Origin of the sequence: Streptomyces sp. NPDC090106, assembly GCF_044747265.1 — a bacterium.
Lineage (GTDB): Bacteria > Actinomycetota > Actinomycetes > Streptomycetales > Streptomycetaceae > Streptomyces.
The window spans coordinates 621673-679343 of record NZ_JBIVDS010000003.1 but is presented as its reverse complement, the minus strand read 5'-3'; the positions used below and the strand labels follow the sequence as shown (position 1 = coordinate 679343).

Below are 57671 nucleotides of genomic sequence, written 5' to 3'. Positions count from 1 at the left end.
GCTCTCCCCCGCACGGCGGCGAGACCGTCGTATGCGCGACGCGGTACTGACGGCCTACGAGTACCGGTGCGCGTTCTGCGGATACGACGGCAGGATCGGCGCCGTCCCGGTCGGGCTCGAAGCGGCGCACGTCCGCTGGTGGGCCTTCGACGGCCCGGACGACGTCGCCAACGGACTGTGTCTGTGCTCGCTGCACCACAAGCTCTTCGACAAAGGCGTCCTCGGCATCGATGAGGGGCATCGCGTCCTGGTGTCCCAGCGCTTCGTCGGTCACAGCGCCTCGGCCCGCGCGCAGGTCACCGCGCTCGCCGGTCGACCCCTCGTCGGCCCCCAGCCGGGCACACCTCCCGTCGCCGCCGACCACCGGGCCTGGCACACCGCCCAGGTCTTCCATGGCGACCCACGCCCCTCCGCGTCGGCCTGACGGTGCGCGCCGGGGATCTCAGGGGTGATTGCCCGCAGCCGGCGGACGCGGCTTCACCAGGCCGCTCTGGTAGGCGACGACCACGAGCTGCGCGCGGTCGCGGACGTCCAGTTTGGTCATGGCCCGCTGGATGTGGCTGCGTACGGTGAGCGGGCTCAGGACGAGGTGCTCGGCGATCTGGGCGTTGGATCTGCCGTGCGCGGCCAGGGTCATGACCTCGCGTTCACGGTCGGTCAGAGCTTTGACGGCGGACGGCAGGGCGAGCGGGTCGTCGGTGTCCGGGGCGGCGAGGAAGCGGGTGATGAGGGCGCGGGTCGCGGTGGGTGAGAGGAGGGCCTCACCGGCGGCGACGGTGCGGATGCCCGACAGGAGGACGTCGGGGCTGACGCCCTTGCCGAGGAACCCGCTCGCGCCGGCGCGCAGGGCCCTGGCCACGTTCTCGTCGTTCTCGAACGTGGTGAGCACGAGGATGTGGGTGTCCAGCAGTTCGGGACGGGCGCAGATCGCGGCGGTGGCGGCCACTCCGTCGGTGTCCGGCATCCGGATGTCCATGAGGACGACGTCGGGCCGGTGCGTCTCGGTGAGTTCGACGGCTTCGCTTCCGTCTGCGGCCTCGGCGACGACCGTCAGATCGTCGGTCGAGTCGATGAGGATGCGGAAGGTGGCCCGGAGGAGGGCCTGGTCGTCGGCGAGCAGGACACGGATCGTCATGGGGCGGGGCTTTCGTGACGGCTGTCGGGGGCACTGCTGGGCAGGGTGTCGAGGGGCAGGGCGCAGACGACTTCGAAGCCGCCCTCGGGGCGGTGGCCCGCGTGGAAGGTGCCGCCCACCGAGGTGGCGCGTTCGCGCATGCTGACCAGCCCGAACCCGCCGCCCGGGGCGGGTGGCGAGGGGGCGCGTTCGGGGGCGGTGTCGTTGGTGACGGTCAGGGTCAGGAGCCGGGGCGTGTAGGCGAGCCGTACCTCGGCTCCCCGGCCGGCGCCGTGCTTGGTGACGTTGGTGAGGGCCTCCTGGAGGATCCGGTAGGCCGACAGGTCGAGCACGGGGCCGAGCGGGGCTCGCTGTCCCTCGACGGTCACGGTGATGCGGAGTCCGGCCGCCGCGCAGGATTCGACCAGGTCGGAGAGCCGGTCCAGGCCCGGTGCGGGGGCGAGGTCGTCGGCGGGGTCGGTGTCCTGGCGCAGGAGCCCCACGGTGGCCTTGAGTTCGCGCAGCGCCGCGGCCGTCGTCTCCGGGAGCCTGTCGATGATCTCCTGGGCCTGGTCGGGCCGGGTCCGCAGGAGGTGTTTGACGGCGCCGGCCTGGGCGTCCGCCAGGGTCAGATGGTGGGCGACCACGTCGTGGAGTTCGCGCGCGATCCGCATCCGTTCCTGGACGACCCGGTGGCGTGCCTCCTCCTCCCGCTGCCGGTCGGCGTGCTCGGCGCGCGCCAGCGCGTACTCGCGGCGCACTTTCTGGTAGCCGCCGAGGGCCGCGCACAGCAGGATCCACGCCGTGGGGTTGACGACGGAGAAGACCACGGAGTCCAGGAAGGAGGGGAAGACCAGCCCTCCGGCCACCACGCAGCCGGTGACGATCAGGGCGCTGTTCCAGCCGGTGCGCCGGGGTGTGCTCAGGCTCGTGGCGTACTGCGCGACCAGGAGCGGGCCCATCAGCAGCGGGGTCAGGAGGTAGTCCAGCGCGCCCAGGGCGACCGTGCACAGCGTGATGACGGCGAGGACCGGCAGGGGGTGGCTCCGTCGCCAGATCAGGGTGACGCAGGCCAGCGCGGCCAGGACGACACCGGGCCACAGCGGCGGGTCGACGGCCCAGACCCGGGTGACCGTCACTCCGACGACGGTGACGGCGAAGAGAAGGAGCAGTGCCGCACGGTCCAGGGCCTTCGGATGGGCCGCCGCGCGGTGCCGCCAGTTGGTACTCATCACGCTCCGAAACACTCCTGGGAACAGCCATGCTCACACACGCGGGGTCGCGGCGCCGGTGCTGCCCGGCGCCACGCCCCGCCTTCCGCGGCTGTAGGTTGTGCGATCCGCGATCCGTCAGACCTGTCAGACCCGTACGGGTTGCTGCGGCATCCGCTCGTCGTCCGTCGTCGACGGCGGCGGAGCGGTGAGCCCCGCCCCCTCCACGTCGACGCGGGGCAGTACGCGGTCCAGCCACCTCGGCAGCCACCAGGCCTTGTCGCCCAGCAGCGCCAGCACGGCGGGCACGAGCGCCATCCGCACCACGAACGCGTCGAACAGGACGGCCACGGCGAGCCCGAACCCGATCGTCTTGATCATCGACTCCCCGGAACCGATGAACCCGGAGAACACCGCGATCATGATGACCGCCGCCGCGACGACCACCCGGGCGCTGTGCCGGAACCCGGAGACGACCGCGTCGGGCGCACGGTCGCCGTGGATGTACGCCTCCCGCATGCGCGAGACCAGGAACACCTCGTAGTCCATCGCCAGCCCGAACACGATGCCCACCAGGAAGATCGGCATCAGGCTCATGATCGGACCGGCCTGCTCCACACCCAGCAGTTCCGCTCCCCAGCCCCACTGGAAGACCGCCACGACCGAGCCGAGCGCGGCCAGCACCGACAGCAGGAACCCGAAGGCGGCCTTGACCGGCACGAGCACCGACCGGAAGACGACGAGCAGCAGGAGCAGGGCGAGTACGACGATGACGCCCAGGTAGGGCACGAGCGCGGACTGGAGGGCGTCGGCGACGTCGATGTTCATGGCGGTGCTGCCGGTGACCTCGAAGGTCGCGCCGGTCGCGCGCTCCAGGGCGGAGCGTTCCGAGCGGATGGCGCGGACGAGGTCCTTGGTGTGCTCGTCGTTGGGTCCGGTGGACGGGACCGCCGAGAAGAGCGCGGTGTCCGCGGCCGGGTTGTACTGGGCAGCCGAGACGGACACGACCCCGTCGGTGGCGCCGATCTCCTTGGCGATCTCCTTCACGGCGGCCTTGGCGTCTCCGGCGCCCTTGGCGTCGACGACGACGGTCAGCGGGCCGTTGAAGCCGGCGCCGAAGCCGTCCGCGAGGGCGTCGTAGGCGCGCCGTTCCGTCGAGGTGACGGGCTTGGACTCGGCCCCCGGCATGCCCATCTCCAGGCTCGCGGCGGGCAGCGCCAGGACGCCCAGGCCCGCGACGCACGCGACCAGCACGGCCACCGGGCGGCGCAGCACGAAGCGCGCCCACCGGGTTCCCCCGTTGTCGGCGGCGCCGCCGGCCTTCCTGGCCTTGCGCGCGCGGCGGGGCAGCACCGCGTTCGGCCACATGCCGAGCAGCGCCGGGACGAGGGTGAGGGCCACCAGCACGGCGACGACCACGGCGCCCGCCGCGCACAGGCCCATCTTGGTGAGCATCGGAACGCCGACGACGGTCAGTCCGGCCAGCGCGATGACGACCGTCAGCCCCGCGAAGACGACCGCGGAGCCCGCCGTGCCCGCGGCGAGGCCGGCCGCCTCGTGCGGAGCGTGACCGTTCGCCCGCTCCTCCCGGTAGCGGGAGACGACGAAGAGGGCGTAGTCGATGCCGACCGCGAGCCCGAGCATGGAGGCGAGCGTGCCCGTGGTGAGGGAGAGTCCGAAGACGCTGCCCAGGGCCATGATCGCGGCCATGCTGGTGCCGACGCCGATGACGGCGGTGAGGAGCGGGAGCCCCGCGGCGGCGAGGGAACCGAAGGTGATCAGCAGGATCACCGCGGCGAGGCCGATACCGATCGCCTCGGCGCTGCCGCCCGCGGCGGGCTGCTCGGCGAGGGCGGTGCCGCCGACCTCGACCGTGAGCCCCGAGGCGCGGGCCTCCTCGATGACCTTCTCCAGCGCGGCCTTGTCGGCGTCGGTGAGGTCGTCGGCCTTCACCTTGTAGTTCACGGTGGCGTAGGCGGTGGAGCCGTCCTCGCTCACGGCGCCCGCGGTGAACGGGCTGACGGCGCTCACGACCGTCGGCTCGTCGGCGGCGTCCTTCACGAGGGTGTCGATGGCGGCCCGGTTGCCGGCGGCCGTCACCTTCTGTCCGTCGGGTGCGACGAACACGATGCGGGCGTCGGCACCGTTGGCGTCCGTGCCGGGGAAGCGCTCCCCGATGAGGTCGAAGGCCTTCTGCGCCTCGATGCCGGGCATGAACGACGTTCCGTCGTCGGACGAGGCCGGGGCCGTGGCGGCGCCGGCCCCGGCACCGCCGAGGATCACCGCCCACAGCAGCACGACGAGCCAACGCCGTCGGAAGGCGGTCCGGCCCAGCCGGTAGAGCAAGGTAGCCACGGGAAACGGGTCTCCAGGTCAGGTTTCGGGTGGACCGTCAGCCTGACGGGAGCGGGGGTGCCGGGGCATCGTGCGAGCGCCCGCATTCCGGCTTGGTGCGCCTGCATGAGGCGCGGTGCCGCCGTACTCCTCCGGGAGGAGTACGGCGGGAGGCCGTGGGGCCTGTCTCCGTGCGACCGAGGTGTTCCTCAGGCGGCCATGAGCGCCGCCAGCGCGCGGTCCATCGCGGCGTTGAACTCCTCGGGCGCCAGGGGCAGTCGGGACTTGATGTCCCGGCTCCACTGGTCGGCGAGGACCTCGGCGGAGCCAGCCTCGACGCCGTCGAGCGCCGCGTCGGCGAGGTCCGCGGGTACGAGCTTGTCGACGGGCCAGCCCGCGGCCATGTCGGTGTCGGCCAGGCCCAGGTGCACCGCCGTCACGAGTGTGCCCTGGTCGGCGAGCTCCAGACGGACGCCGTTGGTCATGGCCCAGGCGGCGGCCTTGGTCAGGTGGTAGGCGTTGGCTCCCGCGCCACCGAACCACGACATGGCGGAGAGGACGTTGACGATCGCGCCGCCACCGTTCCTGGCCAGGGCCGGTGCGAACTCCCGGATCATGCCGAGGTGGCCGAAGACGTTGGTCTCCAGTTCCCGCCGCACCGCGTCCAGCGAGCCGGTCACCAGGTCGGTGCCCGTCTGGATCCCGGCGTTGTTGATGAGCAGCGAGACGTCCTGGGCGGCCTTGGCGGCTGCCTTCACGGACGCGGGGTCGGCGATGTCGAGAGGCAGTACCTCGACACCGGGCAGGTCCACGGATTCCGGCCGGCGGGCCGTCGCGTAGACCTTGCGGGCGCCCCGATCGAGCAGGCGCTGGGCGAAGGCGCGGCCCAGGCCGCGGTTGGCTCCGGTGACAAGGGCGACTGAGTTGTTGATGTCCATGCCCGGTACGCTAAAACCTGACGTTGACGTCAGAGGCAAGTGCGAGAGCCGAGCACTTTCGGCAGGGCCGCGGCGAGAGGAGTCACGATGAGTGCCACGGAGGCCACGACCGAGCGGCTGATCCGGATCGGCGAGGTCGCACGAGGTGCCGGCGTCTCGGTGCGAGCCGTCCGCTACTACGAGGAGCAGGGACTGCTCGCCCCCGAACGCAGCCCCTCCGGCCAGCGCCTCTACCGGCAGGACGCCGTCTCCCTGGTCCGCTTCTTCCAGCAGATGTACGCCGCCGGTCTCACCAGCCAGCGGATCACGGAGCTCCTTCCGTGCTGGGACGCCGGGCACACCGACACCGACCAACGCGCCATGCTGCGCGCCGAACGCGCCCGTATCCAGGCCAAGATCGACGACCTCCAGGCCGCCCTGGACCGCCTCGACGAGGTCATCGCGATCACGGACACGCATCCGTAAGAGCGCTTGGACGTCCGCGCGGCCGAAGGCCGGGGCGGTGGCGCGTCCGCGGGCCGGTGGGCGCCGCGGACGCCCACCGGCCCGTGGGGACCCTGGCGGCTCGGTGGGACCTCAGGCGCGATGGAGCCGCAGGGTCACCAGCTCGAACGGCCGGAGTTTCAGGGTGAGCCGATTGCCGTCCCGATCCGGGGCCTTGGCGTCCGGGAGCGGGCGCTCCAGCAGATCCGTCACCGTGACCGACCCGACGTCGAAGCCCGCCGTGAGCGTGGCCTGGCTGCGCCCGCCCCTCGACTCGTGGAAGCGGACGACGACGTCCCCGCTTCCGTCGTCCGCCAGCTTCAGCGCCGTGACCACGACCGCGTCCTGCGCGACGGTCACCAGGGGCGCGACCTCCGCGGCCCCTCCGGTGACCTTCCGCTCGGGCAGATTGATCCGCCAGCCCTCCCGCACCGCGTCACCGATCGCCGCTCCGGGCACCAGCGCGTGCCGGAAGCGATGCACTCCCTGGTCGGTCTCGGGGTCCGGGAAGCGCGGGGCGCGCAGCAGCGACACCCGGACCGTGGTGGTCGTACCGCCGTCCTCGCGGACCGTACGCGTCACGTCGTGGCCGTACGTCGAGTCGTTGACGACCGCGACGCCCCAGCCGGGCTCCTCCAGGTGGACGAACCGATGGTTGCAGGCCTCGAACTTGGCGGCCTCCCAGGACGTGTTGGTGTGCGTCGGCCGGAAGAAGTGCCCGAACTGCGTCTCGGACGCGTACCGTTCGGCGTGCACGTCGAGCGGGAAGGCCAGCTTCAGGAACTTCTCCGTCTCGTGCCAGTCGACCTCGGTGTCGAGGTCGAGCCGCCACTCCCCCGGTGCGAGCGACAGCACCTGCGTGACCTTCGACGCGCCGAAGCTCCGTACGATCCGGACCGAGACCCCGTCGTCCCCGGGGACGACCTCGTCGGCCTCGACCAGGTCGGTGACCGTGTTCCGGTAGAACTCGTCGACGTCCCAGGCGTCCCACATGTTGGGGAAGTCGGGGTGGATCTGGAGCAGGTTGGCCGCCTGGCCGGGTGCGAGGGTCTCGCGGTCCGCGGCCAGGTCGAACGCGGAGACGACGAGCCCGCGCTCGTCGACCTCGATGCGCAGGCGTCCGTTGTCGAGCACGAAGCCGCCGTCCGTGCGCGGCACGAGGGTGCACTCACCGGCGATGGCCGGGGTGCGCGCTCCGCCCGCCGGTACCCCGTCGCGGATGTGCGGCGCCGAGTTGAAGGCGAGGGCGGTCGTCCCCTCACCGGCCAGCGCGCGCTGGGCGGCGTCGATGATGCCGTTCAGCTCCTCGGCGACGGCGTCGTAGGTCTTGCGGGCCTCGCGGTGCACCCAGGCGATGGAGGAGCCGGGCAGGATGTCGTGGAACTGGTGGAGCAGGACCGTCTTCCAGAGCCGGTCCAGTTCCTCGTACGGGTAGGTGAACTCCGTGCGGACCGCCGCGGTCGCCGCCCACAGTTCCGCCTCGCGCAGCAGGTGCTCGCTGCGGCGGTTGCCCTGCTTGGTCTTGGCCTGGCTGGTGAGGGTGGCGCGGTGCAGCTCCAGATACAGCTCGCCGACCCACACCGGGGCGTTGGGGTACTCGGCCTCGGCCTTCTCGAAGAACTTCTCCGGGGCCTCCCAGACCACGGTCGCCGAGCCTTCGAGATCCCGCAGGCGGGCCGCCTTGGCGACCATCTCGCGGGTCGTGCCGCCGCCCCCGTCGCCCCAGCCGGTCGGGGCGAGGGAGTGCCGGGCGACGCCCTTGTCCTTGAAGTTGTTCGCCGCGTGGGCGATCTCGCCGCCCTTCATCGAGCAGTTGTAGGTGTCCACGGGCGGGAAGTGGGTGAAGATCCGTGTCCCGTCGATGCCCTCCCACTGGAAGGTGTGGTGCGGGAACTTGTTCGTCTGCGACCAGGAGATCTTCTGTGTGAGCAGCCACTTGGAGCCGGCCGCCTTGATGATCTGGGGCAGTCCGGCGGCGAAGCCGAAGGTGTCGGGCAGCCAGGCCTCGTCGTTGTCGACACCGAACTCGTCGATGAAGAACCGCTTGCCGTGCACGAACTGGCGGGCCATGGCTTCCGAGCCGGGCATGTTGGTGTCGGACTCGACCCACATGCCGCCTGCGGGCACGAACCGGCCGTCGGCGACCGCCTTCTTCACCCGGGTCCACACCTCGGGCCGGTGCTCCTTCACCCAGGCCCACTGCTGGGCCTGGGACATGGCGAAGACGAAGTCGGGCTCGTCCTCCAGGAGGGCGGTCATGTTCGACGTGGTCCTGGCGACCTTGCGGACGGTCTCGCGCAGCGGCCACAGCCAGGCCGAGTCGATGTGTGCGTGGCCGACCGCGCTGATGCGGTGGGCGGAGGGGACGGCCGGGGCCGCCAGCACCTCTTCCAGCCGGCCGCGGGCCGCCGCGGCGGTGGCGCCCACGTTCTGCAGGTCGACGGCGTCGAGGGCCTTCTCCACCGCGCGCAGGATGTCCCAGCGGCGCGCGGACTCCACGGGCAGCTCGGCCATCAGCTCACCGAGGACCTCCAGGTCGATGACGAGCTGCCACACCGTCTCGTCGAGGACGGCGAGGTCCATCCGCTCCAGTCTGTACTGCGGTTCGCTGCCGGCCGTCTCCTTGTCGCCGAGCTGTGTGGGCAGGAAGGGGTGGTAGTCGAGGATGACGGGGTTGGAGGCGGCCTCGATGTGCAGGCGCACCTCCTCGCCGCCGGCGACGGGCGCCCCGATCCGTACCCACTGGTTGCGCGGGTTGAGGCCCTTCACGGGGGTCCCGTCGGGCCGGTAGACGAGGCCCTCGCACTGGAAGCCGGGCATGTTCTCGTCGAAGCCGAGGTCGAGAAGCGCCTCGACGGTCCTGCCCGCCCACTCCTCGGGCACGGTCCCCGTGACGCGGAACCAGCTGGTGCCCCAGGGAGCACCCCACCTGTCGCCGACCGCCACCGGGGACGGCGTGGCCGCCAGGCCCTCCTCGACGGGCACCGGCTCGCCCGGCGCGTTCCACACCGCCACTTCCAGCGGTACGGACTCGGGGTACACGGCGGGTCGTATGCGCTCGTCGAGCACGCGCTTGAGGCGGGCTTCGACCAGGCCGCGGTCGTCATGCATGTGGGGTGCTCCGTAACTCCGTTGTGCGGGTTGTCGCTGTTACCGGTGGTCGGCGGTCACCAGGTGTGGGTCAGGGTCGCGGGGGCCGACGCGGTGTAAAGCTCCCCAACGGCCCGTATTTCGAACATCGCCGCCGTCTCGTCTCCTTCCGCTGTCAGTCCTCCAACGAAGAAGGCCCGCTGGGCGGTTCCGCCGAGGAAGCGCCGGGTGCCGTCGGGCAGCACCCGGTGCAGCGTGTAATGCCGTACGCCGGCGCCGGTCGCCGCACGCCAGGCCAGGCGCAGATCGCCTCCCGAGGCGGCCGTGACGCTCGCGTCGACGGGTGCGCCGGGCGCCTGGGCGTCCTGATCGCGTACGGCGAGTCCCCCGAGCCGCCACTTCACGGCAGCGCCGTCCGCGGCCCCGGTGAGCCGGACCCCGAGGGCGTGCACCGTGCCGTCCGCCGGCAGCCCGGTCAGCCGTACGGTCGAGGTCTCCCAGCCGTCGGCGACGGTGACGGGGAAATAGGTGTACGCGTACGGCTGCCCGGGGCCGGACGGTTCGGCGGTGGCGACCGCCAACTCGACGCTCACGCCCCCCGAGTCGGCCCGGTGGGTCAGCTCGACGACCGTGTCCGCGCCGAGCGGCAGCCGGGTCCCGTAGAGGTCGAGTGTGGTGGGCGCGGTCAGGGTGCCGTCGACCAGGACGCTGCTGCCGCCGCGCCACGCGTCCGCGAAGTCGAACGTGACGGCCGGATGCTGCCCGGTCGTACGCGTGACCCAGCGCCGGGACGGCAATCGGTCCTGGAGACCGAGATGGTTCCACTGCGCCGTCGACGTCACCTCGCCGTCCTCGTACCAGCGCAGTCCGTGCCCGGTGTTGAACGTGGTCGCGAACGGCATTCCGGTGACGGTCGAGCGGTCGGCGGCCCAGACGGCGGGTGCCCGCCAGGTGTCGGTGGTGTCGGGGCGGGCCGGATCGAGTGACCGGCCGCTCCAGAAGCGGTCGTCGGAGGCGTGGAAGTCGCCGGGTGTACGGGTGGCGGGGAGGTGGTTGCGGGTCCATTCGGGCCGGTAGAAGCCCACCGAGACGACATGCGCCGAACCGCTGGGGACCATGGCGTCCCAGTTCACGGACCGGTTCGAGCCGTTGGCCTCGACATCGACGCCTGCCCACAACTCGTAGCGGCTGCGGTCGAGTTGCTCCGCTGCCGTCGCCGAGGAGACGAGACTGCTCGCCGACCAGCGGAAGTCGATGAACATCGTGTCGGCGGCCTGGTAGAAGACCTTGTTCTGGTTGTTGAGGGCGCCCTGCCAGCTCACCGAGCCGCTGACGGTCATCGAGTCGTACCAGGTGACGCGCTGCCCCTTGGGCGCGCTGAGCGCCTTCAGCTCGGTGAGGAAGCCGAGCATGTCGGTGGCGAGCGCCGCGTTCCCGCCGCCCGTCTCGGCGTTGACGAACCAGCCGTCGAACCCGTACGCCTCGGCGACCGCGACGAGTTGGGCCGCCAGCGGGTAGTGTCCCGCCGCGTCCTTCTGCACCAGGTCGCGGGTCCACTGCAGTTGGCCGCCGTACGCGGCGGGCGGCAGGAACACATTGCCGAGGACGGGTACACCGTGCCGGTGGGCGGCGTCCACGATCGGCGCGTTCGGCGCGAGGATCAGCCCCTCGCCGGAGGAGCCGCCCCAGAAGACCAGTTCGTCGACGTAGGCCCAGTGGGTGAGCGCGTAGTAGTCGGCGGTGGCGGCGCCCTGCGAGGGGTTGCTCGCGGTGGGGCCGAAGGAGACCAGCGACTGGATGCGGGCCTGTCCGGCGCGGGCCGTCGTGTTCGCCGGCGTCGGGGTGAACCGCTCGGCGAGCGGCACGGACGCCGTGTTGAAGGCCAGGTCGGCGTCGGTGGCGGCGCTCCACGCCTTGAGACTGCGCCAGGTGATGCCCGCGCCCGGTGTGCCGGAGGGGAACGAGTCCGGGTACCAGTAGGAGGCGTACGGCGGAAGGGCCGGGGCGGCGGCCTCGGCGGCGGGGCCTGCCGCGGACTCCTGACCGGCGGTGGCCGGTCCCGCGGGGAGCAGGGCGGCGGCCGTCCCGGCGCCGGCGACGAGCAGGACGGTGCGTCTGGTGGGGTTCACGAGCAGGTGCCTCCTTGTGGGAGTTCTTGTTTCCTGTGGGGGTTACGGAACCTGGTCGGGTGTGACGACCTCGGTGATGCCTCGTGCGGTGAGGTGCTCCACGTCGTTCGCGCGGGACGCGAGGACGGTGGCTGGTCGGGCGCCGTCGGCGGTGAGCCGGAAGAACGCCTCGAAGACCGGGCCGCCCGGTGCGCAGACGGAGCGGCCGGCGGGGTCGTCGGGGACGACGAGTGCGGTGGTGCGGGCCTTGGGGGTGTGGGGGTGCTCGCGGGCCGAGCGGGCGGCGCGGGCCAGCGCCCGCGCACTGTCCTTGGGCCGCCGGTCGTTGCTCAACAACCCGAGCCCGTACTCCAGTTCCGGAAAGTCGGCGAGATCGCGGGACACGTCGTGGGAGCACCACCAGGTGACGCCCCACAGGTCCGGGCAGTCCAGGGCGTTCGCGACGGTCGCCTCGGTGAAGGCGGCGGCGTGCTCGGCGGGGACCAGCGGCGCCGGTGCGCCGACCTCCTGGAGCCAGACCGGGCGCGACGGATCGTCCGCCCATGCCTTGCTCAGTTCGATCAGATAGGCGGCGTGGTGTTCGGTCGCGACGCCGGTACGTCCGTGCCGCTGGGCCGTGCCGTTGAAGACCCACGAGTGCACGGCGGTGACGGCTCCGCGCCGCGCGGCCTGGGCCGGGGTGAAGGGCATGTCGTCCTGGTACCAGGTGGCGTCGTACTCCGCGTGCAGATGCAGCTTGCCGGGGGCGCCCTTCTCGCAGGCCGCGAGCATCCGCTCCAGCCAGGCGTCGACCGGATCGGCCGTCGTCCGGTCCGGGTCCGGGTGGGGGCCCGCCGAGAACTGGTTGACCTCGTTGCCCACGGTCATGCCGATGAAGTTGGGCCGGTCGGCGAGGGCGGCGGCGAGGGTCCGCAGATACTCGGCCTGCCCTTCGACGACCTCCGGGTCGGTGAAGAGGTTCCGCCGGTGCCAGGTCTGCGTCCACGCGGGCAGGAAGTCGAAACTCGACAAGTGGCCTTGCAGACCGTCCACGTTGACGTCCATGCCGCGCTCGGCCGCCGCGTCCGCGAGAGCGACGAGCTGCTCCACGGCACGCGGGCGGATCAGCGAACGGTTCGGCTGGAAGTAGGGCCAGATCGGAAAGACCCGTATGTGGTCGAGACCGAGTGCGGCGATCGAGTCGAGATCGGCACGCACGGAGTCGAGATCGAAGTCGAGCCAGTGATGGAACCACCCTTCGCTCGGTGTGTAGTTGACGCCGAAGCGCACGGCAGGAGACATCCGGGGTCCTCGTCCTGTTTCTGTGGTGCGGATGTGGGGGGGCAGGCATGGGGGGCAGGCATGGGGTGCACAGGCTGCTACCGGCGCGGTGCGGTCCGGTGGGGGGCGAGTCGCGCAGTTCCCCGCGCCCCTTCGAGGCGGGGCCGCGCCCCGACAGGGGCGCGGGGAACTGCGCGACCAGCCCTCCTCGGCCCGCACCCGACAACCGGCCGCCGCTCCTTCAGGGGCGCGGGGAACTGCGCAACCAACCTCCGCCCCCACCCACCCGCACCCGACAACGATGGGCAGTCGCCCTGAAGAAGGGCGAGGCAGCCGCAGACCTCACCCCTTCACCGCCCCCTCCCCCACCCCACGGAAGAAGTACCGCTGAAGACAGGCGAAGAGGGCGATCAGCGGCGCCACGGCGATGATCGTGCCCGCCGCGACGAGCCGCTCGTCATTGGCGAAGGTGCCGTGCAGATAGTTGAGCCCGATGGTCAGGGTGAACTTGTCCGGGTCGCTGAGGACGATCAACGGCCACAGGAAGTCGTCCCAGGCCCCCATGAAGGCGAAGATCGCCACGACGGCGAGCGTCCCCTTCACCGAGGGCAACGCGATCCGCAGGAACCGCTGCCAGGTGTTCGCGCCGTCGACGAAGGCCGCATCCTCGATCTCGTACGGCAGGTTGAGAAACGCGTTGCGCATCAGCAGGACGTTCATCGCGCCGATGCACCCGGGCAGCACGACCCCGATGAGCGTGTTGTTCAGGCCCAGTTCACGCATGGTCGTGAACTGGGCGATGATGATCCCCTCCACGGGCACGAGCATGGCGAGGATGAACACGAGCGTGGCCACCTTGCGGCCGCGGTAGCGCAGCCGGGCCAGCGCGTAGCCCGCGAGCGCCGCGCCGACACAGTTCGTGACGACGTTGGCGGTGGCGACCTTCAGGGAGTTGAAGGCGTAGTCCCACACCGGGATCGTCTCGGCGACCCGGCCGTAGTTGTGCAGGGTCGGTTCACCGGGCAGGAACTTGGGCGGCGAGCTGAAGATGTCCTCGGTGGGCCCCTTCAGCGAGGTGGACAGCTGCCACAGGAACGGCCCGACGGTCAGCGCCAGCACGGCAAGCAACAGCGTGTACCGCAGGGCGAGTTCCCACACCCTTACATGCTTCCCGTGCTCATCGACGACGCGCTGACGACGGCGGCGGCGCGCGCCCGCGTCGGCCGGCACCTCACGCACCTTCTCGGCGACGCTCACGCGTCCTCCTTCCGGTCGGCGCGCAGCACGAGCAGCATGAGCGCGACGGTGACGACGAAGACGACGACGGAGATGGCGGAGGCGTAGCCGACCCGGCCGGTCAGACCGGTGCCGGTGCGCTGGACGAGCATCACGAGCGTGGTGTCCTCGCCCGCGGGACCACCGTCGGGCCCCGCCATCAGGTACACCTCGGAGAACACCTTGAAGGCGGCGACCGAGGAGAGCGCGCCGACCAGCACCATCGTGGAGCGCACGGCGGGCACGGTGACCGTGAGGAAGCGGCGGACCGCGCCGGCGCCGTCCACGGCCGCGGCCTCGTGGAGCTCGCGCGGCACGTTGGCGAGCGCGGCCAGGTAAATGATCATGTAGTAGCCGAGGCCCTTCCAGACCGTGACGGTCATGGCGCTCAGCAGGAGCAGCCACTGGTCACTGAGGAAGCCGACCCTGCCGACCCCGATCGCCTCCAGCAACGAGTTCACCAGGCCGCGTTCGTCGAGCAGCCACACCCAGATGAGGCCCACCACGACGATGGAGGCGACGACCGGGGTGTAGAAGGCCGACCGGAAGAAGGCGATGCCGGGGATGTTCTTCTGGACCAGGAGCGCGAGCAGCAGGGGAAGCAGGACGAGCGCGGGGACGACCCCGAGGACGTACAGCGTGCTGTTGCGCAGGCCGATCCAGAACAGCTCGTCGTGCAGCAGCTCCCGGAAGTTGGCGAGGCCCACGAACTCGCCGGGGATCAGGGTCCGGCGGTCGGTGAAGGCGTTGACCACGGTCGAGACGAACGGATAGAGGATGAAGACGCCCACGACCAGCAGCCCGGGGGCGGCGAACAGCCAGGGGCTGGTGGGCAGTTGCCGCCGCACGCGGGCGACGGCCCCGGCAGGACGTCCGCCACCGCCACCGCCACCGCCGTCACCGCCTCCGCCTCCGCCTCCGGTGGCACCGGTCGCGATCGACGCCCTGCGGGAGGAGACCTTGCCGGGGGAAGCCGTACCCGAGGAACTGGCCATGGCGATCAGCCCTGCTGCTGGAGCAGGCGGTCACACGCCTTGACAGCGTTGTCAAGAGCTCCCTTCGGGCTCACCTTGCCCTGCAGCGCCTTGGCGACGGAGTTGCGCAGTTCGGTCTTCATCTGCTCGCTGAACAGCACCGGCGTGTAGTTCACGGCGTTCTTCAGCGAGCCTGCGGCGGCGATCCGGACGCGGGTCTCGTCCGTGCCGTCCTCCTCGGTGAAGTACGGGTCGTCGAGCGAACCGGCCGTGCTCGGGAAGATCGCGACCTGCTTGGCGAAGGACATCTGGTTCTGCGCGTCGGTGACGAAGTGCGCGAAGGCGACGGCGGCGGGCTTCTGCTTCGTCTGCGCGTTCACCATCACCCCCATCACATACATGTTGACCTTGCCGGTGCTCGTGATCTGGTCGGTGATGCCGATGTTCTTGTAGAGGCTCGGCGCCTGCTTCTTGAAGTTGCCAAGGTCCAGGGCGCTGCCCGGGTTCATGGCGACGGCCCCGGTGAGGAACTTCTTCCCGGACGACTCGGGGGTGGCGGTCAGCGCCTGCGGGTCGAGGGCCTTGGCGTCGTACAACTCCTTGTACCTGGTGAGGAGTTCCACGCCCTTGGCGTCGTTGAAGGCGAAGGCCGTGCCCTCCTTGTTCATCAGCTCGACGCCGTACCGGCCGAAGTCCTCGATGGTGGGCACGTTCGCCAGGGTCGCGACCTTGCCGTCGCTCTTGTCGGCCAACTCCAGCGCGTCGTCGAAGAGTTCGTCGTACGTCTTCGGGGGCTTCGAGGCGTCCAGGCCGGCCTCCTCGAACAGCGACTTGTTGTAGAACAGCGGGCCGGTGTTCAGGTACCAGGGGAATGCGTACGTGCCCTCCATGCCCGGTATCTCGTGGCTGGCCCACGCACCCGGCAGGTACTCGTCCTTGTACTTCGCGGCGGCCTTGTCGAGGTCGAGCGCGAGGCCCGCCTTGGCGAGCGGGGCGACGAGGTCGGGCGAGACGTTCACGACGTCGGGCAGGGTGCCGCCGGCCGCGTCGGCGCTGATCTTGTCGGCGTAGCCCTCGGCGGGCTGGTCGACCCACTTCACGTTCGTGCCGGGGTACTTCTTCTCGAAGTCGGCGACGAGGCCCTCGAAGTACGGCTTGAAGTTGGCGCGCAGGTTCCAGGTCTGGAAGGTGATGTCGCCCTCGACCTTCCCGGAGGCGTCCGTGGAACCGCTGTCGTCACCCCCGGAACCGCAGGCGCTGAGCGGCAGGACCAGGGCGGTGACAGCGGCGGCGAGTGCTCTGCGAGGCATGCGCACAGTGACCGGGCTCCTTTGCGACGGTGTGGGTCATGGGTGACGGGCAGACCTTGCATCCTGCGCGGCGGGGAAGTCAATGGATTCTGCCTCGCTAAATTCATTAGTTCGACATATGGCCAGCTCAGAGCAGTTCTTGCGCCGCTCTTGCAGCGGATCACTAATGCGCTTTAGGCTGTTCTGGCTCAAGCGCTTTAGTGGATTGGGGAGCAGGTGCCAGCCAAGCGGTCTCCCGCGCGCCGGCCGACGATGAAGGACATCGCGCGGCGCGCCGGGGTCTCCGAGAGCGCGGTCTCGTTCGCGCTCAACGACCGGCCCGGGGTCTCCGAGATCACCCGCGCCCGGGTGCGCCGGGTCGCCGAACAACTGGGCTGGCGGCCCAGCACGGCGGCGCGCCAGCTGTCCGGCGAGGGCACGGCGACGGTCGGGCTCGTGCTGGCGAGGCCCGCGGACACGCTCGGCGTGGACTCGTTCTTCCTACAGCTCATCTCGGGCATTCAGGAGGTGCTGGCCGAGCGTCATCTCGGCTTGCTCTTCCAGGTGGTCGAGGACGTCGACGACGAGTGCGCGGTGTACCGGCGCTGGTGGGCCGAGCACCGCGTGGACGGAGTGCTGGTCGTCGACCCGCGGACCGACGACGCGCGCCCCGATCTGCTCGACGAGCTGGGGCTGCCCGCGGTGGTCATCGGCGGGGCGCCGGACGCCCGGCATCCGGGCCTGTCCACGGTCTGGGCGGACGACGCGGGCGCGATGGCGTCCGTCGTGGGACGGCTGTACGAACTCGGCCACCGGCGGATCGTGCACATCGCGGGCCTGCCAGGGCTCGCGCACACGGAGCGGCGTATCCGCACGCTGCGCGCCGAGGCCGACCGGCGAGGGCTCGCGGAGGTGTGCTCGGTGACCACGGACTACTCCGACGCGGAGGGTGCGGCCGTGACGCGCCGCGTCCTGGAGGGGGGCGTGCTGGGGGGCGGTGCGCCGCCGACCGCGCTGGTCTACGACAACGACGTGATGGCCGTCGCCGGGGTCGCCGCCGCGACGGAGCTGGGCTTCTCGGTGCCGGGTGACGTGTCGGTGGTGGCCTGGGAGGACTCGGCGCTGTGCCGCATGGTGAGGCCGTGGTTGTCGGCGCTGTCCCGGGACACGGCGGCGTTCGGCCGAACCGCGGCGGCGGAGCTGACGTCCTTGCTGGACGGGGGGCCCGCCCGGGCTGTGGGGGTGCCGGTACCGGGGTTGATCGAGCGGGACAGCACCGGGCCCTGCGGGTCCTGCGGAGCTTGAGCGGGGAAGGCGGGTGGGGGTTGGCTGTTGGGTGCGGGTCCGTCGTGGTGGCTCGCACGGCTCCCGGCGCCCCTAGGCAATCCAGTGGTGCCTCACCATTCCCACTGGCCAGAGGCGGTCTTTCGAGCCCAGCGGGACGACGGTGCCTCAGAGGCCGGTTCTGCGATGCCGTTTCAGGAGAGGGCTCGTCGGGGGTAGTGGCAAGCACGGGCTGTGGCCGGGTGGCATCTGCGCCAGCGTGATCAGGTCAAACGCGCCGACACCGCGGTGTGCCGGTCTGGGGTCGACAACTGCCAGCAGGTGCCGGATCTCAGCCACTGTGAGCGGGGCCAGGCCGACTGTGTCGTCTCTGCTGCCCTCATCAATCGCCGCGGTGGCCAGGGTGGCGAGGAAAGCGTGCGCGAGCACGGCCAGAGGGATGTGCCGATACCAGCCCGGACAGCGGCGCACCCGTACCCGTCGAGGCCGCACTGCCCCGTGGCGGCCTGGAAGCATGCCTCGATCGCCCAGCGGGAGCCGGCGACGCTGACCAGCTTGTCGACGGTAGGCCAGGCATGGGGAGATCTCGGCAGGACACTTGAGCCTGCGGCGGGCCAGTACCCACCGCTCGTGCGTGGGCGGGTCGGGGTCGAGAACGACAGTGACGGGCAGCTTCGCCGCGGCCCGGGTGCCGCGCACGGTCTGAGTCACACGTCGGCCGCGCTGAAGGATCTGCCCGTGATGATCACGGACCCTGCTGCCCCTGCTCAGGAACCGTTCGACTTCGAGTTCCTGTGCGGCGTCTACCGCTTGGAGCACGCCCAGACCCCTCACTATTTCCGCGCCCTGCCGGACCTGATCACGCTGATCCCGGACTACGACCGTCTTCTGCAGTTGCGGGCCCTGTTCGAACTCCTCAGCGCGGACACCGCCGAAGCACATCTGGGCACGGCCGCGACGCTCCCGGCGCTGCTGGACCTCATCCTGGTGCACTCACTGCGCCAGTGGGCGAACGAGCAACACGACCCGACCGGATGGCCCCAGACCGACGACTCCCAGATCGCCGCTGCTCTCCGGGAGATGCACACACGCCCGCAGGCACCCTGGACGGTGCAGCGACTGAGCCAAGTGGCCGAGCTGCCCCGAGCGGTCTTCACACGGCGTTTCACGGCCGCGGTAGGCAAGCCGCCCATGTCGTACCTGATCGGCTGGAGGCTGAGCCTGGGCGCGCGGCTGCTGCGGGAAACCGACGCCACGCTCGCGTCGATCGCTCGTGAGGTCGGGTACTCCACCGAATTCGCCTTCTCGGGAGCGTTCACTCGCGCGTACGGCACGCCGCCCGGCCGGTTCCGCCGTATCCCCACGACAGTCCATCTCCCATCGCTGACGACCCCGGGCCCCTGACAGGTGAGGGGGCAGTCGGACGTTGGGCGTCAGCACGTCGGCCTTTGGGAAGACCGACCCAACCGTCTGTCTTGGTGCGCGTCGGCGCGGACCAAGCCGCACAGGGCGCGCCCGCGTCTTTCCATCGATAGCACCATGATCTCCCGTCATGGGAGGGACAAGTGGGGGAAGTTCGATTGGCACGCCGCTTGTGGCGGCATACGTCGCAGCCGCGAACCTCTGCAACAGCTCGGGAACGACCATTCGACGTCAGCGACGGCGACGGCGCAGACTGTGAGCTACGACCTGTCGAATCGACTCGACCAGCACCCTTGCTCCCCCCAACGCACCAGCGGAACCTGCCGTCGTGACGACATCGGACCTGGCATGTCCCCGTCCGGCGCGCACAAGGCCCTGTTGCCTTCAGCCGGTCAGACGCCCCACACCAGGACGAGACGGGCGTCCTGGAAGCCCTGGCCTCGTCACGACTCCGGACTCCCTGGTCCGCTGTGGGAGCGATGTACGGGGGTCCGGGTCAGAGAAAGATGTCCAGCATGGTCAGAGCCCCTTCATCCACGAATGTGGCCGCTCCGCGGCGTGCATCCGCCGCATCGGAGGCGTCCAAGGCGCGGCGCGCCATCTGTCGGCATTGTTCGGTGGTGTGTCTCCCGAGCGCGTACCGGACCGCGGGCAGGGCCGGTGGTGCCGTGGACAGGCTCGTCATTCCCAGGCCGGTCAGCACCAGGGCCATGACCGGGTCGGCCGCCGACTCGCCGCACACGCCGACCGGTTTGCCGAGTTCGCGGCCGGCGGCGGCAGTCGTCGTCACCAGGTCGAGGACCGCGGGCTGCGAGGGGTCGAGGAGGCGGTCGGCGGCCTCTTCGCGGTGAGCGGCGCCCAGCACCGGATGTTCCGCGACGCGCTGGACCAGCTCATCGGCCTCCTGGCCGACGGAGCCGCCGTGGAGGCCATCCTCAATCGCTCCGCCACACACCACGGACTGGCCCATCCCCTCACCGACCTGCTCGAAAGCTGATGTCCTCCGTCCGAGCCGGCTGGTCCGTTGCGGGCCTTCTGCTTCGCGTGGAGGGCGTCAGCTACTTCGTGTGGAGGGCGTCGGCGCAGGCACGGCACTCCCACGTCTGCATGTGGATCGGCAGCCACGGGTCGCTCGGCAAGTCGGACTGGTAGTTCACCCGCTCCATGTCCTCGGTCGGCTCACCGCAGAACGTCCGGTCGCCCACACCTCCTGACACGTCCGAGTCGACCGGCGCAGCGTGCACCACCCTGATGTGGCCGTCCGGGCCGACGTCCTCAGACAGTTCCTTGCGCAGCTCACGCACCACGATGATCGCCATGCGACCACCTTCGGCGCCGACCGTGCCGACCGCATCTCGACCGACGTGACCACCAAGGTCCGCGAACACCTCGGCCAGCCACCTCCGGTGCTCCCTGCCGGGCGCCGCGTACGGGCCGTCCACCGCACTCTGCTGGTTCGGATACTGCCGCTCGCTGAGCGCGGCGTTCGTTTCGCCGACGACGCTGACGGCGACCGCGCGCGGTCGCACGTGTGCGGCTCGGTCCGCTCACGCATCCAGCCCCGGACAACGGGACCGGCCGATCCGCCGCAAAACATGGACGGGTCGGCCGAGACCGGCCATGCGCCGCATGGGCGGCGCTCCGGGGCCGGTCTAGTCGGCGGCCCGGGGCGGAGCATCCGAGTCACCGTCACGGGTGCCGTGTGTCGCAACGACGACTGCGGTCAGGAGGGCGTCTCTCTCGGCTGCCAGGTCTCTGATGCCCTCTGGGTCCGTGGCCGCTGACAGTCCTTCGACCAGTCGCGCCGTGGTCGCCTGGTCCAGGTGGGGTCGGCCCAGGTCGTCCCACCAGCGGTTGAAGCTGTCGCCGTATCGCTCGCAGAAGACGGCCAGGCCGCCGTCATCGCCGCCGAGGTGGAACAGTGCCGTGGGGCCCATCACCGCCCACCGCAGGCCGGGGCCCGACGAGACGGCGGTGTCGATGTCGTCGACTGTCGCGACGCCCTCGTTGACGAGATGGATGGCCTCGCGCCAGAGGGCGGCCTGGAGACGGTTCGCGACGTGCCCGGGAACCTCGCGCCTGACCTCGATGGTCACCTTTCCGACCGACTCGTAGAACCCGCGGGCCCGTGCCACGACGCCGGGGGCGGTGAGCTCGTTGCCCATCACCTCGACCAGCGGGATGAGATGCGGAGGGTTGAACGGATGGCCGAGAACCAGGGCGGCGGGGTTCCGCCACCCCCCTTGGAGTTCGCCGAGTGTCAGGCCGGAGGCGGACGAGGCCACCACCGTGGCCCGTCCGAGGGCCGGTTCGATGGTCCGGTACAGCTCGTGCTTCAGGGCGATCCGTTCCGGAATGCTCTCCTGGACGAACTCCGCTCCCTCCACGGCGGCACGGGGGTCGTCGCAGAGGACCAGTTCGGCTTCGGGGGCTTCGGTCTTCGCGAGCCCCAGCGCGGTGAGCACGGGCCAGGTCTCTTCGACCGCCGCCTTGACCCGGGCCGCCGTGGCGGGGTCCGGATCGTAGACGGCGACGGACTTGCCGGCCGCCAGGAAGAGAGCTGTCCAGCTGCGGCCGATCAGCCCGGCCCCCAGCACCGCCGCACGCCCGCCGCAGGGCGCGTGCGAGTCGTTGCCCTGGTCAGAACGCGACATGGTCACCGCCTTTCAGTCCCAGCCGTTCCCGAGCCTGGCTCGGCGTGGCCAGTTCGTGCCCCAGCGACTCGACGATGCCCCGGATCTTGCGCACCTGGGCGGCGTTGGACATCGCGAGCTCACCTCGGCCGATGAAGAGGCTGTCCTCCAGCCCCACCCTCAGATTGCCGCCGAGCATGGCCGCCTGGGTCGCGAACGGCATCTGGTGCCGGCCGGCGGCCAGGACCGACCACTCGTAGTCGTCGCCGAAGAGCTTGTCGGCGATCGTGTGCATGTGGAGCAGGTTGTCGAGGTCCGCTCCGACGCCGCCCAGCACGCCGAAGACCATCTGCACGAAGAACGGCGGCTCGATCCACCCCTGTTCGATCAGCCAGGCCAGGTTGTACAGATGGCCGAGGTCGTAGCACTCGAACTCGAACTTCGTCCCGTGGCCCTGCCCCAGCTCCTTCACGATGTACTCAAGATCGGTGAAGGTGTTCTTGAAGACGAAGTCGCGTGTCATCTCCAGGAACTCCGGCTCCCAGTCGTGTTTCCACCGGGAATGCTTTCCGAGCATGGGGAAGATGCCGAAGTTCAGTGACCCCACATTGAGCGACGCCATCTCAGGGGAGGTCGCGACCGCTGCCCGGAGTCGCTCCTCGCGTGTCATGCCGAGTCCGCCTCCGGTGGAGACGTTGAGGACCGCGTCGCACGCTCCGGCGATCCGTGGCATGAACTCCAGGAAGAGTTCGGCCCGTGGATCCGGCCTGCCGGTCTCGGGATGGCGGGCATGCAGGTGGATGATGGCCGCCCCGGCCTCGGCTGCCTCGATGGCTGCGGTGGCGATCTCTTCCGGTGTCACCGGGAGGTGTGGTGACATCGTCGGGGTGTGGATGCCGCCCGTAGGGGCGCAGGTCACGATGACAGGCTTCGGCATGGCGGCCTCAGACGTGGCTCGACGTGACGCGACCGGAGTCGTCGGCGGTTTCGCCGCTGATGCCGACCAGCCGTTCGTAGGCGTCGATGAGGAGCCCGTGGAAGTGGTGCACACCATGTTCGGAGAGACCTGACCCGGAGGGGTCGTAGACGATGCGCCCTTGGTCGAAGGCCGGCGTGCGCATGCCGCGCTGGACACTCTCGACGAGAGTGATGTCCTGTTGCTGGAGGACGCCGTCGATGTACTTCACGGACTCGGCTTCGGCGTCGTCGAGTTCGGTGGTCTCGAAGTAGAAGTCCCATGTTTCGAGGGTCAGTTCGGGCCCGGCAGGCAGGATCTGCAACACCATGAAGTTGCCGCGGCCGGGGTAGCGCAGAAGGCAGGTGTTGGGCCACAGCCACCACACCGCATGCTGTTTGACCGTCGCGCCTGACACGTCGTAGGCCGCGTTGGCGCTGTTTCCCGCCTCGGCGAAGTGGCTGGACCAGATGCCGTGCGTCCGGACGTCATAGGTGTTCATGTCGACGAGGTCGACGAACTCCTTGTGCGCGATGTGGCAGTGGTAGCACTCGAGGAAGTTGTCGACGACGTTCTTCCAGTTGCTGCGCAGCTCGTACGTCAGCCGCTTGGCGTGCGTCAGTTCGGCCACGTCCGGTGCCCAGTGGGCGATCTCGGCCGCCAGGTCGGGGGCCTGCTGCCCCAGAGGAGCGGCGGCCGGGTCCAGGTTGACGTAGACGAACCCGCCGAACTCCTCCACCTGGACCTGGTCGAGGCAGATCTCCGACTTGTCGAAGGTCTCCATCGCGTCGGCGCGGCGCGCCGCCTTCAGTCGGCCGCCCAGGTCGTAGGTCCAGGCGTGGTAGGGGCAGACGATGTTCCGAGTCGTCCCGGATCCCGAGAGAAGTTCGTGTGCGCGGTGCTTGCACACGTTGTAGAAGGCCCGCAGGTCTCCCTCACGGTCACGGACGACCACGACCGGCATGCCCGCGACGGTCGCGGCCACATAGCTGCCCGGCCTCTCCACTTTCTCGACATGGCAGACCCACTGCCACGTACGCGCGAAGACGCTCCGGAGTTCGGCGTCGAGCCATTTCGGGTCCACGTACGCCTCCGACCGGAGGGACATGGAGCGCGCGGGATCCTGATGAAAGCCCGCGGAGATGTTGCGTACGTCATTGACCGTGACGGCAATCATGCCTAGCACGTTATCGACGACTGGACGATCGTTCAACCCCGGTTTGGACGGTCGTTCAATCTCGCCCACGGGTGCCGATTCGCCGCATACGCAAGTGACTTGAAGGCCGCGCGCAAGGCCGGACGCCCTCCGCCGCCGCTGCCGGGACCGGACTACGGCGCCAGCGCGATCTCCTCGCACCGCACCACCGCACGCCGCAGCGAAGCCTTGTCCAGCCCCAGCAGAGCGGTGAGCCACATGCCGTTCTGCACGACATCGACGTCAGCCGCCCGCTTGTTGCACTCCGCACGGCTGAGATCCGGCCGGGCGGCACGGATCAGCGCGGCCAGACCGGCCCGATAGCGTTTCTGCGCCGCCGTGTTGATCTGGGCGAACTCCTCGTGCGCCTGCGCGAGAGACCACAGCTGCAACCGCAGCGAGAGATACTCCGTGGTCAGGAACTCCGGGGCCGCCACCCGCCGGAGGGCCGCACGCAACTGCCGCTCGGGCGAGGCCCTCGAGGTGCGTTCGACCAGGGCGATGTCCTGCTCCTCGATCCGCCGCAAGGCAGCGCTGATCAGGCTCACCTTGTCGTCAAAGTAGTAGTTGACCAGGCCGAGAGCGACGCCTGCCTCACGAGCGACGGCACGCATGCTCACACCGGAGATGCCCTGGTGCGCCAGCAGACCGAGAACCGCGTCGATGATGCGCTCGTGCCGGTCCTTCTCAGGAGAGCCGGCAGGAGAACTGGTCATCGCGCCAGCATATCCGCACGCTCACACCAACCCGGACGGAGCGCCAACGGGCCGACGGCCGCAGCCCCTTCACGCACCACAGCGACAGCGACGAACATGACCTGTCCCACTCTTCGAAGTCCCGGACCGATTTCCGTTACACAAAGGAACACCGCTCACCCCGCACACTCGCCGCGCACCGCCTCTCCGCTTCACCGAGGCTCTCCGATTCGAAAGCCACCAGCCGGTGCGGCGCACGGGGCGTCGAGGCGGAAACGGGCCTACCGGGGACGACGTGGCGACGAAGGTCGTGGAGGGCTTCAGCCGCACGCGGTCGTCACCGCACGGGCGGCGAAGTTGCTGCGCCGCGGCGCCGTAGGCCGAGGAGCGGGGAACGGCGTCCGTCTCATCCGCCCGCGGCCTTGAGGGTGTCGGGCCGCCGGCACAGGGCTGTCAGCCGTGACGGCGAAGGCCTCGCTTCAGGCCAGGTGCCGGTCCGGCCGGGGTGAACCAGGGGCTCTATGCGGCAACGAGCTCATCCACCGACCGGTCTTTCCACCCAGCGACCCTGCACCGCTGCAGCATCCCGGTGAAATCCATCAATCGGCCGTCCCTGTACGGTGCGCCCGCCTGCGTCGAACCGGTGGTCTCGCGATCAGTCGTTCTGGAAAAGGGCCGCGTCCAGGTGCAGACCGAGGGTGGCGGGTGTTGCTTCGATGTCCTCGTCCGGGCCGAGGAGCGCCTGTTGGGTCCATATGCACTTACCCGTCGGGGTATAGCGGGTCCCCCAGTGCTGGGACAGAGCACTGACGAGTTGGAGTCCGCGGCCGCCTTCGTCGGTGTCCGTGGCACGGCGGATGCGGGGCATCGTGAGGCTTCCGTCGAAGACCTCACACACGAGGTCGGTAGCGTGGAGAAGACGGAGGCTGACGGGACCTTTGGCATGTCGGACGACGTTGCCCACCAGTTCGCTGACCAGGAGTTCCGTCGTGGGTGCGAGGTCGTCCAGTCCCCAGGCGGAGAGCTGCTCACGGATGTAGGCACGGGCCTGACCGGCTGCCCGGGGGTCGTCGGCGAGCGGCCATGAGGCGATGCGGTCGCTGGTGAGGGCGTGCAGCCTGGCCACCAGGAGCGCCGCGTCGTCGGGGGCCTGCGCCTCGGCCGGAAGCAGCCCGGCCGTGAGAATGTCACAGAGGTGTTCGAGGTCCTGGTCACCCCCTTCCTCGTGCGCGCTGCGCAGTATCCGGCCCAGTTCCGCCATGCCCTCGTCCATCTCGCGTTTCGACGACTCGACCAAGCCGTCGGTGTAGAGCACGAGTACGGCTCCGTCGGACATGGCCAGTTCGGTCGTCTCGAAGGGAGGCTCGCCCGCACCCAGCGGCGGGTCGGAGGCCAGTTCGGGGAAGTGCACGGTTCCGTCGGCGTGGAGCAGAGCGGGGGGCGGGTGCCCGGCGCTCACGATGGTGCAGATCTGGGTGGTGGAGTCGTAGAGGGCGTAGACGCACGTGACGTAGAAGTCGTCACCCATGCCGGCGACGATCTCGTTGAGGTGGGCCATGATCTCGTCGGGAGGCAGCTCAAGATCGGACAGCGTGTGTACGGCCGTGCGCAGCCGGCCCATCGTGGCGGCCTCCGGCAGGCCGTGTCCCATGACGTCTCCCACGACGAGGGCGACCCGGCCGCCGGACAGCGGCATCACGTCGTACCAGTCGCCGCCCACGTCCATGCCCTGTCCGGCGGGGAGGTAACGGGCCGCGGCCTCGCAGGCGGGAAGATCGGGCAGCCCACGGGGCAGGAGACTCCGCTGGAGCTGGCGGGAGCGGGTGTGCTCGGCATCGTAGAGCCGCGCTCGTTCCAGGGCCTGCGCGACGAGAGCGTTGATGGCGGTCAGCAGGGTGCGTTCGTCGTCGGAGAGACGGCGGGGGTGGTCGAAGGAGACGACGCACACCCCGAAGGTGTGCCCCGACGCCTTCATCGGAAGGAACGCCCACGATTGCTTCCCCCCGCGGGTGACGAGGTCGGCGAGCTGCGGTGCGTGCGCCAGGAGCTCGCTCGGTGAGGAGAAGAACAGCGGCTCGCCCTTTTCGACGGCTTCCCAGGCAGGGTCGCTCGTCACGGGGGTCCGGTCATCGATACGGCCGAGGAAATCGTCCGTGTACCCGGCGGCTCCTACGTAGTGGAGCCGTTCGTCCTGGGCGACCTGCACGAGCAGACCGGCCGCGCCGAACGGGGGCAGCACCCGATGTGCGACAGCGTCCACGACGTCTTGGGACGTCGTCGCACTGGCGAGGTCGGCGGTCAGCTCGGCGATCCGTGCCGCTCTCTCCGAGGCGGCACGTTCGGCCGCCTGGTGTTCGTCCGCCAGACGCTGTTGATCTGTGACGTCGGTGAGGTACAGGGTATGGCCGTCAGGGCCCGGGACCAGCCGGACATGGTAGTGGCGCCCGCTGTCCGGCATGGAGACGGAGAATCCCGTGGGGTTCCCCTGGGCAGCGGCTCTGCGGCACCCGCTCTCCAGTCCCGGGATCAGCTGCACCCCAGGGACGTCCCACAGCACACGCCCGAAGAGTTCCTCCTCGGAGAGGCCGAGCGTCTGCTCCGCTTCCAGATTGGCGAAGGTGATCCGCCAGGCGCCGTCCACCGCCAGGAAGCCGTCGCTCATGTGCCGAAGAGCCCGACTGAGCGCGTCACGCGCGGAGCGGGACTCGTTCGTCTCCCAGCCGACGCCGATCATCCGCAGGGCTTCGCCCTGGCTGTCGTAGGTGGCCCTGCCGCGGGCACGGGTCCAGCAGTACGTGCCGTCCCGGCGCCGCACGCGGTACTCGGCCTCGTACAGGGTGTGGTCGCGGATCGCCCGCTGCGCCGAGCTCAGCGTCTGGGGCAGGTCGTCGGGGTGGACGATGCGGAGCCAGTCCTCGATCCTGCCGGTGAAGTCGGCGGGGCTCGTGCCGTACAGCTCCAGCGCTGCCTCGTCCCAGACGAGGGCACCGGTACGCACGTCCCAGTCCCATGAGCCGACGCTCACCTCTTTCAGAGCCTGCCGCAGCCACTCTCCGCTCAGGTCGGGCTCAGCCGGACCGAGCGGGGGCCGTGCCAGGGCCATCCGCTTCTCGGTCCAGGCGGTCACGGCCCTGAGGAAGTCCCACTCGCTCGTCGTGGGCTCTCCCCGGTCGCCGGTCACCACAGTGAAGGCCCCGATGACCCGCCCGGCACCGGACAGCGGAAGGACGGCGAGCCCGGTGCCGGGCCAGGCAGTCTCGGCAAGTCCGCCGGGAGCTGCCGCCGGGGCGCCTTCACCGGCCTTCATCGGCGCCCAGAGTCCCTCGGCCTGCCGCAGGGCCAGGGCCGGCGCCAACGGCCCCTCCTGGTCGACGATGTCCCACGGGCGGGTGAGCGGGGCGGGAAGGCCGACCGTCGACACCAGCCGCAGCGCGGACATCGGACCGCGAAGGTGGATCATCCCGCCCAGGGCGTTCAGCTCGCCTACCGAATGCAGGAGAGCCAGGCGGAAGACCTCGCTCTCCGCGACTCCGGGGTCCACCGCGTTGAGCAGCGCAAACCGCGAGTTCATAGATCAAACGATAGCGCCCTTTTGAAAAGTCGATATGGGAACGGTTTCGGGCCCTGAATTCGCCTCCTTCGACGCAGCGGAAATGCAGGCCACGGAACTTGATCTCGTGATGTTGTCGGTCGGCTCGTGGGGACGGCGTCAGGGTTCGAGACCGCCGTCTGTTACCGGCTCGGGTCTATGACGACGGCTGTAGCCAGCGCCGCGCCACGGCGAGGGTCACCTCGGTGTCGTCGCTCCAAGAGCAGACCTCCAGCCATGACAGGTAGCCGGCTTGCGCGAAGACCAGGATCTCGCCCGGGCACTCGCCGGTTTCGGTGAGCAGCTGTGCGCCGGCAGCAACGACGGTGCCGGGGCCCGTTGGCGCGGGCTCCACCGCGTCGGTGTCGAGGTCGAAGTAGGCAGTACCGCAACCGCACTCGCAGCGGGATTGCACCCTGAGTCGGGGCACCTGCCGTCGGAGGACCGCGTGAACAGGCTCGTCCGGGTTCAGGACGAGGTCGAGCACGTCGGCTACGTCCACGGGCAGGCTGTCGGTCATGCCGCCACCGTAGCTGACCAGCAGCTTTAGGCTTCGACCACTCTCATCTCGGGGACGCCGACCCGACGCTCACCGGTCCAGGTCCAGGTCGGTTCCGGGTCGGTTGCGGCGAGGCAGCCGTCGATGGCCTCCGGCCGGTACGGCAGTATCTTTGGTTCGCTCTTCACGGCACGGGTGATCTGGACGAGGTCTGCCGTAGTGAGGTTGCCGATGTCACGCTTGAACAGCGAACAGACGCCGTCGGTCGGGTTGGGGTCCGGTGCACAGGTGGGCAGCTGGAACAGGGTGAGCCGCTCGGTGTTCACAGGGATGAACTCGCACATTCCGGCCCTCGGGTGTAGGCGGACATATTCCCGGACCCACAGGATCGGTCCCGCCCTCGTAAGGCTCCACGGCCTGGAGCCTTACTCGCTCCCGCAGGTCCTCTCGGCGTCGGTCAGTCCGCCGCCTTGCGCGTACCTCACCCACAACCGCTATCAATGCCCAAGGCCATCTGCCATGCGAACAGCACCGACATCAGTCAATCAGAGTCCGCAGACGTAGCACACAGTGAACTGTTCCGGGTGAACGCCCGCAGAGGGCGGGACCGGTGGCAACGATTTCGGTGCCGACGGACGAACAGATCTACGCCAAGGACAGTTCCAGCAGGTGGAGGAGCGCAGCCAGACGGAACTTCCAGCACCAGAGCAGCGATTGCGGCCCGCTGAGGAACTGCCAGGATGCTCGGGGAGTCGCAGGTCGAGGCCGCGCTGTGGCTCGCGATGCGGGAGTCGTTCTGTGCGTTCCAGTATCCGATTCCACCGCCCATGATGTTCCAGCCCATCCCGCCACGGGACGCCAGTGCAGGCGCTGAACGGTCTGCCGTCGATCAGCTATCGCCGCTTACGCACCTGCGGCTGACTCGTCTTCTTGCGCTGGGACAACAACGGTTCCAGGCAGGCCCACTGTGCATCCCGAGGACGATTGCATGCTCAAATCAGGCGACGGCTGCGATGTTTGGAGCTGGCGGACCCAATACTGCGGCCGCATTGGCGAATTGCGGGTCCGAGCGGCGTTGCATCGGCGGTCGACACACTGCAAGAATCAGCGCAGTAGGCACCCCTTCCGCTTTGAACCCGAAGGACGAACCGGCGATGGCACAGCAAACCATTATCCAGCTGCTCGATGACCTCGACGGGTCCGAGGCTTCCGAGACGGTCGTGTTCGCCTTGGACGGCAAGACGTACGAAATCGACCTGAGCGACAAGAACGCGACCAGCCTGCGCAAGGCATTGGAGCCGTACCTCGAAAAGGGCAGGAAGACAAGCCAGGCTCGCGGCAGCAGGCGAGGAAGTTCGTCGTCGGCTGGAGCTTCCAACGGCGACACTGCGCAGATCCGCGCATGGGCCAAGGAAAATGGCTTCGAGGTAAACGACCGGGGTCGCGTTCCGGCAGAGATCAAGGATGCCTACGCGAAGGCCAAGGCTGCCTAACGACTTCATGTTTCACTTCAAGGCCCCCGTCGCGACGGGGGTCTTGGCGTTTACTCGCTAATCGCTGCGGCGCACGGGCAGGGAACGCCAACGCTCCAAGACCTGTCGGACGAGCGCCGGAGGGTGAGGCTCGGCGTTTCGCTGCCACCGGGGCGAGCGGAGCCCCGGACGAGTCGGCACCTCCTGAACGCCATGCAGGTGAGGCTTTCGGAGACGGCCCACAACCGCTGCCGGGCGGCCACCTCGTACGGCTGAGGGCTGGAGGTGACCAGCCGGGGTGGGGCACGCGGCCGGCGCGCGGGCTGATGCGCAGATGGCGCGTGGAGGGGATGCCTGGTTGCTGCGGCATTCTGCCGCGTGGCACCGGGCGGCCGTGGCAGGGGTACGCCGCGCGCTGGTCTCCCACGCCCAGGACCCGCCGGCATCGCCCGCGACGAGGCTCTGGCCGTGCTGCGGGGAGCGCCGGTCGCCGTCGACGTCCTCTGCATCGACCGCGCGGGTGCCGTCGTGGGGCGGAGCTGACCCGGCCTTCGACCGATCCTCAAGCCCAGATCCCTAGCGTGACATCTATTGCATATTCCTTGCAATAACTCACCATCTGCAATAACTAGTCCGATCAAGGAGTTGATCGCATGGGCGACCTCATAGTGCTGCCGGGGCAGGGACGAAAGCTGGTCACCAAGGCGCAAGAGGTGACGTTCAAGGCAGGCGAGGCGCAGGGTTCCGACGTGTCGATCTTCGAGGTGGTCGTGCCTCCGGGATTCGACACCGGCGCGCACTTCCACGAGCAGTCGCAGGAGTTCTTCTACATCCTCGAAGGCGAGCTGGAACTGCTGGCCTTCGAACCGACCGAACGCACGGGGGACGACTGGCTCGGATGGGAGTCCGTCGACGGGGAGCGCGTCGTCCGGGCAGGCGCGGGCAGCAGCATGTTCGTGCCGCCGGACACCCCGCACGCGTTCCGCAACGCCACCGACGAACCCGTCCGCATGCTGTTCCAGTGCTATCCCTCGCCCGAGCACGAGCACTACTTCGAGGAGATCGCCGAGATCTGGTCGACCGGCCGGGCCGTGGACGCCGAGGCGGTGCAGCGCATGCGCAGCCGGTACGACGTCAAACAGATCACGCCCATGCGGTTCGCGCCGCCTTCGGAGCAGTCTTCCGGGGCGGCCGTCGACAGCTGACGGATGGCGGCCCCGCACGCCTGTCGGCAGGAGTGCCGCTCACGCTCCGGCGACTACGAGGGATGCGGCAGGACCCGCACGGGGCCGTGCACCTCGGGTGAGGGTGCGCCCGATGCCATAGAACATGGAGTCCCCGCCGGCCACCACGGCGATCCGGCGATCGGCGTGCAGGCCGGGAACGGCGGGCTGCAGGAGCGAGGGCCAGACGATCCCCTCCCCGTGCACTCGGCGGACAGCAGGGCGAGTTGGCGTTCACCGCGATCAGGATCTCCGTGTCGAGCGGTGCGGTGCGGTGCGGGAGCCGCCCGGGAGTCCCTCCCAGCCGTCGGCTCCGCTGCCCACGACGAAGGGGATGGGGCATGAGAGGGGGCAGAACTCGGTAGAGCGCGGCCGACCGTCCCGCGGGGAGGGCCAGGCGGGAAACGCGGCCAGTGGATGCTCCTGGGCCGGTCGGCTAGAGGTCTTGGACGGCGCGCAGAGCCTGGTCCACGCGGGCCAGGACTGCGGGGTCGACGGGGCCGAGGAGCTTGGCACCTTCGAACCGGTTGACCCTCAGCTGGGCGATGTTGACGGCGACGGCGGTGCACGGAAGCGGGTCACCGATCACCACCGACATGGCCGTGTCCGGGTAACGCCCGCTGTCGTGCAGGACGATCACGAGCACCGCGCCGTAGGTCTCCTCCAGGCCGGTCAGGCTGATGACCAGGACGTTGCGGCCGTCGGCCAGCGTCCAGACCTCACCGCGGTTCATCACAGGGTGTCGCCCTCGCCCGCCAGGTCGTCGCCGAGACCGAGCGCGGCGAGGTGCCGGCCGGCGTCGAGGGTGGCGGCGCGGCGCGCGGCGCGCACCACGTAGGCGTTCACGCTCAGCCCGGCATCCGCGGCAGCCGCCCGGATCGAGGGGGCCAGGTCGTCGGGGATGCGCAGAGTCATGGTGGTGACGGTCATGGTGGCAGAGTAGCCACCATTTTCCGGTGGCGTAAGACGGTTGCGGCACAGGTGCCCTCTGTTCCGTCACACCGGGGCGCCTGAGCGCTCCGGGATCGACCGGATCGGGCAGAGCCCGTGCGGCACAGAGGGTCAGGCTCTGCGCCGCACGAGCAGTCTGTGGGTGCTCGACGGACCCCGGTGGGGGACGGACGCGAGGCACCGTGCCGCCCGGCCCGCCGGACGGGCGAGCGCATGTCACCCGCCCCGCTCAGGGCACTTGGCTTCGCACGTCGACAAACGTCCACCTGCCCCTGGTCAAGATTTCTACCACATGTTAAGTATTTACGGCAGGGGGCCCGCGCCTCGTCGCGGCACGCACGAGTCGGAGGTCTTCGGCCCGCCGCGAGAACCGCCCATGAGAGGAACGACGTGGAGAGCATCACCAAGAACAGGCAGTCGCCCGAAACGCTGAAGGCCATGATCGAGCGCGCCTACGGAGCGGACCGGGTGCCGGCCGGGGACGGGTGGGTGAGCGAGCTGGGGCACGGCTGGTTCAACGTCGCCTACCGCATCCGCCTGCGTGACGGCGCCGAGGTCGTCCTGAAGATCGCCCCGCCGCCGCAGGTCGAGGTGATGGCGTACGAGCGGGGTGCGATGTCGATCGAGCTGCGCACGCTGGAGATGCTGCGGACGCACACTTCGGTGCCGGTCCCGCCGGTCGACTTCGCCGACCAGAGCCGTGAGCTGTGCGACGCGGACTACTTCTTCATGCCGTACGTCGACGCCGACAACCTCGGCATCGTCTCCGCGCAGCTGCCCGCCGTCGAACGCGAGGCCTACATGGAGCAGCTCGGTGCGGCCAACCGTGAGATCAACTCGATACGCGGCGAGGGGTTCGGTCCGCTCGCCGGGCCCCGTCACCCGAGCTGGCGGCACGTCTTCACCGGCATCGTCGAAGACGTCCTGGCCGACGGGGAGCGCCGTGGCGTGGACATCGGCTGGGAGTACGACACCGTGCGGGAGGTGGTCGCCGCGCACGCCGGCAGTCTGGACGAGGTGACCGAGCCGCGTCTGGTCGAGTGGGACCTGTGGGACAGCAACGTCATGGTCCGCGACGGCAAGATCGTGTGCATCATCGACCACGAGCGTGCCCTGTTCGGGGACCCGCTGATGGAGGCGGGCTTCGTCGGCAGCCAGTTGCCCGACTTCGGTGACCCGACTCCCTTCATGCGCGGCTACGGTCACACGGAGCTGAGCGCCAACGAGCAGGTCCGCCGCCGCCTGTACTGCCTCCACCTGATGCTGATCATGGTCATCGAGACCGTGTACCGCGGGCACACCGACACCCAGCAGTACGACTGGGCCCGTCCCCGCCTGGACGAGACGATGGCGCTGCTGGGGCGTACCCGCCCGTGACACGCCAGGACACCGCTCCCGCGGCAGTCGTGGACCACACCACCCGGCTGGGCACCGAACCGGTGGGCCGACTGCTGTGGCGTGCCTGCACCCAGACCACGGCCGCTGTCGGCGTCTACGGCATCTACGCCCTGACCAACGCCTGGTTCGTCGGGCACGGCGTGGGCGACACCGCGATGGCCGCGGTCAACCTGGTCGCCCCGCTCCTGCTGCTGCTCGGGGCGGTGTCCACCACCGTCGGTGCGGGCGGCGCCTCGCTGGTCTCCCGCGCGCTGGGCGCCGGGGACCGGCAGGCAGCCGCCCGCGCCGCGGGCAACTCCTTCACCCTGTTCTGGCTCTGCGCGGCGGCCACCACCGTGCTCGGACTCGCCTTCCTGGACCCCCTGCTCGACCTGCTCGGCGCCCGGGGCGACCTGCAGGCGAGCGCTCGTCCCTACGCCGTCGTGCTGCTCAGCGGCGCACTGGTCTCCACCGGCTTCTCCAGCCTGGTGCGCGCCGAGGGCAGGATGGGCTACTCGACGCTGCTGTGGCTCGTGCCCGTCGCCGTCCAGATCGCCCTCGACCCGCTGCTGATCTTCGGCCTCGGCATGGGGGTGCGGGGCGCGGCCCTGGGCACCGTCGGCGGGCAGGCCGTCTCCGCGGCGATGAGCCTGTGGTTCTTCTTCGCGCAGCGGCAGCGCCCCTACCGCATCACGCCCAGGGATCTGCTGCCCCACGGGCCGACGCTGCGGGCCCTGCTCGGTATCGGTCTGCCCTCGTTCCTGGCCGGGACCGGCGTCACGCTTCTGGCGGTCCTGGTCAACGCCACCCTCGCGGCCACCGGATCAGCGACGGCGCTGGCCGCCTACGCCGTCTGCGCCCGCCTGCAGACCTTCGTGATGATGCCCCACACCGGCATCAGCCAGGGACTGCAACCCATCGTCGGCTACAACAGCGGCCGGGGCCTGACCGGCCGCGCCCTGCGCGCCCGCAACCTCGCCCTGCTGTCCTCAGTGCTGTACGGGCTCCTCACCGCCGCGATCCTCGCCCTGCTGGCCGAGCCTCTGGCCGGACTGTTCCTCAACGACCCCGCCACCATCACCACCGCCGGACAGGCACTGCCCGTGATCGCCATCGGCCTGACCGTCGCCGGCCTCGGGCCACTGGTGGCGGCCTACGCCCAGTCCCTGGGCAGACCCGCACCCGCCTACCTCATCTCCATCGGAGCCCTGCTCCTGATCAAGATCCCGCTGGTCGTGGCACTGGGCCGGCTGGGAACCGGTGGTGTGTGGGCCGCGCTGGCAGCCGGCGACCTGGCAACCGCAGCCGTCGCACTGCTCCTCCTGCACCGGCTGCGTCGCGCTACTGCAAAGGCTCCCTGAGAAGCTGCTGCACATACGCCCGCAGAACCCCGGCCATGTCCACCTCACCGGGACTGGTCAGCCACTGCACCTGCAGCCCGTCCATCAACGCCACGAAACCCGCCGCGGCGGCCTGGGCGTCGACCCCCTCGCGCAGCATCCCCTGCTCCGCCAACTCCCCTAGCGCACGCTGCACATACGCCCGCGTCGACGCGTAGTGCTCCACGAAGTAGCTGTGCGCCGGATGGTCCTCGGCGACCGCCTCCGCGGCCAGCCTCACATACAGATCGACCATCCCCGCGTGACGGGCGTTGTGCTCGGCGAGATCCAACAGATGCTGCACCACCGCCCGGGGCGAGGACACCCGCGGTGCGAGCAGCGCCGAGTCCTGCTCGTCACGCCGCTCCAGCACCGCGGCCAACAGCGCCTCGCGGTTGGGGAAGTAGTACAGCAGCCCCACATGGCTGATCCCGGCCCGCTTCGCGATCTCCCGCAGCGAAGCACCGTGATATCCGACATCGCCGTACGCCTCGGCGGCCAGCGCCACGATCTGCTCCCGGCGCGCACGCCCCTTCGCATACCCACCCGACGACGCGGACACCTTCGGCTCACCAGCAGACATAGCCACCATCATCGCAGCCCACCTGCTCAGAGAAGAGCAGCCCCTGACGCGACAGGAGCGCAGGCGCGCCGCAGATGGGTCGGCCAGTGGCCGGCGTCGACCTGGCGTCCGCGCCGGGCTCCGGCGCGCCGCGGGCGTTTGTGGGGGTGGAGGTCCGCTGTCGGGTGCGGGTCCGTTGTGGTTGCTCGCGCGCTTCGGGTCGCGCCAGGAACTGGTGGTCCCCTCCTACGGCAAGATCCGCGCGCACATGGTGCACAAGAGGATCGTCGCGATGCGCTTCACCGGCCGGGAACGCGCCACCCGCCGCGCTGTCGCCGAGGCGATAGCCCATTTCAGGGCTGGTCGTCGGCGGGTCCATCGGGCGGGGGCCCTGATGGTCAGGTACCGGCGGTTCGGCATGCCCCAGGCAGTTCTTCTCAGCCGGTCGGCACGAAGCGGGCGCGCAGGTGCGCGGGGGCCAGCCGGTCGACGAACTCCACCGTCACCGACTGCGCGTTCGGCGACTCGATGGTGAAGTGGCGCGCCAACCACGAAGTGGTGAGCGTCAGTTGTCGCATCGTCAACGCGGCGCCCAGGCACACTCGCGGTCCGGCACCGAAGGGGAGGTAGGCGGGTCCGGGGGCCGCTCGTCCGTCCAGCCACCGGGTGGGGTCGAACTCGTCCGGCCGGGGCCACCAGCGAGGGTCACGATGGATCAGGTAGGCGTTGAGCAGTACGTCGTCGCCGGGGCTGAGCGACCACTTCGCAAGGGTGCTCTCCTTGGCGGCGGTCCGTGTCATGAGCCATGCGGGCGGGTACAGCCGCAGCGTCTCCCGGACCACGGCTTCGGCCAGCGGGGTGCCACCCTCCGCCGGTCCGTCCGCCTCGTCACGGAGGTCGTGCACGAGCCGAGGACGGCGGGCGAGTTCCCACACGACGGAGGTGAGGGCCGCCGCGGGGACGCCGTGGCCGCCCATGAGGACGCTGTGCAGCGTCGACACCACGGTGTCGACGGGCGGGGACGGCTCGCCGGCGAGGAGGAATCCGAGCAGGTCGCTGCCGGGCGTGCCGGACGCCGATCCGCTGCGCTCCACGACCAGGGCGGTCAGGGTCTCGGCCATCCGCCGGTAGGTGCGGAAGAAGCGGCGGTGGCGGGGCAGCGGCAGCCACGCGGGGAACTCGTGGGACGCCTCGGCGAAGGCCTGGGTGGCGCGGACGGTCTCGTGGAGCAGCTCGGTGACGCCGCTGTGGTCCGCGCCGAAGCAGTATTCGGCGATCGTCCGGGCGGTGAGCGTCCGCATCGTGGAGAGGACGTCGACCTCGCGGCCGGCTCCGTCGGCGATGACGGCTTCGAGCACCTTCACGGTCAGGTCGTCGGTCCTGGCCACCGCCGTCCGGTTGAGCCCCGGCCACGCGGCCCGGCGTTCGGGCAGCCAGGAGGTGGCGTGTTCGGTGGCCCGGTCGAGGTCGCGTCGCATGTCGAAAGGAGCGAGTTCGGTCACGAACGTGTCGCCGGTGCCCGTGAGCGCTTCATGCGTGAGCTGGGGGTCGATGACGAACAGGGTGTGCTCGTCGTAGGAGAAGACGTCTCCGTACTCGCGATGGCAGCGGCGCAGGAACCCGATCCGGTCGGATTCGTACGCGCGGGTGTTGCCCGTAAGCCAGTGCCCGCGTGGGCCCGGCGGCCAGCTGCGCTTCTCCCGGTACGCCATGTGCCCTTCCCGTGTGGATCGCAGGATCCCTCGTGAGAGATCCTGCGATCGCCGTTGGCGCTGAACAGGTAGGGCTAGCGGGCGTGGTAGGGCCAGTAGATGTAGCGTCCGCTGACCCGCTTCCGGCCCACCAGGTGAGCCATCAGGCGTCGTGTGCGTCTCATGAACACCTCACTGCCGTCAGGGCAAATGTCTTCTCGATGGTGCCACCGTCTCTTGCACCGGGCAATATCGCGTGCCGGTCGATCATTTGGCGCGCCGACAAGAACTGATGGAGCGTCAAGTCAACTGTATGGTTGGGGAGTTGCCTCGTCCGTTCTCATTCGGGACGGCTGAAGAGGCGGGCTGCCCAGAGCAGGGCCACCGCCCCGAGGGCGAGCAGCAGGGTGCCTTCCAGGAACACGGGCGGCTGCCATCCCGACCACTCGATCCCCACCCCGGCCGCCCGGTCCGGTACCCGGAGTTCCATGCACCGCCGGAGCAGGTCCACTCCGTAGGCGAGCGGATTGGCTGCGGCCAGCGTGTGGGCCCAGCCGGGCAGGTTCTCCAGCGGGAAGAAGCCGCCGGAGAGGAACAGCAGCGGCATCATCACCAGGCCGAGCAGCATGTGGAAGTTCTCGGGCCGCTCGAGGCCTACGGCCAGCAGCAGGAGCAGGGCCGTGATGGTGAAGGAGACCAGCAACGTACCGGCGAGAAGGAGCACCAGCAGCAACGGGTCGTAGGCCAGGCCGACGGCGCCGGCCAGGGTGAGCAGGACGGTGCCCTGGACCGTGGAGACGATGGTGCCGCCGGCGCAGCTTCCGAGCAGGAGGGTGGACCGGCTGACCGGTGCCATCAGGAGTTCGCGGAGATAGCCGCTCTGTCTGTCGGTGATCAGGCGGACGCCGACCACGATGGCCGGGGCCTGCACGGTCATCACCAGCACCCCCGGGAAGAGGTAGGCCTGGTAGCCGACGCCCAGTGAGGAGTCGGGGATCAGGGCGGCCAGACCGCCGCCCAGGAGGAAGAGGTAGAGCACCGGCTGGAGCAGCATCAGGGCGGTGTGGGTGCGTTGGGCCGACAGGCGCAGCAGATCGCGGTGGACCAGGGCGTGGACCGCGCGCAGTTCGTGGCGCAGGACCCACCCGTGCTCACCGCCGACGACGTCCGCGGCCGGGAGGGCGGGTGCGGTCACGGGTCCTCCTCGGTGGCGGGCGGGGTCGCGTCCTGCTCCGGGGCGGCCGGTGCCGGGTAGGGAGGCGGGGTGTGGATGCCGCGGCCGGTGTGGTGGAAGAAGACGTCGTCGAGTGTGGGCGGGGTCGCGGACGCGGCGTGCACCGCGATGCCGTGGGTCTCCAGGGCCGAGCACAGCCGGGGAATCCACGCGCTGCCGTCGGGCACGCGCAGGGACAGACCCTCGGCGTCCAGGTCGACGGTGAGGCCGGGCGGTGCCGTGCGGCGCACGATCTGCCGTGCCGCGCTGTCGTCGCCGGTGCGCAGGGTCACGCGGTCGTCCCCGATCTCGGCTTTGAGCGCGAGGGGCGTGCCCTCGGCCACGATCCGGCCGTGGTCGATGATGCCGATCCGGTCGCAGTTCTCCGCCTCCTCCAGGTAGTGGGTGGTGACGAAGAGCGTGGTGCCGTGCCGGTCGCGCAGTGCGCGCAGGTGGTCCCAGACCTGGGCGCGGGCCTGTGGATCGAGTCCGGTGGTCGGCTCGTCCAGGAAGAGGATCTCGGGCGCGTGCAGCAGGCCGCGGGCGAGTTCGAGGCGGCGGCGCATGCCTCCGGACAGGGTGCGTACCGGGGAGCGGCGGCGGTCCGCCAGCCCGACCGTCTCCAGGGTCTCGGTGGCACGCAGGCGGGCATGGCGACGGCGCAGTCCGTAGAGGCGGGCGTGGACGTACAGGTTCTGTTCGGCTGTCAGGTCCGGGTCCAGGGCACTGTGCTGGAAGAGCATCCCGATCCGCCGGCGGACCTCGTCCGGCCTGTCGCGGACGTCGGCGCCCGCGACGGTGGCCTGTCCGGCGGTGGGGCGGGCGAGGGCGCACAGCAGGGAGATGGTGGTGGACTTGCCGGCGCCGTTGGGGCCGAGGAAGGCGTAGGTCTCGCCCTTGAGGACGGCCAGGTCCAGGCCTCGAACGGCGTGGGTGGTGGTGCCGTTCGGGCCGGGGTAGCTCTTGACCAGACCGCGTGTGCGGAGGGCGTACACCGGTCGGCCGGTGGGCTCCGCGGCGTCGGGGCCCGTGCGGGCGGCGGTCAGGAGCGGTGCGATGAGGCGAGCGTGGTCACCGGCAGGTGGCTGCATGATCGGGTCCTCGCTTACGGGGTGTCGTGCGCGGGCGCTGCCGGCCGCAGCGGCCTTGGCTCCGGCCGGCGGCTGCCCGAGACAGCCGCCGGCCGGAGGGACTTGGCTAGGCGCAGCTGACGCCCACGCAGACGGTGTTGAGCAGCGTCAGCACGCCGACGCACGCGCACGTGCCGGAGAAGGATGCTCCGTCGAAGTCGACCGGGTCGGTCTCCGGAAGGGCGTGCAGGTGGGCCAGCAGTTCGAGGGCCTGGTTCTCCATGACATTCTCCTTCTGTGAGCGGTGGCGACAGGGTTTTCTGTCGCTCAACCCGGCTGCTGGACGGACCAGAGCCGGGGGTCTGTGTGGAGCGTCCGCAGGAGGAACGCGAGGATTCCCGCGGAGCCGTCGCTCCAGCTCGTCGAGACGTCCCCGTACTCGTTGGGGAAGACGACGTGGCCGGCGCGGTGGGCGCGTTCGAAGACAATGAGGCGGGCCAGGTCCTCGGCCATGACGCGGTAGGCGGGATCGCCGGTGGCGTCGGCCATGTCGAGGAGGAAGTCGCCGTTGCCCGCCAGCCCGTGACACTGGGCCACGGCCGCGCGTGAGGCGCGTTCCGCCACGGCGTGGGTGGCGCCGCGGGCGAGATCCTCGAAGCGTTTGTCCCCGGTCGCTCGCCAGAGGCCGACCAGGAACGATCCGATGCCCGCCGAACCGTGGCACCAGTACGGGGCCGTGGGCACGTCCGTGGCCTGGGCCGGCCACTGGGCTGCCGGGCCGACGCGTACGGCGTGGGCCACGAGGTGTTCTCCGGCCGCCACGGCCAGCGCCCTGTGCTGTGGACTGCCGGAGATCCCGGCGGCGGTGAGCAGGAAGGAGCCGATGCCTGCCGAACCGTGCGCGTAGCCGAGATAGCGTTTGCCGGCCTCCTCGGAGACGGCTTCCGCGGGGACGGGCCAGCTCACGCCGCACGGCTCGGGTTCCGCGGCGGCGACCAGCCGGTCCGCCGCGTCGACCACCAGCTCGGCCAGGCGGGGATCGCCGGTACGGTGCCACAGGTGGGCCGCGGCGAGTCCGCTGCCCGCGCTGCCGTGGGTGATGTCGTGGCTGGGCGTCGACTCCAGCGGGGCCAGCGCCAGGGCCAGCGCGTGTTCCGTGAGCCTGCGGTCGTCGAGCGCCCGTCCGGCGTCGTACAGCGCCCAGGCGATTCCCCTGCCGCCGAAGTGCAGTCCGGGGCGGATGGACCGAGGGTCGGTCCGGGCGGCGATCCAGTCGCCCGCGGTGGAGATCAGTTCCGGCAGCCGCCGGTCGCCGGTGAGCTCGAAGTACCGCGTCAGGACCGCCAGCACACCCGCCGCGCCCTGCTGGACGACGCAGGGGTCGGTCTCCCCCGCCATGACGGACACGGGCCACAGCCGGCCCTCGTCGGCCGGTGTCATCGAGTCGACCAGATGGTTCACCATCCCGGCGACGGTGGCCTCGACCGGTGCCATGGCGTTCGGCTTGGCCGCCCGGGACGGCCGGGCGGCGCGGCCCTTGCGCGGTGCCGGCTCCGTCCCGTGGCCGGTGTCCGTCTCCCGGAGCGCCGCACGTGCCCTGGCGCAGTCCCAGCGCTCGAGCGGATCGTCCTTCATCAGCCCGAGGATCATCTCCGGCAGGTGGTCCGGCAGACCCAGCGATCCGGCGCAGGTGGTCAGCCACTCGGCGAACCGCTGCTCGGCGGGCCGGTCGGAGGGCTCCTCGGGCAGCAGGTTCGGCACCTTCCCGCAGAGCACGAAGCACACGGTGGCACCGAGGCTGTAGTAGTCGGCCGTGGGCGAGACGGGGGCGTCCAGCAGACGTTCGGGGGCGCTGAAACCCGGTGTGCCCACCTTGGTGGGGAGTGCGGTGTCGCCTTCGAGGACGGCCAGTTCGAGGTCGATGAGGCGCAGTTCCCCGTCGGGGCGGACCATGACGTTGCCGGGGGTGAAGTCCCGCAGCACGCAGCCTTGGGCGTGGGCCTGCGACACCAGGTCCACCAGACGGGAGACCTGGGCGAGCGCGTCGGCGCGGTAGCGTTCGCCGCCGACGTCACGGAAGCGCTCGGCGACCCAGACACGCAGGGGCACACCCGGTACTTCCTCCTGGGCGAGGAACAGGTGCCCGCCCGTCTCGAACATCGCGAGCGGCTCCGGTGCCAGCCCCGTGTGCCTGAGCCGCTCCAGCGTCCTGGCCTCGGACCGCAGCCAGTCGCGGATGTCGGAGCCGGACGCGTCGCCCTCGACGTGCGGCCGGGCCTCCTTGAGGACCACGGGGCCGCCCGTCATGACATCGGTGCCCCGGTAGACGCCGCCCTTGTTGGTGTGGCGGATCGCTTCCCGGACCGAGAACCGCCCGCCGAGCAGCACCGGACTCCGCTTCGCCTGCTCCTGCTTCGGCGGCAGGGGCACCGAGGCCGGGAAAGGGCTGACGGCCCACGGGGGCGGTGCGTACTGCCCGGTGCGTTTGTCCTCCACGGGATTGCCGTCAGGGTCCTCGATGAACCACACCAGCAGTCCCTGGTCCGACAGCCGCCGCCGGCCCACGAAGGCGCCGTAGCGGTAGTGCACCAGGCTCTGCGGGGCGTACGGCTGGTCGGACAGGATGCGGGGGCCGGCCAGTCCCGCCGTCGCCTTGTGCAGGGCCAGCGCCACCCGTGCCGCGTCGGCGTCGGAGTTCGGGTAGACGGTGATGAACTTGCCCGCGTTCCCCCGCGGCGTGGCACGGGAGTTGAGCGCGCCCACCTGCTCGAGCGACCGGACGAACTTGAACACCGAGTCCTCGGTCAGCAGGACGTCCAGGGCCCTTACGAGGACTTCCGGGGCCGAGGCGGCCGTCGCGGAAACATGCAGTTTCCAGCCTTGCCGGCGTCGCATTCCGGCCTTGGGGGTGACGCGGCACCACATCTCTTCCGCGTCCGCCGTCCAAAGCTCACTCGTGCCGGTGGCCTGTAACGCCCGCCTGAGCAGACTGTCGAGGTCGACTTCGATTGCCTGGTTCGTCATGCGTGCCCCTCCCAACGGTGTGAACCGCTGGACGAAATATTCCTTCAGTAGGAATAAATACACAACGCGATTCAGCGAGCGCGCAGGAGCGCCGCACCAGCGGATGGCGCATTTCGGCGCATATAGAGGGCGCATATGCACAGGCAGTAATAAAATTAATTCAGCCGTTCGACGGGATTTCGTCAGAACGCAGGGGAAAAACAGCCACTCGCACTTATTGGCTCTACATTTAACGTTTTCTTTTCGGTCGAGCACTCCCTCTGATCGCTTCGCTTCGTTTGGTACCCCTCTCCCCGCTACTCCGTCCGCGACGGTCGCCTGACGTGGGCCTTCTCGACAACCGGGCAGACCTACGAATCAGCACGAAGCTGTGCGGCGCCTCCTTTCACCGCGCCGACCGCTCCGGCGCCGTAACCGGCTTGGTCGAGGGGCGCATCCGCCGCAACAGTTAGACGGCTGGAAACCTACTCTCTCATTCCGGCCGAAAAGCATCATCGGCGGTTCCGATGCGCCTCTTGCCGTAATCCGACCCTCGACCGCCACGCACCCTGACACCGAGGACGGTCACCAATCATCGGCACTCAATTGACGACGAATAGCCGGGGAGCTCTCTGGAACATTTCCCTCCGCCTCTGCCGAGTTTTTCGTCGGCCTTTGGAGAGCCTGGCTGTCGCGTCGGGTGTGTGCCGGATTCCACGGCCCCGGGTGAATTGGCGCTGCTCGCAGGGACGGAACGCTGCTGGTCAGCCGAGGTTCGCGCCATATCTGGTTCTGCGTGGTGTCGTGGAGGGGAGGTTGCTCAGGCCGGTGGCACGGACGGCGCGGATGCGGTCCTCGGCCAAGATCGCCTGCCCGCCGGCGCGCGACATCCAGCGGGATCGTGCCCGGGTGGTGCACCGTCCGGGGGTTGCGCGTCGGCACGAGCGCCGCCGACATCGCCGTATCGCGAGAGCGGAACACGCGAGGCTGATCCCACCCGTTCGGATGCGGGGCTCCTCACCGCCGTCCCCTCTGTGGCGACGGCGGTGAGACGGTCTACCGGAAAGGCATCCCGCTGCTGCTGCTTCGGGGTCGTGGGCGACTCCTTGACTCCCTCTCCCTCTCCCTCTCCGGCGTTCCTCGCACCGAAGAACTCATGCCGTACGGCCAGGCGCTTGGCCCGATCCTGCGCCGGCGAGGTGGGGCGCGTGTGTGCGGTTGTGGATCTCGACGGCGAGGGGGGTGGCAGTGAACATGGAGGAGTAGGTGCCGACCACAAGGCCGATGAGGAGGGCAAGGGCGAAGTCGGTGAGGGAGTCGCCGCCGAGGAGGGCCAGCGCGGTGAGGATGAAGGCCGCTCCCATGCCGGTGTTGACGGTGCGGGGCAGGGTTTGCAGGAGTGCCTGGTTGCTGATGCGGGCCAGTGACGCCTTGCGGTCGCGACTGCTGAGGTCTCTGATGCGGTCGAAGACGACGACGGAGTCGTTGACGGAGTAGCCGATGACGGTCAGCAGCGCGGCGAGGAAGAGGCCGTCGATGGGCTTGTGGAGCCAGGCGAACACGCCGATGAGAATCACCACGTCGTGGGCGAGGGCGGCGACCGCGGCGGTCGCGAACAGCCAGCGGAAACGTGCTGCGAGGTAGACGAGTTGGGCTGCGAGGGCGACGGCGAGGGCGGTGAGGGCGCCTTGGCGGAGTTCCTTGCCGAGGCTGGGGCCGATGGCCTCGTCGCGCAGCTTGTCGGCGCCCTGCGTCAGATCGCTGACGGTTTCGGTGATCTCCGCTGCCTGCGTCTCGCTCAACTCGCTTGTTCGCACAGTGAGTTGATGGTCGCCGGAGGCCTGGACGACGGCGTGGGGGAATCCGGCGTCGGCGAGGGCGGTGCGGGCGCGGTCCGGGTCGACGGGGCTGGCGGTGGTGTACTCGATGAGGCGTCCGCCGGTGAATTCGATGCCGAAGTCGAGGCTGCGCAGCGCGATGCCGGAGACCGCCAGAACGAGCGCGGCGAGGGAGCCGGCCAGCCAGCGGCGGGGGTGGCGCAGCAGTTGGGGGTTCGTGCGGCTGAGACGGTCGCGGACGGTTCCGGTGTGGGCGATGCCCGTGAGGTGGGGCCGGCGGCGGACCCAGGGACGGGCGGCGGCGTAGTCGGCGAGTGCGCGGGTGATGACCAGGGCGCTGAGCATGGAGGCGAGGACGCCGATGCCCAGGGTGACGCCGAAGCCGCGGACGGGTCCGGAGGCGAGGAAGAACAGCAGACCGGCGGCGATGAGGGTGGTGATGTTGGAGTCGGCGATCGCGCTGAAGGCGTTGCGGAAGCCCGCGGCCAGGGACGAGCGGGGGGTGGGTCGGTTGCGGGAGGCGTACTCCTCGCGGGCGCGTTCGAAGACGAGGACGTTGGCGTCGACCGCCATGCCGATGGCCAGGACGAATCCGGCGAGTCCGGGCAGGGTGAGGGTGGCGCCCAGGGCGGCAAGGGCGGCGTAGGAGATGAGGCCGTAGCAGGCCAGTGCCACGGTGGCCAGGGCGCCCATGAGCCGGTAGACGGCAGTGACGAACAGGGCCGTCAGCGCGGTGCCGATGGCGGCGGCCCAGGCGCTGGCGGTGATGGCCTGCGCGCCGAGCGTGGGGCCGACGGTGCGCTGCTGGACCGTCTCGACGGGTACGGGCAGCGCGCCGCCGTTGATGAGCAGGGCCAGTTCCTTGGCCTCGTCGTCGCTGAAGGATCCGGTGATCTGTGTGGAGCCGCCGCTGATGCCCGTGCCGCAGCCGACCGAGGGGTCCACCTGCGGCGACGAGATGATGTTGTCGTCCAGGACGATCGCGATCCTGCGGGACGGGTCACCCACCGGATTGCAGGCGGCCTGACCGGTCAGGCGGGTCCAGGCGTCCCGGCCTGCGCCCTGGAAATCGACGGTGACCTGCCATCCGGCGCCGCTCTGCTGGTCGAAGCGGGCTTCGGCTTCCTTGACGTGGCTTCCGGTCAGCGAGGCGGCCTGGAGGCGCAGGAGTTGGCCGGACTCGTCGGCCAGGACGTGCTGGCGGGGCCGTTTGGGCAGTGGCTTGGGGGTGTCGTCGGCGCTGTCCGCTGTGCCGAGTACCTGGTGGAAGGTGAGTTGAGCGGTGCGGCCGAGGACGTCGGCGGCCTGGGCCGGGTCCTGGACGCCGGGCAGTTCGACGACGATCCGGTGGTCGCCGGAGCGGGCGATGGTGGGTTCGGCGACGCCGAGCGCGTCGATACGGCCGCGCAGCACTTCGACGGTGCGCTCGGTCGTCTCCACGTCGGGGTCGGTGGTTTCGGTCGGGCGGGTTTCCAGCACGATCTGCGTGCCGCCGCGCAGGTCGAGGCCGAGCTGGATGGGCACGGTGAGCGCGACGTACAGGGACAGGGCGACGGAAGCGAGGGCGAGCAGCCCTCGGATGCGCAGGGAACGGTTCACAGCGGGCCTCCGACAGGCACACCGCGGCCAGGGCGGGCAGCGGTCGACGGAACAAGGGGTGTGGGTGTTCTTCAGGTGCCTGGAGACGGAGGTGGTGCCCGCGTCGGGTGACAGTCCGCCGGCTGAGTCGAGACGGACGGGCGCGGTGCGGACAGCGGCGGGGCAGCCGGCTGGGGCGGACTGCCGGCTGTCCAGCGCGGGGCGAGGGTGCCGGGGGCGGGTGGTGAAGGCCGCTCGCCGAGGACATCGCGTGTGCTTCGGGCCGATGGACCGTCCGCGGCGAGGTGTCCGTCGTCCGCGTAGGGTCCGCTGCCGGTCTGCAGCGCAGCGGAGGCGAGCGCGGGTGGGGCTGTGGAAGCGAGTGTCGACGGGCCGGACAGGGCGGTGAGGACGGCGAGCAGGACCGCGACCAGCGCGGTGAGCGCGGGACCGCCGGTACGGGGTGTGGTGTGCGCGGAGCGTGGCATCCCCCGTCCCCTCTTCGGCGTGTGTCGGTGTGGCTGGACGGCAGGGGGCGGTGGGGGGCCTCAAGGTCCTCGCTGGGGAGTGGGCAGCGGGGACCTTGAGGCGGTCGGGAAGGTCAGGACGTTCAGGGCTGGATGAGGCCCGACCGGATGGCGTAGCGGGTGAGCTCCAGGCGGTCGCGCAGGCCGAGTTTGTGCAGGAGGTTCGCCCGGTGCCGGTGGACGGTCTTGATGCTGATGAAGAGCATCTCGCCGATCTCCTTGGAGGAGTGGCCTTCGGCGACGAGTTTGAGGACCTCTTCTTCTCGGGGCGTCAGGACCCGATCAGGGGGTTCCTCTCCGTGGTGGACGCGGTCAAGGTAGTTGCGGATGAGGGCGGTGACCGCGCCCGGGTAGAGGAAGGGCTCGTCGCGCATGGCGGCCCGGCAGGCGGCGACCAGATCGCGGTCGGCCACGGATTTGAGGACGTATCCGCTGGCGCCGGCCTTGAGCGCCTGGAAGAAGTACTGCTCGTTGTCGTGCATGGTCAGCATCAGCACGTGCAGTCCGGGCTTGAGAGCGGTGAGTTCCCGTGCGGCCTGCAGACCGGTCATGCGGGGCATGGCGATGTCCAGCACGGCGAGGTCGACGTCGTGGGCGCGGGCCAGGTCGATGGCCTCCGCGCCGTCTCCGGCCTCGGCGACGACCTCAAGGTCCGGCTCCCGGTCGAGGATGAGCCGCACTCCGCGCCGCACGAGCGCATGGTCGTCGGCGAGGAGGATACGGATCGTGGGTGTCTGGGTCATGGTCATGACTTTCTGAGGACGGGCACGGTCAGCCGGGTCTGCGTGCCGGCCTCGGGCTGCGAGGTGATGTCCAGCGTGGCCCCGATGAGCAGGGCACGCTCCCGCATCCCGCGGATCCCCGCGCCCTCACCTGCGGCTCCTGTCCCGCGGCCGTCGTCGGTGACGGCCAGGACCACGGTGTCGTCGGTGTGGTGCAGGCTCACCTCCACGCGGGCGGCCTCGGCGTGGCGGGCCGCGTTGGTCAGGGCCTCCTGGGCGACGCGGTACAGCACCAGTTCCGTCTGCTGGTCCAGGGCGGGCAGGTCGGAGTCGAATCGGCGCAGCACTCGCAGTCCGGCGTGCGTGCCGAACCCGGTGGTCAGCGAGGTCAGCGCACTGATCAGGCCGAGATCCTCCAGCACGCCCGGACGGAGACGGCGTACCAGGCGGCGTACCTCGTCGAGGCTCTCCCGGGTGATCTCCTGGGCCTGCCTCAGTTCAGCGCGCAGGGGTTCGTCCGCCTCGTCGGCCGCCCGCTCCAGGCCGAGCAGGATCGCGGTCATGCTCTGGCCTACCTCGTCGTGGAGCTCCTGGGCGATGCGGCGCCGTTCGCCTTCCTGCGCGAGCAGGACGCGGGCGCTGCTGGTGGCCCGTTCCTGTTCCAGCCTCTCGAGCATGGCGTTGAAGGTCCGGATGAGTTCGGCGATCCCGCCGCGGCCGTGTTCGGGAAGCCGCTGGCCGGGGCGGAGCAGGTCGACGGTGGTCATCAGTCTCATGAGCCGCCCCAGCGGCCCCAGCCCGATCCGTAGCAGGGCCGCGTTGGCGACCAGCATGACCGCCAGGCCGGCGACGAGGATGACCGCTTCGGTCAGCCCGACCGGCACCGAGACGGTCACCGGCGCCCACAGCAGCAGTGCGGTGGCCGTACCGAGCACCATCGCGTTGAGGGCGAAGATCCGCCAGAACAGGGACACCGGGATGACACCTTCCTTGTGTGACACGGCTGTGCCTCTACTGCCGGTCACCGCTCACCCTGGGTGTGAGCCGCAGCCACTGATCCTGACCGGTCCGCGGCCAGCCTGCCCCTCGCACCGCTCATTCGTCGATGGGCTCCGATGCCCATTTCCTGCCGGGGGCTGCACCACCGGGATGGGTTCTGGGATCTGCCTCAGATGGGTATCGCGCCCGATGGGTTTCGCAGGGCGTATTGGCCAGGGTGGAGGCATGGCACACCGGCCGTGAGCTCAGTCGATCGCACCGAGCCGGGCGGCCTCGCCCCGTCACGCGCCTGCCGTATCCACCACTGCCGAGAGAAGGACACACGATGTCGCTCGATACGCCCCGGACCGCGCCCCGCCCCGAGCGCCTCACGGCGCACGAGGCCCGTCAGCGCCTTGAGCACGAACGCGCCTCCCGGCTGACGCAACTGCGGGCGGTCGGCGAGGCCGGGGAGAGCACCGACGAGCACATGAGGTCGGCGCAGACGGACACCATCCGGCGTGTCCTCAAGGAGATCGAGGCCGCGTTCGCCCGTGTCGAGGACGGCAGCTACGGAAGCTGCCTGGGCTGCTCCACGACCATCCCGGTCGAGCGCCTGGAGATCCTGCCCTACACGAGGTTCTGCGTCCCCTGCCAGCACACCACCACGGCCTGACCGCACCCGGCCGCCCGGCCGGCCCGACGGCACCCGGCCGTCCCGCCGTCCCGCCCAGCCTCCGTCTCCGCCCATGAGGTGAAGTGATGAACCACCAGATCATCGCCGACCGAGACCCGGCCTTGTCGACCGAGGACCTCGCCGCGCTCCGCGAGAACCTGCACGAGCAGCGCCTGTTCCGCCAGGAGCAGCTGCACCAGATCGCGGGCACCGCATCGGACCGCACCCAGGCGCTGCTCGACCGGCAGGCCGTCTCCCAGGTCGAGGTCCGCGTCACACTCGCCGCGTCCGCCCGCATGGTCCTCGCAGACGTAGAAGCGGCTCTCACCCGTATGGACCAGGGCCGCTACGGCGTCTGCCACCTGTGCCGCAAGCCCATCGCCCGCGAGCACTTGATGATCGTCCCGCAGGCCCGCTACTGCACCCGTTGCCAGCACGTCAGGGAGGCCGGCCGGTGACCACCGCACCCCGCCCCCGCGCCGTGGCCGGCCCGAGCCGGCCCTGGCCCCTGTACCGGCACTGCTCCGGCATCGCCCTCGACCTCGGCAGCGCGCGCACCCGGGCCTGGATATCCGGCCGCAAGGGCGTCCTCGACGCTCCGACGGTGACCTTCCCCGGTGACGGCGTCGTCTACCCCGTCCAGCGCGGCTCGATCGTCGACATCCCCGGGACCGGCCGTATGCTCGACCGCCTGCTCGGCCACCGCCTGCCCCGCTTCGGCCGCCGCCTGATCGTGGTGACCGCCCCGGCCCTGGGCGGAATCGTCTTCCGGGCACAGGCCCGCACCGCGGTCGAGGTTCTGCGGCCGAGCGCCGTGCTGACCGTCCCCACCGCGCGAGCCGTGGCCATGGCCACCGACGCCGACCTGACCCGCCCCCTGCTCGTCGTGGACATCGGTGCTCACCTCACCGAGGTCACCCTCCTCACCGACGGCGCGGTGACCGACGCCCGCCACACAGTCCTGGGCACCAGCGACCTGGACGGCCTCACGCCACCCACGCGGATCACCGACACCATCGGCACGATGGTGACCGCGATGCTCGAACAGGACCCCACCTCCCAGACCCTTGACGCCCTGCGGGCAGGAGCGCTCCTGGCCGGCGGGGGCGCACTGCGTCCCGACATCACCTACCGCCTCGCCGACCGGTTGAACGCGCCCGTCAGACCCGTGCCCGCACCCCACACGGCGGCGGTACGCGGCGCTGCCAAACTCCTGGAAGCCGCGCGCAGGCACCCCTCGGGCACCCCCGAACCCGCGACGCTCCCCCACTAGCCCGACGCCCTCGTCCCCGTCCCCCGTCCCCCGTCCCCCGTCAACCCTGGCACGGACTGCCGTCCCGCACGCGGTAGGAGCAGCGACACCGTGGACCGAAGAATCCCCCCAGCACAGCCGCCCCCTGAAGAACTCCCCAGCGTCCTGCTGTGGAGATGGCGCCGCAACCCACTGCGTCGCCGCTCCGACCTCGTACAGGGATGGATCGCGCTCGGCCTGATCCTGGGCGTCCTGATCACGACACCCGCCGTCATGTTCCTGGTCGGCGACAGCGCCTACCGCGTCTTCCGGCACACCGCCCGGCAGGAGGCCAGTACGCGGCACGAAACGCTCGCCGTGCTTGTCCACGACGCCCCCCGTCACCCCGAACCCGGATCGAGCGAGGCGAAGAAGACCCTGTATCCGGTCACCGTCCGCTTCACCGACCCCAACGGGCGCAACCGCACCGCGACCACCGACGTCGAACCGGGCCTGACCGCCGGCAACACCGTCCGCGTATGGGTCAGCGACCAGGGGAAGATCACCGATCAGCCCCTCTCCGCCGAACAGGTCCGCAGCCGCACCATGGGCTGCGCGCTCCTTGCCGCCATGGCCGTCCCTCTCGTCGGCCTCGGCCTCTACGGCTGCGCCGGCCGCAGGATGGAGCGGCGCAACCTCGCTGAGTGGGAGGCGTCATGGGCCCGCGTCGCCCCCGGATGGACCACCTGCACATGACACCCCGGGAGGCGCCTTCTGCGACGCCGATGATCACGCCATGACACGCCTCGCGGACGCCCACGAAACGTGCCCAGCGCGCGATGGCTGCAACGAAGCGATCTCCGTCCAACAGTCGATCCCGTCGTCGAGGACGACCATTCCGAGCTCGTCCGCAAGATGGGCGCGCAGCGTCAGGGCGAGCTCGGAGGTGATCTCGACGAGAATGCCTGCGTCGAAGTAGAGCCATACGGCGCCGGATTCTCCGATGCGGGACACGCTGGCAGCGTCGGGACGGATCACAGGGCCCCCTTTCCGCCGCTGGAGCTGCCCGATCCGGAGCAGACCGCGCCCCTCCCCCGCAGCTGCCAGACCATCAGGTCCACCAGCAGATCTTCGCGGTATTCGCCGCGGCCGACGCGCCGCTACAGGTGCGGCAGGCATGCGAGGCGATGGCCCTGGAGATCGCCCCCGGCAACATCGACAACACCCGCCTGAAGCTAAAGCGGCTCGTCGAACGCGGCATCCTGGCCTCGACCGAGTAGGGCCTGTTCGCCCAGCCACGTCCGTAGTGCCCTCCGGCGAGCCCGCAGGTGCCGAATACGTGCTGGGGAGCTCTGTACGCTCGGCCGAATGGAGATCACATCGCTGGGGTTCCGCACGGATGTGTCGTTGCTGGAGTTGGGCGGGTCAGTGGTCACCGACCGCGGATCGCACCTTGTGGTGCGCACCCCGGCCAACCCCGGCTTTCACTGGGGGAACTTCCTCGTCTTCGACACACCGCCTCGGCCCCGTGACGCGGCCCGGTGGTCGGCGCTGTTCGCGGCGGAGTTCCCGGAGACGAAGCACCGGGCCTTCGGGGTGGACGGCACCGACGGGGCGCTGGGGGACATCGCGGAACGCGAGAAACTCGGAGTGACCGCCGCGGTCAACACGGTCCTGACAGCGGACAGGCTCGCGCTTTCAACCGAGCCTCCTCAAGCCGACATCCGCGCCTTGTCCAGCGACGACGACTGGCTCCAGGCTCTGGAACTGAGTTTCGCCTGCCATGGTCTGCCGTCGGACGACAATGGTCGACGTTTCGCAGAGCGACGGGTCGCGGGATACCGCAGTCTGTGCGAGGCAGGTCATGGGAACTGGATCGGCGCCTTCGTCGAGGGCCGCCTCCGCGCCGGAGCCGGCTTGTTCGCCGCTGGCCCGGAACTGGCGCGGTTCCAGAACGTCGAGACCCACCCCGATTTCCGCCGCCGAGGTCTTGCTTCCGCCGTCATCCACCATGCGGCCCAGCACGCGGTGCCCGACCCGGGCGTCCGGACACTGGTCATCGTCGCAGACCCCGACGACCACGCCATCCGTCTCTACCGGGCGCTCGGCTTCGCAGACACAGAGCGCCAGGTCCAACTCGACAGGGCAGACTGACCGATCGTTTCGCTCCGCCACCCTCACCAGAGATGGGCCATGCGATCACGGAGGCCAGCGGACGCACCAGCCCCACCCCGACCGAAAGACCGAGACGGACATCACCTTCCGTGCCGCCCTCCCCAGCGGCGGGAGACAGTGGCCCGGGGGCCGGGTCTGTCAGACCCCTGCGGCATGCTCGCCCGCATGAACGAAGTCGCCTTCTGGCAGCTCATCGAGGACTGCAAGCCCACGGAACCGGACCCGGACGCCGATGTCCTTGCAGCAACGCTGACCGAGCGGTTGGCCCAGTCCCCGCTGTCGCTGGTCATCGGCTTTGCCGAGCAACTGTCATGGGCGCTGTACAGACTGGACCGCAAGGAATATGGACACGACCTGTCCGGTGACGCCTTCCTGTACTCCCGTGCGGCGGTCGTCGCCGCCGGCCGCGCCGCATTCGACAGCGTCCTCCAGGACCCGGCAGCCTTCACTCCCTATGCCGTCGACCTCATCTGGGCCGAGCCCCTGCTCTACACACCGGACCGGGCATACGAACGCATCACCGGGGAGGAATGGGATCGCGATACCCGCTACTCCTACGAGTCCTTCTCGAACACCGACGGCTGGGCTGATTGAACAGCATCGCCTGCGGCGTCTCCGCACCCGCGGGGGTGGTCCCCGGATCCTGACCTCCTTCGGGCGCATGGAGTCACCGGTCCCCGCACCCACCGGCTGGACCTCTGTACCCGCGCGCAGACGTCACATCGCCGTCGATGGGCATCAACGATGGCCGAAACACAGCCCCGTTGGAGGCCCATGGGCTGATGGTATGGCGCCGAGTCACGTATGACGAGCTGTCAGGGGCGGGGGAACCGGGGTGCGGGCATGGGCACGGCGTTGGCCGTTGGTGGGGCGTGGTTCGGAGTTGGGGCACTTCGACGCGGCGCTGGCGGATCGGGGGTGTCGTGGGTTCGTGGTCGGCGGGGCGGCCGGTGTGGGCAAGTCCCGGTTGGCCGAGGAGTGCCTTGAGCGGGCCGAGGCGGCGGGTTTCCGGGTGGGTCGGGCCACGGCGAGTGTCGCGGCGGGCGCCGTGCCGTTGGGGGCGATCGCGCATCTGCTGCCGGCCGGGGTGGATCTGTCCGATCCGGTCGCCGGATTCGCTGCTGTGGCCAGGGAGCTGGCCGTCGGACCGGGGCGGCGGTGGGTGCTCATGGTCGACGACATGCATCTGCTGGACGCCGCCTCGGCGGTACTGCTGCGGCAGTTGATGGACACGGGCGCGCTCCTGCTGATCGGCACCGTGCGCAGTGGGGAGCCGTATGGGGAGGCCGTCGCCGCGCTGCGCGGCGGGGACGCGGTGTACCGGGTCGACCTGACCGAGCTGAGTCCGGAGCAGGTGGTGGAGCTGCTGCACGCCGCGCTGGGAAGACCTGTCGCCCGCAGTGCTCTGCACAAGTTGTCGTCCGTGAGCGGAGGCAACGTGCTCTATCTGCGCGAACTGGTCCTTGGTGCCCTGGCCGCCGGGAACCTGGTCCTGGACGGGGAGATCTGGCATCTGGTCGAGGACAGACTGCCGGGCACGGCGCGGCTCACCGAAATGATCTCGACGCGGCTGGCCACCGCCGACTCCGCCGGACGCCCTGTCCTGGAGTTGCTGGCGTTGTGCGAGCCGCTGTCCCTTACCTGCGTCGAAGGGCTTGTCGGGCCGCGGGTGACGGCTTCTCTGGAGCAGGGCGGGCTGATACGGGTCACCCAGGATCGGCGGCGCACCGCCGTCCACCTGGCCCATCCCCTGTACGGCGAGGTGCTGCGAGCCGGTCTGCCGGTCGTGCGCCGCCGGGCTCTGCTGCTGGACCAGGCCAAGCGCGTCGAGGCCTTCGGTGCGCGCCGCCGCGCGGACCCGCTGCACATCGCCGCCTGGCAGCTGGCCGCGACCGGCACCGCGGACCCGGCCCTCCTCGCCCGGGCCGCCGTACTGGCACGCCACGCGCACGACCTGCCCCGGACTGTCGCCCTCCTGGAAGCCCTGCCCGCGCAACACCGGACGACCGCCACCGATCTGAGGCTCGGCGAGGCCCTGTTCGAGCTGGGCCTGTGGCGCAGGGCCGAGGAGACGCTCGCCCGGGCAGCCGTCCTTGCCGTCGACGAGCAGGACATGCTCGCGGTCGCCCTGGTGCGGACGACGAGCCTGGTGTGGAGCAACGCCCCCGTTGCCGAGGCGCTCGCGGTCAACGACGCCGCCCGCGAACAGCTCAGCAGCCCCGCCGATCGGCGCAAGCTCACGGTCAACGAGGGTTTCCTGCGGATCGTGGGCGGCCGGCCGGTCGAGGGGCTGGCCCTGCTGGCGGATCTGGAGACCGAGGTCGGTGACGCTCCCGATGTCAACGCCTGGCTGCGCGGTGCCTGGATGAAGCCCGCCGCGCTGGCCCTGGTGGGCCGCACCGCCGAGGCCACGACCTGGGCTCGGCGCGCCCACGACGCGCACCGTCGGGTCCAGGAACAGGCGTTGGCCTCCCATCCGGCGTTCCAGCGTGTCCCGCTCGTCCTGGCCCTCAGCGAGGCCGGCCTGCCGGCGGCCGAAGCCTGCCGTGAGGGCGAGCGTGCCTACGCGGAACTCACCGCGGCCGGTTCCCCCGTACGGATCTGGCTGGCCGTCCTCCTCGGCCGTGCGCACTGGCTGGCCGGCCATCCCGCGACCGCCCGCCGCTGGTGGGCCGAGGCCGCCACCGTGTCCCGTGGCATCGACCACACCATGGCACTGCGTCTGGTGCTCGGTGGTCTCGCAGCGTGCGCGGCCGTACTGGGAGATCTGGAGGCGGCCGAGGCGACGCTGGCCGAGCACCGCGCCCTGCCTCCGGTGGAACCTGGATTGCTCTCCCCCGGAGAGGAACGCCTCGGCGAGGCATGGTTGTTGGCCTCCCGAGGGCAGCTGGGCCGAGCCCGATCCGTGCTCACCGCTGCTGCCGCCACGGCACGCGCCGGAGGTCATGTCACCGGTGATGCACTGCTGTTGACCGACGTAGCCCGGCTCGGCGGGGCCAAGGAGGTCACCGATCGGCTGGACACGCTCGGCCGCGGATGCGACGGCGCCCTCGCGCCAGCACGAGCCCAGTTGGCGAAGGCGCTCGCCGCAGACGATCCCGAGCTGCTCCTCCTGGCCGCCGATGCCTGCCGGGCCATCGGCGCGGACCTGCTCGACGCCGAGGCGGCCACCGCCGCCGCGGCCGCCTGGCGCAGGACGGGCCGTACCCGCCGGGCCGCCGCGGCCACGCAGCGGGCCACCGTGGCCCGGGCCCGCTGCGAAGGCGCCCGCACACCGCTGCTGAGCATCGCTCACGCCGCGGCGGCCTCGCTGACCGCCCGGGAACGGGAGATCGCCCTGCTCGCCGCAACCGGCAACACCAGCAAACAGATCGCCCAGATCCTGGCTCTGTCGGTACGTACCGTCGACAACCACCTCCAGCACGCCTACGCCAAACTCGGCGTCACCACGCGTCATCAACTGCCGCAGGCACTGGCGGTGGTTGAGTAGCGGCTACTCATCCTCAGCCGCAGAGACGCTGGCTAGGTTTCCCCCGTCGGCAACGTTGTCGGCCGACAGCCCAGTTCTCGTCATCGGGGGTGACCATATGAAACTGAGCTTGCTGAACACCGGCGGGATGTTGTCCGTCGCGGTACGAAGAACCGTCTTCACGGTCGTGCTGACAGTGCTTTGCGCGTTGGTGGGTCCCGGCGTCGGTGTCGTACGGGCGGACGCGGGCGGCGGATCGCCTGCCGTGGCGGGATCGCCCACGACGGCGCACCGTCCGGCCTGGCAGGTGACAAGGACCGCGCCCAGCCCGGGACTTCCTGCGCAGAAGCAGCGATCGGGCGCTGCGCCCTCGCTGTTGGCCTGCGACACGCATGCGATCGGCACCTGGACCTACACGGACCAGGCCGGTGTGCGGCACAACGGCATGAACACCCAGGTACAGGTGCGGGATCTGCTGACCGGAGCGCTGATCGCCGGGCTCACGGACTCCAACGGCCGCTTCGACATCTGTTTCACCGCCTCGCAGTTCACCCAGCTGTACATCACGTTCAAGGCGGAGAACGCCCAGTGGCGGGTGCAGAACGGCTCGGACGTCTACAACTGGAGTACGCCGGTCCGCGCCAACCCGGTGGCGGGCAGCACCGTGAACTTCGCCACCCAGTTCCCCGGCGACGGCGTCAGGGGCAACCGCGCCGCCCACGTGTTCGACATCGGCAACGATGCGTGGGTGGGCGTCCCGCACACGAACGGCTGCTGGGATCCCAAGGACACCACGTGCCGGCAGTTGCGCTTCGAGTGGTCGAACGCGGGAGCCGACGGCGTGGACTTCTACGACCAAGCGGCCAACGTGGTGCACCTGTTCCCCAGAACCCCGGACGCCCCGATGGAGGTCATGCACGAGGTCGGGCACGCCCTGATGGACGACGTCTACAACGACGCGTTCCCGTCCACCGTGGGTTGTCCCAGTCCGCATTTTCCCGCCCAGGCCAGCACCACCGTGTGCGCGTGGATCGAGGGATGGGCCGACTTCTTCTCACTGGCCATGAACCACACCTCGGAGTATCGCTTCCTCAACGGAACCTCGACCGATTTCGAGCCTCCGAGCTGGGGGTCCAGCAGCGTCGCGGAGGGGGACGTGACGGAGCAACGGGTCGCCGGGGCGTTGTGGGACGTCATCGACCCTCAGATCGCCGGATCTGAAATCTGGGACCAGCACAGCGAGGGCTTCGGAGCCGTCTTCTTCACCCTCGCGCATCACGTCAACACCACGTTGGCAGGGTTCTGGAGCGCCCGCGGCACGGACGGATTCGACGTGTCCGACGCCGCGCTGGGGTCGCTGTATCAGAACACGATCGACTACGGGTACCGCAGGCCCCTCGTCGACGGCCGGGGCCAGTTCCTGCCCACGTTCACCTCTCCCGCACCGCCGCAGAACTTCAGCCTCGACACCGCGGTCCAGTCGTGGTCCGTGGTCGCGCTGCGGCCCTCGAGTCCGACCGACTTCGATCTCGCCCTCTACGACAACCGGGCGCAGACGATACGTCTCGGCAGCAGCACCCTCAACGACCAGGCGGTCGAGTTCATAGCCATCGACTCGAATCTGCGGCCGCCGGGCGACTACTACCCACGGGTGAGCCAGTTCAAGGGACCCGGCACCTACACCATCGAGTCCGTGATGGGCTTCAGCACCCTCCAGCCGGGGTCGTCCACCACGATCCACCTCGACGACTCCCAGGTCGCCGCCGTGCAGGACACCCCGCTGACCGCGGGCGTACCGGTGACGATCACGCTGACCCCGCAGGACCCCATCTCGGTGGCCGGTCTGTTCGTCATGGGCGACGACCCGGGCAATCCGTCGACGTTCGTGCAGAGCCGCACCGCCGCGGTGGCGTCCGCCGTCGGGGCGAACTCCGGTGGGCAGCCGGTCTCGGTGACCTTCACGCCCTCGCGGACCGGCGAGTACGGCGTCGTGGTCACCTTCGACAACGTCGGCGGCGACTACACGCTGACGCGCAGCTGAACCACGGCCCGGGGGGGGTAGGGGTGGTGGGGGGGGGGGGGCCCCCCCCCCCCCCCCCGGATGGGGGGGCCGGGCTCCCGGCCGCCGTGCGGCCGGGCCGGGGGGGCGGCGGGCGGGGGGGCCGGG

47 protein-coding genes (1 of these 47 running past the window's edge) are annotated in these 57671 nt (G+C 70.2%); 16 read left to right on the top strand and 31 right to left on the bottom strand.

Going from position 1 to position 57671, the window contains the following annotated elements; genetic code table 11:
* Positions 1-424 carry the 3' portion of a phosphorothioated DNA-binding restriction endonuclease gene (locus tag ACIPSE_RS12930; protein ID WP_401661342.1) on the top strand. The gene continues 470 nt to the left of window position 1, outside the view, so the window shows 424 of its 894 coding nt (coding positions 471-894); the start codon falls outside the window, past its left edge; the stop codon is at positions 422-424.
* An 18-nt stretch (positions 425-442) separates the two neighbouring features.
* Here ACIPSE_RS12930 and ACIPSE_RS12925 read toward each other — a convergent pair whose 3' ends face one another.
* The 4 genes from ACIPSE_RS12925 to ACIPSE_RS12910 form a co-directional block, all read right to left on the bottom strand.
* Positions 443-1135, bottom strand: a complete 693-nt coding sequence (locus ACIPSE_RS12925; RefSeq protein WP_401661340.1) for a response regulator — start codon at positions 1133-1135, stop codon at positions 443-445.
* Positions 1132-2346 carry a sensor histidine kinase gene (locus tag ACIPSE_RS12920; RefSeq protein ID WP_401661337.1) on the bottom strand — a complete coding sequence of 405 codons (1215 nt, stop codon included), beginning with the start codon at positions 2344-2346 and terminating at the stop codon, positions 1132-1134. The genes ACIPSE_RS12925 and ACIPSE_RS12920 overlap by 4 nt, the downstream gene beginning before the upstream one ends.
* 126 nt (positions 2347-2472) lie before the next feature.
* Entirely contained in the window at positions 2473-4680 is a 2208-nt protein-coding gene (locus tag ACIPSE_RS12915; protein ID WP_401661335.1) for an MMPL family transporter, read from the bottom strand.
* 188 nt (positions 4681-4868) lie between these two features.
* Complete coding sequence (locus ACIPSE_RS12910) at positions 4869-5597, bottom strand: SDR family oxidoreductase (RefSeq protein ID WP_401661332.1); 729 nt, start codon at positions 5595-5597, stop codon at positions 4869-4871.
* An 87-nt stretch (positions 5598-5684) separates the two neighbouring features.
* Between ACIPSE_RS12910 and ACIPSE_RS12905 the strand changes: the two genes are divergently transcribed.
* Positions 5685-6062 carry a MerR family transcriptional regulator gene (locus ACIPSE_RS12905; RefSeq protein ID WP_401661329.1) on the top strand — a complete coding sequence of 126 codons (378 nt, stop codon included), beginning with the start codon at positions 5685-5687 and terminating at the stop codon, positions 6060-6062.
* Positions 6063-6173: 111 nt separating this feature from the next.
* On the opposite strand, the gene ACIPSE_RS12900 is transcribed toward ACIPSE_RS12905, so the two are convergent.
* The 6 genes from ACIPSE_RS12900 to ACIPSE_RS12875 all read right to left on the bottom strand — a co-directional run bounded on the left by ACIPSE_RS12900 (position 6174) and on the right by ACIPSE_RS12875 (position 16118).
* Positions 6174-9191, bottom strand: a complete 3018-nt coding sequence (locus ACIPSE_RS12900) for an alpha-mannosidase (protein WP_401661326.1) — start codon at positions 9189-9191, stop codon at positions 6174-6176.
* 56 nt (positions 9192-9247) lie between these two features.
* Complete coding sequence (locus ACIPSE_RS12895; RefSeq protein WP_401661324.1) at positions 9248-11299, bottom strand: endo-beta-N-acetylglucosaminidase; 2052 nt, start codon at positions 11297-11299, stop codon at positions 9248-9250.
* A gap of 42 nt (positions 11300-11341) precedes the next feature.
* Positions 11342-12580: a glycosyl hydrolase gene (locus ACIPSE_RS12890; RefSeq protein ID WP_401661321.1), complete on the bottom strand. Its 1239-nt coding sequence runs from the start codon at positions 12578-12580 to the stop codon at positions 11342-11344.
* A gap of 321 nt (positions 12581-12901) precedes the next feature.
* The gene (locus ACIPSE_RS12885; RefSeq protein WP_401661318.1) at positions 12902-13816 is read right to left on the bottom strand and encodes a carbohydrate ABC transporter permease; all 915 of its coding nucleotides are present in this window, start codon (positions 13814-13816) and stop codon (positions 12902-12904) included.
* Positions 13813-14829 (bottom strand): carbohydrate ABC transporter permease, encoded by a 1017-nt coding sequence (locus ACIPSE_RS12880; RefSeq protein WP_401661316.1) that lies wholly within the window; start codon positions 14827-14829, stop codon positions 13813-13815. The genes ACIPSE_RS12885 and ACIPSE_RS12880 overlap by 4 nt, the downstream gene beginning before the upstream one ends.
* Positions 14830-14834: 5 nt before the next feature.
* Complete coding sequence (locus ACIPSE_RS12875; RefSeq protein ID WP_401661314.1) at positions 14835-16118, bottom strand: ABC transporter substrate-binding protein; 1284 nt, start codon at positions 16116-16118, stop codon at positions 14835-14837.
* Positions 16119-16334: 216 nt separating this feature from the next.
* On the opposite strand from ACIPSE_RS12875, the gene ACIPSE_RS12870 reads away from it, so the two are divergent.
* Positions 16335-17402 (top strand): LacI family DNA-binding transcriptional regulator, encoded by a 1068-nt coding sequence (locus ACIPSE_RS12870; RefSeq protein ID WP_401661311.1) that lies wholly within the window; start codon positions 16335-16337, stop codon positions 17400-17402.
* A gap of 213 nt (positions 17403-17615) precedes the next feature.
* Entirely contained in the window at positions 17616-18785 is a 1170-nt protein-coding gene (locus tag ACIPSE_RS12865; protein WP_401661308.1) for a helix-turn-helix domain-containing protein, read from the top strand.
* A gap of 514 nt (positions 18786-19299) precedes the next feature.
* Here ACIPSE_RS12865 and ACIPSE_RS12860 read toward each other — a convergent pair.
* From ACIPSE_RS12860 to ACIPSE_RS12820, 9 genes are all read right to left on the bottom strand, one after another.
* Positions 19300-19773: a putative PEP-binding protein gene (locus ACIPSE_RS12860; protein ID WP_401661306.1), complete on the bottom strand. Its 474-nt coding sequence runs from the start codon at positions 19771-19773 to the stop codon at positions 19300-19302.
* Between the two features lie 88 nt (positions 19774-19861).
* Positions 19862-20332 carry a hypothetical protein gene (locus tag ACIPSE_RS12855; RefSeq protein WP_401661303.1) on the bottom strand — a complete coding sequence of 157 codons (471 nt, stop codon included), beginning with the start codon at positions 20330-20332 and terminating at the stop codon, positions 19862-19864.
* A 123-nt stretch (positions 20333-20455) separates the two neighbouring features.
* The gene (locus ACIPSE_RS12850; protein WP_401661300.1) at positions 20456-21457 is read right to left on the bottom strand and encodes a 3-hydroxyacyl-CoA dehydrogenase NAD-binding domain-containing protein; all 1002 of its coding nucleotides are present in this window, start codon (positions 21455-21457) and stop codon (positions 20456-20458) included.
* Positions 21444-22373 carry a 3-keto-5-aminohexanoate cleavage protein gene (locus tag ACIPSE_RS12845; protein WP_401661298.1) on the bottom strand — a complete coding sequence of 310 codons (930 nt, stop codon included), beginning with the start codon at positions 22371-22373 and terminating at the stop codon, positions 21444-21446. The genes ACIPSE_RS12850 and ACIPSE_RS12845 overlap by 14 nt, the downstream gene beginning before the upstream one ends.
* A gap of 7 nt (positions 22374-22380) precedes the next feature.
* Positions 22381-23568 carry an SRPBCC family protein gene (locus ACIPSE_RS12840; protein WP_401661295.1) on the bottom strand — a complete coding sequence of 396 codons (1188 nt, stop codon included), beginning with the start codon at positions 23566-23568 and terminating at the stop codon, positions 22381-22383.
* A gap of 152 nt (positions 23569-23720) precedes the next feature.
* A complete protein-coding gene (locus ACIPSE_RS12835; RefSeq protein WP_401661292.1) occupies positions 23721-24302 on the bottom strand; it encodes a TetR/AcrR family transcriptional regulator in 582 nt (193 codons plus the stop codon).
* Between the two features lie 634 nt (positions 24303-24936).
* Positions 24937-27852: a SpoIIE family protein phosphatase gene (locus ACIPSE_RS12830; protein WP_401661290.1), complete on the bottom strand. Its 2916-nt coding sequence runs from the start codon at positions 27850-27852 to the stop codon at positions 24937-24939.
* 175 nt (positions 27853-28027) lie between these two features.
* Positions 28028-28390, bottom strand: a complete 363-nt coding sequence (locus ACIPSE_RS12825; protein WP_401661288.1) for a hypothetical protein — start codon at positions 28388-28390, stop codon at positions 28028-28030.
* Positions 28391-28416: 26 nt separating this feature from the next.
* Positions 28417-28713 carry a hypothetical protein gene (locus ACIPSE_RS12820; RefSeq protein ID WP_401661286.1) on the bottom strand — a complete coding sequence of 99 codons (297 nt, stop codon included), beginning with the start codon at positions 28711-28713 and terminating at the stop codon, positions 28417-28419.
* A gap of 810 nt (positions 28714-29523) precedes the next feature.
* Between ACIPSE_RS12820 and ACIPSE_RS12815 the strand changes: the two genes are divergently transcribed.
* Positions 29524-29862 (top strand): Lsr2 family protein, encoded by a 339-nt coding sequence (locus tag ACIPSE_RS12815; RefSeq protein ID WP_401661284.1) that lies wholly within the window; start codon positions 29524-29526, stop codon positions 29860-29862.
* A gap of 632 nt (positions 29863-30494) precedes the next feature.
* Positions 30495-31046, top strand: a complete 552-nt coding sequence (locus ACIPSE_RS12810; protein WP_401661282.1) for a cupin domain-containing protein — start codon at positions 30495-30497, stop codon at positions 31044-31046.
* Positions 31047-31500: 454 nt separating this feature from the next.
* Here ACIPSE_RS12810 and ACIPSE_RS12805 read toward each other — a convergent pair whose 3' ends face one another.
* Together ACIPSE_RS12805 and ACIPSE_RS12800 are read right to left on the bottom strand one after the other, a co-directional pair.
* Complete coding sequence (locus ACIPSE_RS12805) at positions 31501-31797, bottom strand: hypothetical protein (RefSeq protein WP_401661279.1); 297 nt, start codon at positions 31795-31797, stop codon at positions 31501-31503.
* Entirely contained in the window at positions 31797-31994 is a 198-nt protein-coding gene (locus tag ACIPSE_RS12800; RefSeq protein ID WP_401661277.1) for a toxin-antitoxin system HicB family antitoxin, read from the bottom strand. The genes ACIPSE_RS12805 and ACIPSE_RS12800 overlap by 1 nt, the downstream gene beginning before the upstream one ends.
* Before the next feature lie 411 nt (positions 31995-32405).
* Between ACIPSE_RS12800 and ACIPSE_RS12795 the strand changes: the two genes are divergently transcribed.
* Together ACIPSE_RS12795 and ACIPSE_RS12790 are read left to right on the top strand one after the other, a co-directional pair.
* Positions 32406-33392 (top strand): phosphotransferase family protein, encoded by a 987-nt coding sequence (locus ACIPSE_RS12795; RefSeq protein WP_401661274.1) that lies wholly within the window; start codon positions 32406-32408, stop codon positions 33390-33392.
* Entirely contained in the window at positions 33389-34753 is a 1365-nt protein-coding gene (locus ACIPSE_RS12790) for an MATE family efflux transporter (protein WP_401661272.1), read from the top strand. The genes ACIPSE_RS12795 and ACIPSE_RS12790 overlap by 4 nt, the downstream gene beginning before the upstream one ends.
* Here the strand turns inward: ACIPSE_RS12790 and ACIPSE_RS12785 are convergent.
* The 9 genes from ACIPSE_RS12785 to ACIPSE_RS12745 all read right to left on the bottom strand — a co-directional run bounded on the left by ACIPSE_RS12785 (position 34734) and on the right by ACIPSE_RS12745 (position 47949).
* On the bottom strand, positions 34734-35354 hold the full coding sequence (locus tag ACIPSE_RS12785; RefSeq protein ID WP_401661270.1) for a TetR/AcrR family transcriptional regulator: 621 nt from the start codon (positions 35352-35354) through the stop codon (positions 34734-34736). The two genes, ACIPSE_RS12790 and ACIPSE_RS12785, sit on opposite strands and share 20 nt — an antisense overlap.
* A gap of 416 nt (positions 35355-35770) precedes the next feature.
* On the bottom strand, positions 35771-37045 hold the full coding sequence (locus tag ACIPSE_RS12780; RefSeq protein WP_401661268.1) for a cytochrome P450: 1275 nt from the start codon (positions 37043-37045) through the stop codon (positions 35771-35773).
* A gap of 319 nt (positions 37046-37364) precedes the next feature.
* On the bottom strand, positions 37365-38219 hold the full coding sequence (locus ACIPSE_RS12775) for an ABC transporter permease (RefSeq protein ID WP_401661265.1): 855 nt from the start codon (positions 38217-38219) through the stop codon (positions 37365-37367).
* Positions 38216-39328 (bottom strand): ATP-binding cassette domain-containing protein, encoded by a 1113-nt coding sequence (locus tag ACIPSE_RS12770; RefSeq protein ID WP_401661262.1) that lies wholly within the window; start codon positions 39326-39328, stop codon positions 38216-38218. Before ACIPSE_RS12770 ends, ACIPSE_RS12775 begins: the two co-directional genes overlap by 4 nt.
* A 106-nt stretch (positions 39329-39434) precedes the next feature.
* On the bottom strand, positions 39435-39590 hold the full coding sequence (locus ACIPSE_RS12765; protein ID WP_192582752.1) for a VenA family class IV lanthipeptide: 156 nt from the start codon (positions 39588-39590) through the stop codon (positions 39435-39437).
* Between the two features lie 44 nt (positions 39591-39634).
* Positions 39635-42331 (bottom strand): class IV lanthionine synthetase LanL, encoded by a 2697-nt coding sequence (gene lanL, locus ACIPSE_RS12760; RefSeq protein WP_401661259.1) that lies wholly within the window; start codon positions 42329-42331, stop codon positions 39635-39637.
* Positions 42332-43464: 1133 nt separating this feature from the next.
* Positions 43465-45747, bottom strand: coding sequence for a protein translocase subunit SecD (gene secD / locus ACIPSE_RS12755; RefSeq protein WP_401661257.1), 2283 nt, complete (start codon positions 45745-45747; stop codon positions 43465-43467).
* 589 nt (positions 45748-46336) lie between these two features.
* Positions 46337-47002, bottom strand: coding sequence for a response regulator (locus tag ACIPSE_RS12750; RefSeq protein ID WP_401661254.1), 666 nt, complete (start codon positions 47000-47002; stop codon positions 46337-46339).
* Entirely contained in the window at positions 46999-47949 is a 951-nt protein-coding gene (locus ACIPSE_RS12745) for a HAMP domain-containing sensor histidine kinase (RefSeq protein WP_401661735.1), read from the bottom strand. Before ACIPSE_RS12745 ends, ACIPSE_RS12750 begins: the two co-directional genes overlap by 4 nt.
* A 350-nt stretch (positions 47950-48299) precedes the next feature.
* On the opposite strand from ACIPSE_RS12745, the gene ACIPSE_RS12740 reads away from it, so the two are divergent.
* From ACIPSE_RS12740 to ACIPSE_RS12725, 4 genes are all read left to right on the top strand, one after another.
* Positions 48300-48629, top strand: coding sequence for a TraR/DksA family transcriptional regulator (locus ACIPSE_RS12740; protein WP_401661251.1), 330 nt, complete (start codon positions 48300-48302; stop codon positions 48627-48629).
* Between the two features lie 86 nt (positions 48630-48715).
* Positions 48716-49087 carry a TraR/DksA family transcriptional regulator gene (locus tag ACIPSE_RS12735; RefSeq protein ID WP_401661249.1) on the top strand — a complete coding sequence of 124 codons (372 nt, stop codon included), beginning with the start codon at positions 48716-48718 and terminating at the stop codon, positions 49085-49087.
* Entirely contained in the window at positions 49084-49902 is an 819-nt protein-coding gene (locus ACIPSE_RS12730) for a hypothetical protein (protein ID WP_401661246.1), read from the top strand. Before ACIPSE_RS12735 ends, ACIPSE_RS12730 begins: the two co-directional genes overlap by 4 nt.
* A gap of 90 nt (positions 49903-49992) precedes the next feature.
* A complete protein-coding gene (locus tag ACIPSE_RS12725) occupies positions 49993-50616 on the top strand; it encodes a hypothetical protein (protein ID WP_401661243.1) in 624 nt (207 codons plus the stop codon).
* Between the two features lie 33 nt (positions 50617-50649).
* Here ACIPSE_RS12725 and ACIPSE_RS12720 read toward each other — a convergent pair whose 3' ends face one another.
* A complete protein-coding gene (locus ACIPSE_RS12720) occupies positions 50650-50898 on the bottom strand; it encodes a hypothetical protein (RefSeq protein ID WP_401661240.1) in 249 nt (82 codons plus the stop codon).
* 330 nt (positions 50899-51228) lie between these two features.
* On the opposite strand from ACIPSE_RS12720, the gene ACIPSE_RS12715 reads away from it, so the two are divergent.
* The 4 genes from ACIPSE_RS12715 (at position 51229) to ACIPSE_RS12700 (ending at position 57545) form a co-directional block, all read left to right on the top strand.
* Entirely contained in the window at positions 51229-52014 is a 786-nt protein-coding gene (locus tag ACIPSE_RS12715) for a GNAT family N-acetyltransferase (protein WP_401661238.1), read from the top strand.
* 186 nt (positions 52015-52200) lie between these two features.
* A complete protein-coding gene (locus tag ACIPSE_RS12710) occupies positions 52201-52629 on the top strand; it encodes a DUF4240 domain-containing protein (RefSeq protein ID WP_401661236.1) in 429 nt (142 codons plus the stop codon).
* Between the two features lie 241 nt (positions 52630-52870).
* Entirely contained in the window at positions 52871-55525 is a 2655-nt protein-coding gene (locus ACIPSE_RS12705) for a LuxR C-terminal-related transcriptional regulator (RefSeq protein ID WP_401661233.1), read from the top strand.
* Positions 55526-55880: 355 nt separating this feature from the next.
* A complete protein-coding gene (locus tag ACIPSE_RS12700) occupies positions 55881-57545 on the top strand; it encodes a hypothetical protein (protein WP_401661230.1) in 1665 nt (554 codons plus the stop codon).
* The last annotated feature ends 126 nt before the right edge of the window (positions 57546-57671 follow it).

Bases quoted from the DNA above. Each gene is read 5' to 3' on its own strand.
- ACIPSE_RS12840 (WP_401661295.1), bottom strand. From the start codon at position 23,568: ATGATTGCCGTCACGGTCAATGACGTACGCAACATCTCCGCGGGCTTT.
- ACIPSE_RS12910 (WP_401661332.1), bottom strand. From the start codon at position 5,597: ATGGACATCAACAACTCAGTCGCCCTTGTCACCGGAGCCAACCGCGGC.
- ACIPSE_RS12875 (WP_401661314.1), bottom strand. From the start codon at position 16,118: ATGCCTCGCAGAGCACTCGCCGCCGCTGTCACCGCCCTGGTCCTGCCG.
- ACIPSE_RS12825 (WP_401661288.1), bottom strand. From the start codon at position 28,390: ATGACCGACAGCCTGCCCGTGGACGTAGCCGACGTGCTCGACCTCGTC.
- ACIPSE_RS12780 (WP_401661268.1), bottom strand. From the start codon at position 37,045: ATGGCGTACCGGGAGAAGCGCAGCTGGCCGCCGGGCCCACGCGGGCAC.
- ACIPSE_RS12765 (WP_192582752.1), bottom strand. From the start codon at position 39,590: ATGGAGAACCAGGCCCTCGAACTGCTGGCCCACCTGCACGCCCTTCCG.
- ACIPSE_RS12890 (WP_401661321.1), bottom strand. From the start codon at position 12,580: ATGTCTCCTGCCGTGCGCTTCGGCGTCAACTACACACCGAGCGAAGGG.
- ACIPSE_RS12860 (WP_401661306.1), bottom strand. From the start codon at position 19,773: ATGGGCCAGTCCGTGGTGTGTGGCGGAGCGATTGAGGATGGCCTCCAC.
- ACIPSE_RS12715 (WP_401661238.1), top strand. From the start codon at position 51,229: ATGGAGATCACATCGCTGGGGTTCCGCACGGATGTGTCGTTGCTGGAG.
- ACIPSE_RS12920 (WP_401661337.1), bottom strand. From the start codon at position 2,346: ATGAGTACCAACTGGCGGCACCGCGCGGCGGCCCATCCGAAGGCCCTG.
- ACIPSE_RS12710 (WP_401661236.1), top strand. From the start codon at position 52,201: ATGAACGAAGTCGCCTTCTGGCAGCTCATCGAGGACTGCAAGCCCACG.
- ACIPSE_RS12740 (WP_401661251.1), top strand. From the start codon at position 48,300: ATGTCGCTCGATACGCCCCGGACCGCGCCCCGCCCCGAGCGCCTCACG.
- ACIPSE_RS12820 (WP_401661286.1), bottom strand. From the start codon at position 28,713: ATGTGCGAGTTCATCCCTGTGAACACCGAGCGGCTCACCCTGTTCCAG.
- ACIPSE_RS12900 (WP_401661326.1), bottom strand. From the start codon at position 9,191: ATGCATGACGACCGCGGCCTGGTCGAAGCCCGCCTCAAGCGCGTGCTC.
- ACIPSE_RS12830 (WP_401661290.1), bottom strand. From the start codon at position 27,852: ATGAACTCGCGGTTTGCGCTGCTCAACGCGGTGGACCCCGGAGTCGCG.
- ACIPSE_RS12805 (WP_401661279.1), bottom strand. From the start codon at position 31,797: ATGAACCGCGGTGAGGTCTGGACGCTGGCCGACGGCCGCAACGTCCTG.
- ACIPSE_RS12810 (WP_401661282.1), top strand. From the start codon at position 30,495: ATGGGCGACCTCATAGTGCTGCCGGGGCAGGGACGAAAGCTGGTCACC.
- ACIPSE_RS12785 (WP_401661270.1), bottom strand. From the start codon at position 35,354: ATGTCTGCTGGTGAGCCGAAGGTGTCCGCGTCGTCGGGTGGGTATGCG.
- ACIPSE_RS12850 (WP_401661300.1), bottom strand. From the start codon at position 21,457: ATGTCGCGTTCTGACCAGGGCAACGACTCGCACGCGCCCTGCGGCGGG.
- ACIPSE_RS12815 (WP_401661284.1), top strand. From the start codon at position 29,524: ATGGCACAGCAAACCATTATCCAGCTGCTCGATGACCTCGACGGGTCC.
- ACIPSE_RS12845 (WP_401661298.1), bottom strand. From the start codon at position 22,373: ATGCCGAAGCCTGTCATCGTGACCTGCGCCCCTACGGGCGGCATCCAC.
- ACIPSE_RS12770 (WP_401661262.1), bottom strand. From the start codon at position 39,328: ATGCAGCCACCTGCCGGTGACCACGCTCGCCTCATCGCACCGCTCCTG.
- lanL (WP_401661259.1), bottom strand. From the start codon at position 42,331: ATGACGAACCAGGCAATCGAAGTCGACCTCGACAGTCTGCTCAGGCGG.
- ACIPSE_RS12735 (WP_401661249.1), top strand. From the start codon at position 48,716: ATGAACCACCAGATCATCGCCGACCGAGACCCGGCCTTGTCGACCGAG.
- ACIPSE_RS12835 (WP_401661292.1), bottom strand. From the start codon at position 24,302: ATGACCAGTTCTCCTGCCGGCTCTCCTGAGAAGGACCGGCACGAGCGC.
- ACIPSE_RS12880 (WP_401661316.1), bottom strand. From the start codon at position 14,829: ATGGCCAGTTCCTCGGGTACGGCTTCCCCCGGCAAGGTCTCCTCCCGC.
- ACIPSE_RS12925 (WP_401661340.1), bottom strand. From the start codon at position 1,135: ATGACGATCCGTGTCCTGCTCGCCGACGACCAGGCCCTCCTCCGGGCC.
- ACIPSE_RS12750 (WP_401661254.1), bottom strand. From the start codon at position 47,002: ATGACCATGACCCAGACACCCACGATCCGTATCCTCCTCGCCGACGAC.
- ACIPSE_RS12800 (WP_401661277.1), bottom strand. From the start codon at position 31,994: ATGACCGTCACCACCATGACTCTGCGCATCCCCGACGACCTGGCCCCC.
- ACIPSE_RS12905 (WP_401661329.1), top strand. From the start codon at position 5,685: ATGAGTGCCACGGAGGCCACGACCGAGCGGCTGATCCGGATCGGCGAG.